The 47,898-nt window shown below is 35.8% G+C and carries 43 protein-coding genes and 3 pseudogenes; 41 read left to right on the forward strand and 5 right to left on the reverse strand.

From position 1 onward, the window contains the following. Positions 1-311: 311 nt before the first annotated feature. The 22 genes from ACQKMR_RS06490 (at position 312) to ACQKMR_RS06595 (ending at position 23,239) form a co-directional block, all read left to right on the forward strand. Positions 312-1,145: a diaminopimelate epimerase gene (locus ACQKMR_RS06490; RefSeq protein WP_427696548.1), complete on the forward strand. Its 834-nt coding sequence runs from the start codon at positions 312-314 to the stop codon at positions 1,143-1,145. A gap of 27 nt (positions 1,146-1,172) precedes the next feature. Continuing rightward, entirely contained in the window at positions 1,173-1,967 is a 795-nt protein-coding gene (locus tag ACQKMR_RS06495; RefSeq protein ID WP_427696549.1) for a class I SAM-dependent methyltransferase, read from the forward strand. A 30-nt stretch (positions 1,968-1,997) separates the two neighbouring features. After that, positions 1,998-3,308, forward strand: a complete 1,311-nt coding sequence (locus ACQKMR_RS06500) for an opine metallophore biosynthesis dehydrogenase (RefSeq protein WP_427696550.1) — start codon at positions 1,998-2,000, stop codon at positions 3,306-3,308. 151 nt (positions 3,309-3,459) lie between these two features. Next, the gene (gene cntA, locus ACQKMR_RS06505) at positions 3,460-5,082 is read left to right on the forward strand and encodes a staphylopine-dependent metal ABC transporter substrate-binding lipoprotein (RefSeq protein ID WP_427696551.1); all 1,623 of its coding nucleotides are present in this window, start codon (positions 3,460-3,462) and stop codon (positions 5,080-5,082) included. A 117-nt stretch (positions 5,083-5,199) separates the two neighbouring features. Continuing rightward, complete coding sequence (opp1B, locus tag ACQKMR_RS06510; protein ID WP_427696552.1) at positions 5,200-6,132, forward strand: nickel/cobalt ABC transporter permease; 933 nt, start codon at positions 5,200-5,202, stop codon at positions 6,130-6,132. Then, the gene (cntC, locus tag ACQKMR_RS06515; protein ID WP_427696553.1) at positions 6,133-7,032 is read left to right on the forward strand and encodes a staphylopine uptake ABC transporter permease subunit CntC; all 900 of its coding nucleotides are present in this window, start codon (positions 6,133-6,135) and stop codon (positions 7,030-7,032) included. Beyond that, on the forward strand, positions 7,029-7,835 hold the full coding sequence (gene cntD / locus ACQKMR_RS06520; RefSeq protein WP_427696554.1) for a staphylopine uptake ABC transporter ATP-binding protein CntD: 807 nt from the start codon (positions 7,029-7,031) through the stop codon (positions 7,833-7,835). Before cntC ends, cntD begins: the two co-directional genes overlap by 4 nt. 2 nt (positions 7,836-7,837) lie before the next feature. Beyond that, positions 7,838-8,584 (forward strand): ABC transporter ATP-binding protein, encoded by a 747-nt coding sequence (locus ACQKMR_RS06525; protein ID WP_427696555.1) that lies wholly within the window; start codon positions 7,838-7,840, stop codon positions 8,582-8,584. A gap of 30 nt (positions 8,585-8,614) precedes the next feature. Further along, on the forward strand, positions 8,615-9,793 hold the full coding sequence (gene cntE, locus ACQKMR_RS06530) for a staphylopine family metallophore export MFS transporter CntE (RefSeq protein ID WP_427696556.1): 1,179 nt from the start codon (positions 8,615-8,617) through the stop codon (positions 9,791-9,793). Positions 9,794-10,595: 802 nt separating this feature from the next. Further along, positions 10,596-11,555: a metal ABC transporter substrate-binding protein gene (locus tag ACQKMR_RS06535; RefSeq protein ID WP_427696557.1), complete on the forward strand. Its 960-nt coding sequence runs from the start codon at positions 10,596-10,598 to the stop codon at positions 11,553-11,555. Positions 11,556-11,631: 76 nt separating this feature from the next. Then, entirely contained in the window at positions 11,632-12,339 is a 708-nt protein-coding gene (locus ACQKMR_RS06540; RefSeq protein WP_427696558.1) for a metal ABC transporter ATP-binding protein, read from the forward strand. After that, the gene (locus ACQKMR_RS06545) at positions 12,285-13,106 is read left to right on the forward strand and encodes a metal ABC transporter permease (RefSeq protein ID WP_427696559.1); all 822 of its coding nucleotides are present in this window, start codon (positions 12,285-12,287) and stop codon (positions 13,104-13,106) included. The genes ACQKMR_RS06540 and ACQKMR_RS06545 overlap by 55 nt, the downstream gene beginning before the upstream one ends. Positions 13,107-13,520: 414 nt before the next feature. Further along, positions 13,521-13,946 (forward strand): Fur family transcriptional regulator, encoded by a 426-nt coding sequence (locus ACQKMR_RS06550; protein ID WP_427696560.1) that lies wholly within the window; start codon positions 13,521-13,523, stop codon positions 13,944-13,946. Between the two features lie 274 nt (positions 13,947-14,220). Then, positions 14,221-15,321 (forward strand): NAD(P)/FAD-dependent oxidoreductase, encoded by a 1,101-nt coding sequence (locus ACQKMR_RS06555; RefSeq protein ID WP_427696561.1) that lies wholly within the window; start codon positions 14,221-14,223, stop codon positions 15,319-15,321. Positions 15,322-15,330: 9 nt separating this feature from the next. Beyond that, positions 15,331-16,950, forward strand: a complete 1,620-nt coding sequence (locus tag ACQKMR_RS06560; protein WP_427696562.1) for a nucleoside recognition domain-containing protein — start codon at positions 15,331-15,333, stop codon at positions 16,948-16,950. A 299-nt stretch (positions 16,951-17,249) separates the two neighbouring features. Beyond that, positions 17,250-18,461 (forward strand): GTP-binding protein, encoded by a 1,212-nt coding sequence (locus tag ACQKMR_RS06565; RefSeq protein ID WP_427696593.1) that lies wholly within the window; start codon positions 17,250-17,252, stop codon positions 18,459-18,461. 40 nt (positions 18,462-18,501) lie between these two features. Continuing rightward, positions 18,502-18,651 carry a 50S ribosomal protein L33 gene (gene rpmG, locus ACQKMR_RS06570; RefSeq protein WP_251428333.1) on the forward strand — a complete coding sequence of 50 codons (150 nt, stop codon included), beginning with the start codon at positions 18,502-18,504 and terminating at the stop codon, positions 18,649-18,651. An 80-nt stretch (positions 18,652-18,731) separates the two neighbouring features. Then, positions 18,732-19,001: a 30S ribosomal protein S14 gene (gene rpsN / locus ACQKMR_RS06575; RefSeq protein WP_283914847.1), complete on the forward strand. Its 270-nt coding sequence runs from the start codon at positions 18,732-18,734 to the stop codon at positions 18,999-19,001. 76 nt (positions 19,002-19,077) lie between these two features. Continuing rightward, positions 19,078-19,434 (forward strand): hypothetical protein, encoded by a 357-nt coding sequence (locus ACQKMR_RS06580; protein WP_367234935.1) that lies wholly within the window; start codon positions 19,078-19,080, stop codon positions 19,432-19,434. Positions 19,435-19,723: 289 nt separating this feature from the next. Continuing rightward, entirely contained in the window at positions 19,724-20,899 is a 1,176-nt protein-coding gene (locus ACQKMR_RS06585; RefSeq protein ID WP_427696563.1) for an FAD/NAD(P)-binding protein, read from the forward strand. 46 nt (positions 20,900-20,945) lie between these two features. Next, on the forward strand, positions 20,946-22,133 hold the full coding sequence (locus ACQKMR_RS06590) for a GTP-binding protein (RefSeq protein WP_427696564.1): 1,188 nt from the start codon (positions 20,946-20,948) through the stop codon (positions 22,131-22,133). Between the two features lie 182 nt (positions 22,134-22,315). After that, on the forward strand, positions 22,316-23,239 hold the full coding sequence (locus ACQKMR_RS06595) for a GTP-binding protein (RefSeq protein ID WP_328178458.1): 924 nt from the start codon (positions 22,316-22,318) through the stop codon (positions 23,237-23,239). A gap of 80 nt (positions 23,240-23,319) precedes the next feature. Here ACQKMR_RS06595 and rpmG (ACQKMR_RS06600) read toward each other — a convergent pair. Beyond that, positions 23,320-23,466 (reverse strand): annotated as a pseudogene (gene rpmG / locus ACQKMR_RS06600) (50S ribosomal protein L33); the annotation flags it as partial. A gap of 311 nt (positions 23,467-23,777) precedes the next feature. On the opposite strand from rpmG (ACQKMR_RS06600), the pseudogene ACQKMR_RS06605 reads away from it, so the two are divergent. The 4 genes and pseudogenes from ACQKMR_RS06605 to ACQKMR_RS06620 form a co-directional block, all read left to right on the forward strand. Next, a pseudogene (locus ACQKMR_RS06605) lies at positions 23,778-23,948 on the forward strand (metal ABC transporter solute-binding protein, Zn/Mn family); the annotation flags it as partial. 34 nt (positions 23,949-23,982) lie between these two features. After that, complete coding sequence (locus ACQKMR_RS06610; protein ID WP_427696594.1) at positions 23,983-24,213, forward strand: metal ABC transporter solute-binding protein, Zn/Mn family; 231 nt, start codon at positions 23,983-23,985, stop codon at positions 24,211-24,213. 316 nt (positions 24,214-24,529) lie between these two features. Next, positions 24,530-25,522, forward strand: a complete 993-nt coding sequence (locus ACQKMR_RS06615; protein ID WP_427696565.1) for a permease — start codon at positions 24,530-24,532, stop codon at positions 25,520-25,522. Positions 25,523-25,535: 13 nt separating this feature from the next. Beyond that, positions 25,536-26,498 carry a TIGR03943 family putative permease subunit gene (locus tag ACQKMR_RS06620; RefSeq protein WP_427696566.1) on the forward strand — a complete coding sequence of 321 codons (963 nt, stop codon included), beginning with the start codon at positions 25,536-25,538 and terminating at the stop codon, positions 26,496-26,498. Positions 26,499-27,140: 642 nt separating this feature from the next. On the opposite strand, the gene ACQKMR_RS06625 is transcribed toward ACQKMR_RS06620, so the two are convergent. Next, the gene (locus tag ACQKMR_RS06625) at positions 27,141-27,746 is read right to left on the reverse strand and encodes a hypothetical protein (protein WP_427696567.1); all 606 of its coding nucleotides are present in this window, start codon (positions 27,744-27,746) and stop codon (positions 27,141-27,143) included. Between the two features lie 259 nt (positions 27,747-28,005). Between ACQKMR_RS06625 and ACQKMR_RS06630 the strand changes: the two genes are divergently transcribed. From ACQKMR_RS06630 to ACQKMR_RS06645, 4 genes are all read left to right on the forward strand, one after another. Then, positions 28,006-30,180, forward strand: coding sequence for a DNA topoisomerase III (locus tag ACQKMR_RS06630; protein ID WP_427696568.1), 2,175 nt, complete (start codon positions 28,006-28,008; stop codon positions 30,178-30,180). Positions 30,181-30,282: 102 nt separating this feature from the next. Beyond that, positions 30,283-30,711, forward strand: coding sequence for a transcriptional regulator MntR (gene mntR / locus ACQKMR_RS06635; RefSeq protein WP_427696569.1), 429 nt, complete (start codon positions 30,283-30,285; stop codon positions 30,709-30,711). A gap of 513 nt (positions 30,712-31,224) precedes the next feature. Continuing rightward, positions 31,225-31,920 carry a class I SAM-dependent methyltransferase gene (locus ACQKMR_RS06640; protein WP_427696570.1) on the forward strand — a complete coding sequence of 232 codons (696 nt, stop codon included), beginning with the start codon at positions 31,225-31,227 and terminating at the stop codon, positions 31,918-31,920. After that, positions 31,920-32,615, forward strand: coding sequence for an AIM24 family protein (locus tag ACQKMR_RS06645; protein WP_427696571.1), 696 nt, complete (start codon positions 31,920-31,922; stop codon positions 32,613-32,615). The genes ACQKMR_RS06640 and ACQKMR_RS06645 overlap by 1 nt, the downstream gene beginning before the upstream one ends. Before the next feature lie 181 nt (positions 32,616-32,796). On the opposite strand, the gene metA is transcribed toward ACQKMR_RS06645, so the two are convergent. After that, entirely contained in the window at positions 32,797-33,705 is a 909-nt protein-coding gene (gene metA, locus ACQKMR_RS06650; RefSeq protein WP_427696572.1) for a homoserine O-acetyltransferase MetA, read from the reverse strand. Positions 33,706-33,886: 181 nt separating this feature from the next. Here metA and ACQKMR_RS06655 point away from each other — a divergent pair, with 181 nt between their 5' ends. The 9 genes from ACQKMR_RS06655 (at position 33,887) to ACQKMR_RS06695 (ending at position 43,564) form a co-directional block, all read left to right on the forward strand. Further along, the gene (locus ACQKMR_RS06655) at positions 33,887-34,426 is read left to right on the forward strand and encodes a hypothetical protein (RefSeq protein ID WP_427696573.1); all 540 of its coding nucleotides are present in this window, start codon (positions 33,887-33,889) and stop codon (positions 34,424-34,426) included. Between the two features lie 80 nt (positions 34,427-34,506). Further along, positions 34,507-34,983 (forward strand): glutathione peroxidase, encoded by a 477-nt coding sequence (locus ACQKMR_RS06660; protein ID WP_427696574.1) that lies wholly within the window; start codon positions 34,507-34,509, stop codon positions 34,981-34,983. A gap of 165 nt (positions 34,984-35,148) precedes the next feature. Next, positions 35,149-35,994 carry a DegV family protein gene (locus ACQKMR_RS06665; RefSeq protein WP_427696575.1) on the forward strand — a complete coding sequence of 282 codons (846 nt, stop codon included), beginning with the start codon at positions 35,149-35,151 and terminating at the stop codon, positions 35,992-35,994. A 50-nt stretch (positions 35,995-36,044) separates the two neighbouring features. After that, on the forward strand, positions 36,045-36,689 hold the full coding sequence (locus tag ACQKMR_RS06670; RefSeq protein WP_427696576.1) for an HD domain-containing protein: 645 nt from the start codon (positions 36,045-36,047) through the stop codon (positions 36,687-36,689). Further along, complete coding sequence (locus tag ACQKMR_RS06675) at positions 36,686-38,563, forward strand: ABC-F family ATP-binding cassette domain-containing protein (RefSeq protein ID WP_427696577.1); 1,878 nt, start codon at positions 36,686-36,688, stop codon at positions 38,561-38,563. The genes ACQKMR_RS06670 and ACQKMR_RS06675 overlap by 4 nt, the downstream gene beginning before the upstream one ends. A gap of 129 nt (positions 38,564-38,692) precedes the next feature. After that, complete coding sequence (locus tag ACQKMR_RS06680; RefSeq protein WP_427696578.1) at positions 38,693-39,829, forward strand: conserved virulence factor C family protein; 1,137 nt, start codon at positions 38,693-38,695, stop codon at positions 39,827-39,829. A gap of 546 nt (positions 39,830-40,375) precedes the next feature. Beyond that, positions 40,376-42,046, forward strand: a complete 1,671-nt coding sequence (gene ilvD, locus ACQKMR_RS06685) for a dihydroxy-acid dehydratase (protein ID WP_427696595.1) — start codon at positions 40,376-40,378, stop codon at positions 42,044-42,046. 228 nt (positions 42,047-42,274) lie between these two features. Beyond that, positions 42,275-42,709, forward strand: coding sequence for a BrxA/BrxB family bacilliredoxin (locus ACQKMR_RS06690; RefSeq protein WP_427696579.1), 435 nt, complete (start codon positions 42,275-42,277; stop codon positions 42,707-42,709). A gap of 72 nt (positions 42,710-42,781) precedes the next feature. Then, positions 42,782-43,564, forward strand: a complete 783-nt coding sequence (locus ACQKMR_RS06695) for a class I SAM-dependent methyltransferase (protein WP_427696580.1) — start codon at positions 42,782-42,784, stop codon at positions 43,562-43,564. Here the strand turns inward: ACQKMR_RS06695 and ggt are convergent. Continuing rightward, positions 43,561-45,252 carry a gamma-glutamyltransferase gene (gene ggt, locus ACQKMR_RS06700; RefSeq protein WP_427696581.1) on the reverse strand — a complete coding sequence of 564 codons (1,692 nt, stop codon included), beginning with the start codon at positions 45,250-45,252 and terminating at the stop codon, positions 43,561-43,563. The genes ACQKMR_RS06695 and ggt overlap by 4 nt on opposite strands. Before the next feature lie 436 nt (positions 45,253-45,688). Between ggt and ACQKMR_RS06705 the strand changes: the two genes are divergently transcribed. Continuing rightward, complete coding sequence (locus tag ACQKMR_RS06705; protein ID WP_427696582.1) at positions 45,689-46,306, forward strand: YpjP family protein; 618 nt, start codon at positions 45,689-45,691, stop codon at positions 46,304-46,306. Between the two features lie 202 nt (positions 46,307-46,508). Beyond that, positions 46,509-47,279, forward strand: a complete 771-nt coding sequence (locus tag ACQKMR_RS06710; RefSeq protein WP_427696583.1) for a TerC family protein — start codon at positions 46,509-46,511, stop codon at positions 47,277-47,279. Between the two features lie 100 nt (positions 47,280-47,379). Here the strand turns inward: ACQKMR_RS06710 and ACQKMR_RS06715 are convergent. Continuing rightward, positions 47,380-47,583, reverse strand: a pseudogene (locus ACQKMR_RS06715) (IS5/IS1182 family transposase); the annotation flags it as partial. Positions 47,584-47,898 lie beyond the last annotated feature (315 nt).

Below are 47,898 nucleotides of genomic sequence, written 5' to 3' on the forward strand. Positions count from 1 at the left end.
TATCTAAGAATACCCCGACTAACTCCTTATCTGCCACCTGGTTTCCCATTTCTTTTAAATCATCGTGCTGCACCGATATGTAATGGTGAATATAATCCTAAGGGATAAACATGGAAAGAGAAAAAAATGAAAATTATGACATTGTTCAAGCGGCAACAGTGTAAAAAAACAGACCCAATATTTGTTGACACTTTCCAACATTATGCTATAATTCATTTTGTAATTGATAATCGTAATCATTACTATTTGTGGTGATTAATACTTTATGAAGAAAGGAAAACCAAAAAATATAAGTGTAGAGGGTAGTTGAGATGATCCAGGAAATAGATTTTATAAAATTTAATCCAACACAAAATATGACAATTCTTGTTAAAACTAATTATCTAGTTGAACAGTATAAGTACATTGCTTCGAAAATCATGTCATACGACAGCGTGCATGCAGAACAAGTTGGATTCATAGAAAAGCCGATAAATAATAAAGCTGCCGCAAAGTTACAAATGGCTGGAGGTGAGTTTTGTGGTAATGCTTGTATGGCACTGGCAGCTTTTATAGCATCTGAAAAAGGTCTAAAGCATAATGATTTGGCGGAGATAATATTAGAAGCTTCAGGCACAGATAAATTAATAACATGTCAAATGAAAAGAAATTTAGAAGAATATCACTGTCTGGTTACTATGCCTATTCCTAAAAAGATAGAACAGAGAACAATAAAGTATGATGGCAACGATTTGAATATGATTATAGTGAGATACCATGAATTTATACACATTGTGATAGAAGTGGAGGAATTTAGTAAAACAGTAAGGGAAAAAGCGCAATCTTTAGCAAAGTTGCTTGGCGTAACTTTAGGTGCTAACTTGATCGGCGTTTTATTGTATAAATCGAAATCTGAGGAAATGGCTCCACTCATTTATGTCCCACATTTAGATAGTTTGATTTGGGAAAGGGGGTGTGGTTCTGGTACAGCCTCCTTAGGAGCCTATTTAGCTTGGAAGAATAAAGGGGAGATTGTTACAAATATAAGGCAACCCGGTGGCGATATTAAAGTATTTGCTACTTGTCATGGAGAAGAATTAACAAGCCTTTTGATTGAAGGGTCGGTCCAAATAGTAGCACAAGGCAAAGCTTTTATAGATGGTTAGTAATAACATTGTACTGGGGGAAAATTAATGAATGCATTAATAACTTTTCAAGAATATTTAAGTGAGTTTTCACAAAAATTTGATGGTTTAACAGGAAGTTATGATCATACAATCAATAATTGTTCAGAGTTAGAGAGTTTAATAGATGACTATTCAAAATTCATAACAAACGAGAGGAATAAAGAAGCTTGGAAACAACTAGAACTACAAGAATCTAGTGATTTGAATCAACTTGTGATGAACCTAAGAAGAAAATCGGCACTTTGTGTAGCTATTATGGAGAAATTTCGTGCAATCAAGCTACTGGATGGAAATAGTGAAAAGGCAGACTATTTTAAAAATATAGAATCATGTATTGAAAAAGAATTTGGCAGTTTTCAAATTACTTCGGAGTCAAAAGTATTGTTAGTAGGATCAGGTTCATTTCCAATGACGCCATTATTAATCGCTAAGCGAACAGGAGCAGAGGTTGTTGGCATAGATATTGATGATGAAGCTATTCAACTTGGACGAAACGTAGTAGAGAAATTAGGAAATGGATTAAATATTAGACTAGAAAAAATATTAGTGGAAAATCTTGATTTTACGAAAAACGTGACTCATATCATTTTTAGTTCAACTGTTGAAAATAAATATTACATATTGGATCAATTACATACATTAACGAATGAAAATGTAGTTGTTGCTATGAGATATGGTAATCAATTGAAGTCCTTATTTAATTTTCCATCAAGAGAGGTTGATAGGCAAAAGTGGAATATGGTTGAAGAAATATTGCGTCCAGATCATGTGTTTGATATCGCATTGTATAAAAAAGCATAGCTTACTAATTTGTAAGAAAAGGAGGCCTTTATGAATGATTTTAAGCGAGTCCTACTATTAGGCACTGGCCCTACATCTATCCAACTGGCTATGAATCTAAAAAACCAGATGAATTGCTACGTAGGAATTGTTGGGAGGGAATCTGTTCGTTCAGAAAATTTTTTTGAGGCACTTAAGGAAAGTAATCATTTAGTTCGTGTAAGCGTTCAAAATGAAAAGCATCGAACTATGCAAGGTGAATGCTTCATTGATCAAGTTTTTAGGGATTATAGAAGAATTAAGGGTGAATGGGATACTATTATTCTTGCTGTAACAACGGATGCTTATATAGAAGTACTAAAACAAATTAATAATGAGATCTTAAAACCAGTAAGGTGTATTGTTTTAATTTCTCCGACTTTCGGTTCCAATAGCTTAATAAATAATTATATGAACCAGCTTAATTCAGATGCGGAAATTATCAGTTTTTCTACATATTATGGTGATACACGATGGATGCACGATAAACCTTCTAATAATGTATTAACAACGGCAGTCAAGAAAAAAATTCATATAGGCTCTACACATTATCCATCTAAAAATGTCGAGGGACTATGTAAGTTATATGAACAATTAGGGATTACTCTTGAAACTATGGAATCTCCAATAGAAGCAGAAACGAGAAATATTTCTTTATATGTTCACCCACCGTTGTTTATGAATGATTTCACACTATGTGCCATATTTGGAGACTTAGAAAGCAAGAAATATGTTTATAAACTTTATCCTGAGGGGCCCATTACACAATATTTAATTAGGGATATGCTGGCTCAATGGAAAGAAATCATGAATATCTTAGGGAAATTAAATATAAAAAATTTAAATCTACTTAAATTTATGACAGATGATAATTATCCCGTGAGATTGGAAAGTTTATCACGTCATGATATAGAGAATTTTAATCATTTAGGAGCTATCCATCAAGAATATTTATTATATATACGCTATACCGCACTGTTGATCGATCCTTTTTCAGAACCAGATGAGGATGGGAAATATTTTGATTTTTCTGCTGTTCCAATTAGAAAAATGTTCGTCAATAGGGAAGGATATTTGGATATCCCTAGGATGCCTAAAGAAGACTATTATCGTATAAAAATAATACAAGGAATTGCAAAATATTTAAGTTTAAATTGCCCAACAATAGATAAATTCATTAAAACATATGAGAATAAAATTGAAAAAGTGGCTCAATCCCATGAAGGTGAATTGCTATCTAATGCATTTGTTGTTCAAAGCTTTGATGAAGATTTGAATATGATATGCAGTGAAATAGGAAAAAGTATAAGCGCAAAGAAGTAGGAATAGTACTTGTCTTAAGTTAATAGAGTAATATACTGTACAAATAGTAATCATTTCGATTTATAAAAGGGGATTTTTTCAATTTAGATCATATTTGACCAGTAAAAGGTGAATTAATTCAAATTAGTAAGGCTAAAGGGAGAGAAATATATTGTTAGTTAAAAAATTTAAGTTAGCATCTCTAATATTTTTGGTTTTATCTATTCTAGTTGCCTGCTCTGCAGAAAAATCTAATAGTAAGAAAAAGGAAGGTGCTGATTCAACGAATAGCTCAAAAGAGTTAGTTTATGCATCCTCCAAAGATATTAATGATATAAACCCGCATCTGTATACAGGTTCAATGCCAGCTCAAGGGATGGTCTATGAATCATTGGTTGAAAATACAGAAGATGGGATTAAACCTTTGCTTGCTGAATCCTGGAAAATTTCAGAAGATGGAAAAGTATACACTTTTCATTTAAGAAAAGATGTGAAATTCCATGATGGAGAACCATTTAACGCAGAGGCAGTAAAGAAAAATATTGAGGCTGTGCAAAACAACGCAGAAAAGCATGCTTGGATTAAATTATCTACAAAAATAGAAAGTGTAAATATAGTAGATGCTTATACAGTTGAACTTGTGCTATCAGAAGCATACTACCCAACTTTGGTTGAATTGTCTATGACCAGACCTTACGTATTTTTATCACCCAGAGATTTTAAAAACGGGGGGACTAAAGATGGCGTAAATGGATTTAATGGTACAGGACCATATATTCTCACTAAACATAAAACTGATGAGTACGCCACTTTTAAAGCGAATGAAAACTACTGGGGTGGCTCACCTGAAATTAAGAAGATTACTTCTAAAGTTCTTCCAGCAGGGGAAACGACATTTTTAGCTTTACAAAAAGGAGAAGTAAACTTTGTTTTTACTGATGACCGCGGTGCAGACAGTCTTGATGTAGAAGCAATGAATCAATTAGTTGATTCAGGTGATTATCAGTTGGTTAGAAGTGAACCAATGAATACGAAAATGATTGTAGCAAATAGCAGTAAATCTGATAATCCAGTAAGTGAAACAGCTGTTCGTGAAGCCATTTGGCACTCGATTGATAGAGAAACCATTAGTAAGGATATTTTAAATGGTACGGAAACAGTAGCCAATACATTATTCTCACCTAACGTCAATTATGCAGATGTTGATTTGAAGAAAAGAGGCTATGATTTAGAAGAAGCGAAAGAGATTTTAGAAGAATCAGGATGGGCAGCAAAAGATGGTTCTGATGTTAGAACAAAAGACAGCAAAAAATTAGCAATGAAACTTTATTATGATAGCAATTCTTCCTCCCAAAAAACCCAGGCTGAGTTTATCCAAGCTTCAGTAAAAGAGATCGGTATTCAGCTAGAAATTATCGGTGAAGAGTCAACTTCAATTGCTAATAGAAGATCGACGGGTGACTATGATCTATTATTCAATCAAACATGGGGACTTGCGTATGATCCACAAAGTACAATCTCTGCTTTTACTTCTGAGGCATCTTATTTACATACTACAAGCGGTATTGCAAACTCAGATGAACTCTACAAGAAGATTGATGAAGTAATGGTGTCACCTGATGAGAAAACACGAAAATCGTTATATGCGGATATTTTGACGATTGTACATGATGAAGCAGTCTTTATTCCCATTTCAAATGGCAGTGTCACTGTAGTTGCCCCAAAAAATTTAAAAGGCATATCATTTAAGCAAACGCAATTTGAGTTACCATTTGAACTGATGAACTTTGAATAGAAATATAAATAAAAAGGGGAAGATTCCCCTTTTTATTTATGTGAAGAGTAACCTTTTAAGTATTATATTGCAGAAGTAAGTGTGGTTTTTAAAATTTCTATTAAAAGGAGATTTTCTATGGGAAGTTACATCATTAAGAGACTATTCATATCAATCCCTTTACTTTTGGTCATTTCATTTTTAACGTTTATTTTAATTAATCTTTCTCCCTTAGATCCAGTTGAAGTGGTATTGCAAGCGCAAGGTGTTCCAACAATAACAGATGAATTAATTGCTCAAACGAAAGTTGAGTTGGGGATGGATAAACCATTTATTATACGATACTTCGATTGGGTTATTGCTTGCTTACAGTTGGACTTTGGGATTTCCTACGTGACAGGAAAACCGGTTTGGTCGTTAATTGGTCCAGCTTTTCTAAATACGTTCAAGCTAACGTTGGTTTCATCTGTTGTCATTATTGTTCTATCGATACTTTTAGGTGTGATCTGTGCAATGAAAGAAGGAAAAATAATGGATAAGTCAGTAAGAGGATTTTCATTTTTCCTAACGGCAATGCCGTCATACTGGTTGGCGGCTCTTATGATTTGGTGTTTTTCCGTTAAAATGGATTTATTACCAACAAGCGGAATGGAGTCGTATAAAAGTTATATTCTGCCGGTTATTGTCATTGCGATAAGCTATGCAGGCATTTATTTTAGGGTCGTTAGAAGTTCGATGTTGAGTAATTTAAATGAAGACTATGTACTGTATGGAAGGGCTTGTGGCTTAACAGAGAGGAAAGTCACCATGCACATCTTAAGAAATTCATTGCAAGTGGCCATTTCGATATTTTGCATGGCTATACCTATTATATTGGGAAGTACAGTAGTTATAGAAAATGTATTTGCTTGGCCAGGATTAGGAAGTTTAAGTGTTCGAGCTATTCTAGGCAGGGATTTCCCGATTATCCAAGCGTATGTTCTTATATTAGCAGTGGCCTTTGTATTATTTAATACCATTTCCGACATTATAAACGCTGCGATGAATCCTAAATTAAGGAATGATATCTAAATGAGAATATTTAAAAATTTAATAAAAGATAAGTTAGGTACAATTTCTCTCATAGTTATCGTTGTAACAATCGTTGTTGGTGTATTCGCCCCTATATTTGCTCCACATGACCCTGAAGAAGTAAATATGAGCCTTCGATATGCCTCTTCATCGTGGGAATACCTATTAGGTAATGATCACCTAGGAAGATGTATATTATCCAGAATCATTTATGGCATTCGTCCTAGTGTTTTATGGGTGTTAGTTGCATTATTCATATCTGTTTTGATTGGGTCTGTTTTAGGATTTCTAGCGGGCTACTTTAGAGGAAAAGTAGATGCCTCTATTATGAGAATTTGTGACACGATGCTATCTTTTCCAGGATATGTTATGGCATTAGCTGTTGTTGGAATTTTAGGTGTGGGTCTTGAAAATATATTGATTGCGTTTATCTTAATTAAATGGGCATGGTTTGCTCGAATAATCAGAACGTCTGCTATGCAGTATGCTGAACTAGAATATGTGAAATTTGCCAAAGCATCTGGTATAAGTGACATAAAAATTATTTATAAGCACATTGTTCCTGTTACATTTTCTGATATCGCAGTTATTTCGAGCAGCTCACTTGGTTCGATGATTTTGCAAATATCAGGGTTTTCATTCCTAGGGTTAGGAATTCAAGCCCCAAATGCTGAATGGGGAATGATGTTAAGTGAGGCAAGGGAAGTAATGTTTACAAGACCAGAATTAATGTTAGCTCCTGGTCTAGCCATTATTATGGTAGTATCGGCATTTAATTTTTTCTCTGATGCACTTCAAGTTTCCTTAGACCCTAAATTAATTACCTCTAAAAATAAGCTTCAAGAAGATTTAACAATCTCTAAAATTAAGCTTCAAAAGAGGTGGCAAAATAATCTATGAATATATTAGAAGTTAAAAATCTGAGAATATGGGATAGTAACACCGGTAAAGTGATTATCTATAATAGTTCATTCCATTTAAAGCAAGGAAGCTGTCTGGCAATTGTAGGAGAAAGCGGAAGCGGTAAGTCTATGACTTGTAGGTCAATAATGCGATTAAATAAATCCTGGCTTCACCAATCAGGAGACATTTTATTTAAAGGCGAAAACTTAAACGATCTTTCCGAAAAAGAGATGAGAAAGAAAAGGGGAAGAAACCTTTGCATGATTCTACAAAATGGGATGAGTGCATTTGACCCTTCCTGTGTAATTGGTGTTCATTTAAAGGAAACGCTTGTTGAACATTTCGGTTGGAGTAATAAAGAAATGGAAGAAAAAATGAAAAATGCTATGGAAAGTGTCATGCTGAAAAATCCGATAGAGATTATGAATAAGTATCCACACCAGCTATCGGGTGGAATGTTGCAGCGAATAATGATTGCGTTAGCATTAGTATTAGAACCTGACATTATTATTGCTGATGAACCAACAACAGCTTTAGATACTATTTCACAATTTGAAGTCGTTGAACAATTTATAAAACTACGGGAAAGAATGGGCTGCTCGATGATCTTTGTTTCTCATGACTTGGGAGTTGTAAGGGCAATTGCTGATGAAGTTCTGGTCATGAAGGATGGAGATATTATTGAAAGAGAAAAATCAAAAACTATATTTTCAGAACCGGAACATGAATATACCAAATATTTAGTATCTACTAGACTAGCATTGAGTAATCATTTTAAGAAAATAATGGGGAGAGCTTAAAATTGCTGAAAGTTGATAGTGTGGAGAAGTCTTATAAAAGTGGTGGACTCTTTTCAAATAAAAGACAAAAGATTTTGAACAATATTAGTTTTGAATGTGGGAGTGGCGAATGTCTCGGTATTATCGGAGAAAGTGGAAGCGGAAAATCCACATTAGGTCGTTTACTAATAGGAATTGAAAAGCCTGATCGTGGAACAGTTTTATTTCAGGGTGAAAATGTAGGGGATAGAAAAGTGAGATCGGGTAACATTAGCGCTGTTTTTCAAGACTATAAATCTTCCATTAACCCATTTTTTACAGTTGAGGAAGCCATTATGGAGCCATTAAAAAATAAGAGCAAGGTCAAAAAAGAAATTCAAAACAGGATTGATAATCTATTAAATCAAGTTGGGTTAAATCCGTCCTATAGAAAAAGATATCCTCATGAATTATCAGGGGGAGAGGTACAAAGGGTATGTATTGCAAGGGCCATTTCCACAGAACCAAAATGTATTTTATTAGATGAAGCAATCAGTTCTTTAGATGTATCTGTTCAAATACAAGTGCTTGAATTACTTAAGGAATTAAAAAACCTCTATAATATGAGCTATGTATTTATTACTCATGATATTCAGGCCGCCGCCTATATTTGCGACAGGGTCATTATTTTTAGAAATGGTCAAATTGAAGAAGTAATTAAAATCGAACATTTAAAAAACGTTCAGTCAGATTATGCTAGAAAATTATTGGACAAATTAATAACTTTTTAGATTATTTTCGAACTAGGAGGAGAAAAAATTGTGAGTGGAGCTATGTCTTGGCCGTTTCTGCGTTTATATCTGTTGGTTCTTCTTTATTTTAGTGCCAATGCCATTCTAAATGTTATTATCCCCTTACAAGGGGAATCATTAGGAGCCAGCAATACAACTATCGGCTTGATTATAGGGGCGTATTTGTTTACAACCATGTTCTTTCGTCCGTGGGCAGGTCAAATCATTCAAAAGCATGGACCGATAAAAGTGTTGCGCATTATTCTTATAGTCAATGGTTTTGCTTTAATATTATATACGATTACTGGGTTAGGCGGCTATCTAGTTGCCCGTATGTTACAAGGGGTGTCGACAGCTTTTTTTTCCATGGCATTGCAGATAGGCATTATTGATGCACTACCAGAGAAGGATCGCTCTCAGGGCATCTCACTTTATTCTTTATTCTCTTATATACCAGGTATTATTGGACCCATACTGGCATTAGGAATTTGGCAAGGAGGTATGGATTATTTTACAGTAGTGATGATAGCAATTGCCATCACTACAGGGGTGTTTGGCTATAGTGCCAAAATGGAAAAAGGAAAGGATCAACCTGTTTCAGTTAATAATGAGCAGGGAGTAAGTATGTTTAAGGCATTTAGTCAGTTGGTACAAAATCCGTTTTTGTTTAAATGCAGCGTATTGATGCTAGTTACCTCCATTGTATTTGGAGCGATTACAACCTTTATACCACTGTACGCTATGCAATTAAAAAACGGCAATGCTGGAATTTATCTCATGCTTCAGGCTGGTACCGTTGTCTTTGCTCGTTTTGCTTTAAGGAAAAGGATTCCTTCTGACGGTAAGTGGCATTCATCTTTTATCATGGGGGCTATGCTTCTTTTAGCAATAGCGGCGCAATGTGTAAGCGTTTCTATAACGGGTGGGGCGTTCTTTTTATATGCAGGTGCGATTTTAATGGGGATAGCTCAGGCAATTATCTATCCAACGTTAACAACGTATTTAACCTTTGTATTGCCTAAGGTAAATCGAAATGTGTTACTTGGTTTATTTATTGCTATGGCTGATTTAGGTGTTTCGCTAGGTGGTGTCATTATGGGTCCGATAGCTGATTTTTCCTCATACTCATTTATGTATATGATTTGTGCTATCCTAGGTGTGACGATGATCATTTTTGCATATGATCGACGAAAAATATTTGTTGGGTAAATATAAAGGAGTCTTTCAAAAGTTTCATATATGACTATTGGAAGGGTTTGTTGAATTTAATATTTTACTCTTATAGAGGATAATCTTTTTATAGGATTCTTTTTCTTTTTAATGGCTAATTAATTATGTATGAGATACGCTTAAATTAAGAAAGAATGTAAGTTGGCATATTGTGAATTAAAATCAAAATGATCAATCTTTTTTATAAAAAATAACTCATCTATAGAAAAAGCTCGTTTTGATCAAACTCTAATCAAAACGAGTATTTTTGTTTGCAGCTAAATCAGCGTTTACGGAAATTTTTAAAACAAACTTTATTCCAAACCAACACCCATACTATAACCAATCAATTGCCTGATAAGCTTCGTGAGAAGTTTTCTAAAGGAATGCTTTTGAATCTCTTATACTTCAATAGGAATGAACTTATCTGTAAAAGGCATGAAAGGATTCCTTAGACAGCCAGTCATTATTAAACCTTGAAACCTGGGCATTGGTTATCCTTTTGCGATTATGATTGTTGAATACACTTTTTTTAAAAAATTCACAACTTAATCATAAGAAAAGAATCCGTTTTGATTATTTTTTTTCAAAATGGATTCTTAGTATTGGCTATCAAGGGATGTATTTGTTTTTTGTTAAGGTTAGTAGCATGTATCTGAATTAAAAAGATAGAAAAAGAATTCAATTACCAGTACTGGCGGAATGTGTGTTCAAATCGTAATTATTCCAATTTACAAATCGTAATAATTACGATATACTACAAATGCTAAAAAAGAGTGAATATATATCGGAGGGTAATTTCATGAAAAAGTTTAACAGAATGGTAGCTCCTGTATTTGCAATCCCACTTATGCTTGTCGGATGTCAACAAGGGGATGGTAATGAGAGGACGGAAAATCAAATAAAGAAGGATACTGATAAGATTCAAATAGTCACTACTTTTTATCCAATGTATGAGTTTACAAAAAATATTGTTGGCGATCTTGCTGAGGTAGAATTATTAATTCCTTCTTCCATAGAGCCTCATGATTGGGAACCTTCACCAAAGGATGTAGGTAATGTACAAAATGCAGACTTATTCGTCTATGACAGTGAGTATATGGAGACATGGGTACCAGATATCGAAGAGAGTTTAGGTTCTAAAAAGTCTACTTTTGTTAAAGCGAGCGAAGGAATCACTTTAATGGAAGGTGAAGAGCATGAACATGCAGAGGAAGAAGAGCAAGCACATAGTCATGAAAAGGATCCACACGTTTGGTTAAGCCCTGCACTTGCACAAAAAGAAGTTGAGAATATTAAGGATGCATTAATAAAGGTTGATCCAAATCATAAGGAAGAGTTTGAAAAAAATAGTGTGGCTTATATAGAAGAACTAAAGGATCTAGATAAAGAATTTAGATCTACACTTGCAGATGTTCCAAGTAAAGAAATTATTACTCAACATGCAGCTTTTGGATACTTAGCGAATGAATATGGTCTTAAACAAGTAGCAATTGCCGGCTTGTCTACTGAAAACGAACCAAGTCCTGCTAAGCTTGCAGAATTGAAGAAATTTGCATTAGCCCATAATATAAAAACTATTTTCTTTGAAGAAGTAGCATCCCCAAAAGTAGCAAAAACTCTAGCAGATGAAATAGGGGCTGAAACTCAAGTACTTAATACCTTGGAAGGATTAAGTGAAGAAAATCAGAAAAAAGGCGCTGATTATATCCAAGTAATGCAAGATAATTTAGATAAACTAAAGGGTGCATTAAGTAAATAGTTTATGAAATAAAAGCGTGATAAATGACATAGTTACGCTTTTTATTTTTTTGTAAAACTGGAAAGGAGTGACATGATTGAATCTTGTAGAAGTAAAAGCAATTAAATTTGGGTATGGCCATACTCCAGCACTAGACGATATTTCCTTTCAAATAAATAGTAGTGAATTCATTGGGGTTACAGGACCTAACGGTGCCTCTAAGTCGACTCTGCTGCGATTGTTGCTAGGCTTATTAAAGCCTTGGAGCGGAGAGATAAAAATAAGTAAAATTAATGAAAAAGGACTACCGTTAAAAATTGGATATGTACCTCAACAAATAGCTTCATTTAATGTTGGTTTTCCAAGTACTGTTATAGAGTTGGTCCGTTCCGGGAGATTTCATAAAGGAAAATGGTTTGCTAGATTGACTGCTCTTGACGAGAAGGTTGTTCAAAATGCTTTGGAAATGGTTGGGATGTGGGAATTTAGGAACCATAAAATCGGAGCATTATCTGGTGGTCAAAAACAAAAAATCTGTATAGCACGTGCTTTAGCAGCTGAACCAGACTTTCTTGTACTTGATGAACCAACAACCGGGATGGATTTTGAAAGTAGAAAAAATTTTTATGAATTTATGAGCCATCGAGTTAAGGAGCACAACTGTACGGTCTTGATGGTAACCCATGATCAAGAAGATGTAAAACCTTTTCTTGATAAAATCATTCATCTTGAGAAGGGAGAACGAGATACATGGAAATGTTTGACCTTGAATTCATGCGAAGGGCATTTTGGGCAGGAGGATTAATTGCCATCATTGCCCCAATATTGGGAGTCTTTCTCGTATTAAGGAGACAAGCGTTAATGGCTGATACCCTCTCACACATTTCCCTAGCTGGAGTAGCTGTCGGTTATTTCATTCATACTGATTTAACGCTTTCAAGCTTTCTTGTTGTTATTATTGGTGCCGTCGCAGTAGAGTATATGCGCAGAGCTTACCATTCTTATTCTGAGGTTTCCATTGCCATATTAATGGCTGCTGGTTTATCTCTTGCCCTCTTTTTAATGAGTATTAGTGCTGGTGGCATGACAACTAATGTGGAGCAATATTTATTTGGTTCCATTGTAACTATCAGTGATCGGCAAGTATATACCATGCTGATTATAACCCTAATAGTTCTCCTGTATTTTTGGATATTAAAAAGGCCGCTATTTTTGTTAACATTTGATGAAGATACTGCATTTGCTAGTGGGATTAATACACATATTCTGTCACTCTCATTCAGTATTTTAACTGGACTAGTAATAGCGGTCATTATCCCTACAATTGGTGTACTGTTAGTATCAGCCCTGCTGGTCTTACCCGCTGCCTTTTCAATAAGGATAGCAAAAGGTTTCAAATGGGTAATTATAACCGCGATAATTACTGCTTTTTTCGGCATCATCACCGGTTTAAGTACATCTTATTATTTGGGAACTCCTCCAGGAGCAACTATTACGTTGCTTCTTGTGGTCATCTTATTACTGGGATTTGTTTTTCAAAAGATTTACTTTTTAAAAAGAAAAGGTCATTGATATGTACTAAAATGTTTTTTTGTTAACTTAGGGAAACCGTAAATCTTTCTGAGAGAAGAAGTGCCAATAATCATCTTACAGTGATAAAATGCGCTCCTTCTCTATAGAAAAATAAATAATTTTATTTATTCACATTCCAATATTTTAAATCATTTCAATATCTATTGTATTTGTCAGCAGTATCGTGTACATCGAAATTAACTATTTTTTACGTACTAATTAAAGAGTTTATGAAAAAAATAAAGAAATATACTTCTTTGATTTTCTAATGAAAATATGATTTAATTTAAATCGAAATGATTACGATTTTAAGCGAATATAAAAATTAAAGATTATTTAAGACATATGTTTGGGGAGGATTATTTAACTTTAATTTCTTAAAAAGAGATTATTCAATAAGGAAAGGAGTTTATAATGATGAACTTACAATATGAAATAAATTCTGTTTTAACTAGAACGGGTTATAAGATGACGAATAAAAGAAAACTATTAATTAAATTGATAAGTAACAGAAACAGTGAATTTATTTCTGCCAGAATTCTTCATAAAGAGGCTAAATTAAAAATCCCTGGTATCAGTTTAGATACGGTTTACAGAACATTGTTTTTGTTGGAAAAAAAAGGATTTATAGAGAAGAAAGGTATGTGGGAAAGAGAATGTAAATATCAATTAGTGTCTGAAAATACGAGGAGTATGATAAAATGCTTGAATTGTGGGAAAAGTGAATCTCTGGATAAAGATTACTGTCCTATAGATTTCTCAAAGGTTTCCTTTAATAATCGATTTAAATTACAAAGGTTTGAGTTTTATGGGTACTGTTACGATTGTTTAGAGAAATAGGTAGTAAATCACGTTACATCAAGGGTATTGAATTATAGATATACAATAGTTAATTAAAAATAGTGTCCTAATCACTCACATAACATAAACAAGTTCAACTTCGAACTGTAATAGTAGGTTATGTCTAGAGATTGTCTCTAAACTTTATATTATAAATCGTAATTGTTTCGATTTATGTTGTGAAAAAGAACAAGGAAAAATGGAAAATAGGATTCATAATAAACGAGATTCATTTAGCAGTAGTAATAAGCTTTTTATAAAAGGAGGAATATACATGATTACGATTATAGGAGGAGGCCCAGCAGGGATTGGTATGGGTGTTCTATTAAAGCAGAATGGAATAGATGATTTTATTATTTTAGAGAGGGATCAAGTTGGTTCAACATTCTTTCAATGGCCTGAAGAAACAAGGTTTATCACACCATCTTTTACTGCTCATGGTTTTAGTTATTTAGATTTAAACGCGATTTTACCTGATACGTCACCTGCATATACTTTTGGAAAAGAACACTTATCAGGGGAGGAATATGGCGAATATTTATGTATGATTGCTGAACACTACAAGTTGCCAGTTAGTGAAAATACACAAGTACATAAAGTAGAAAAAAGGGAAGAAAAGTATTGGGTACAAATAAGCGAGAAGGGTGATGGTTTTTTCTCAGATTCAGTTATTATTGCTTGTGGCGAATTCCAATTTCCAAAACGTCCTTTTAAATATGGTATACATTACGGCGATGTTACCTCATGGAAAGAAATTGAAGGGGATAGAATCATTATTGGTGGTGGTGAGAGCGCAGCGGATGCGGCCTATCACTTAAATAAAGAAGGGAGAAAAGTGGATGTATATTACTCTGCGAAACAGTGGTTTGATATTGAGGTAGATCCTAGTAGGACCTTATCACCATTTACAAGAGAAAGGCTTGAATCAACAAATGCGCTTAATGGAATCTTTGAACATCCAATGAGTAGAGCAATCTCCGTCGAAAAGGACGATGAAAAAGACATGTTTCTCATTCAATTCGAGAATGGAGATGTTGTAGAAACTAAATGGGAACCAATTATCTGTACTGGTTTTGGGAGCGGTGCGAAGCAATTCAAGGAGTTATTTGAATGGAACGAAGAAGGACTACCAATCTTAACTGAAAAGGATGAGTCCACGCAAGCCCCTTCAGTATATTTGATTGGACCGAATGTAAGACAAAGTAATACAATTTTTTGTTTTATTTATAAATTCCGCCAAAGGTTTGCCATTATTGCTGAGGATATCTTTTTCCATCATAATCTTCCTCGCAATCAAGAGGTTTTTGAAATGTATAAGAAGTCTGCCATGTACCTTGATGACTTATCTTGTTGTGAGAAAGGGTGCGCCTGTTAGGAGATTAATATGAAAATTGTATTATTGGGTTTAGAATCATCAGGAAAAACTACGCTACTCAAAGGATTATTACCAAAAAAATTCCCTACTCAGGGATCTAATGTTAAAGGATCTACCTCTACAATACTAGAAGTGAATGAAAATCAGACCCGGTATATGGATACACCTGGAATCCGTATAGGAAGTGAATTAGTCTCAAGTCAATATACAAGAAAAATGATAAAATCTGCAGATCAATATTGGTTTATAGTTAGAGGCACCCACTTTAAAGAGGAGATTGAAGTCTTAACAGAAGTTTTCCCTTTTGAAGATAAGCCGATTGCTGTCATAGTTAGCTTTGAAGATAAAATGGATCAAGAATCACTAAATGAATTAAATGATTTTAAAGAAAAAAACAAATTCCCTTTATTTATAATGGACACACGAAGAGTTGATTCAAGAGTTGGGGATAAAATACGTGAGTTAGCAAGATCAGTTACTTTTGCAGAAAGTGTGGCAATTAATAATTTACGTATAAAAAAAATAAAGGACTTAAAATCACTGTTCCAAGTGCGAATCTTAGGGCCATATGTGGCTCTTATAACTTTACTAGTTATCTATTCACTCCCAATCTTTTTAGCCTACCAGTTTTCAAAAAGAGTAGAGGGCATTGTAGAATCAACTATTGTTAATTCTCTTATTAGATGGAGTGGAGGGGCTCCTGAAACCTTAAAAACTGTTCTCTTTGGAGATTTTGGACTACTATCATTGGGAATCTACTCCTTCATTTGGGCTTTTCCGGTAGTGATTTTATTCGGGTTAGCTATTGCGATTACAGAAGAAAGTGGATTAAAGGATCAAATTACAGATGCACTTGATCCACTTATGAGAAAAGTTGGTTTAACCGGACAAGATCTTGTTCCTATCATTAACGGTTTTGGATGCAATGTTGTTGCAATACAATCTAGTCGAAGTTGCAACATTTGTACTAGGAAGAACTGCATATCAGTTATTTCCTTTGGCTCTGCCTGTAGCTATCAGCTAGGAGCGTCTCTATCTGTCTTTGGTGCTTCAGGACATATCTTTCTTATTATCCCGTATATATTCATCTTGATATTAATATCACTTATTCACGGGAAAATTTGGAATAAAAAAACATTGGTTCCAATGTTTAAAAAAAGAGAGACTTTCTTGCAATGGCCTTCCGGACAAACTTTATCCTATAGACTAAAGCCTGTTTTAAGTCAATTTCTTGTCCAAGCTATGCCAATTTTTTTAATTATTTGCCTGGTTGCTTCATTATTTGATTTTCTGGGATGGATGGAAATTTTAAAGGAGTTTATCGCACCCTTATTGGTTGTTATTGGCTTATCTACTGATATAGCCCCTGCATTTGTTGCAAGTTTATTCCGTAAGGACGGAATATTATTATTGAATGAAGGTTCCGGAATTATGGCAGAACAAATAGCAGTAGGAGAACTATTTATTGCGGTTTTCCTCTGTAGTACATTTACTGCCTGTTTAGTAACCTTAGTAAAAATAATGAAAGAACTTTCTTTTAAAGAGGCATTCTTATTAGCTGGAAAACAGATGATAACAAGTATTTTAAGCGTTATTTTGTTTTCCATTCTTTTATCGTTGTATAATTAAGTTTCTCACTTACTATCATAAATAGGGAACCAATGATGTAGTTAGTACAATGGCAAAAACTTTGGTCAGAAAAATGCGAAATTAAGTAGAATTAATAAGGATTTAGAACACTAAAGAAAGAGATGCAAAAATTTATTTATAAAAAAAACTTGTAAATAGTAATCGTTCCGATTTATAATAGTGTAGCTATTAACCATAGCGGGAGAGAAAAAGCAAACCTTAATAATAAAGTATAGCTGTGTATTATTACATATTAAATCGTAATAGTTTCGATTTGTATGCGTGATTATATTCAATTAATGATTAGGGTGCTTTTTGAAAGGAGTGAAAATGTGGGTTCGAAAAGAATTCCAGTTACAGTACTAAGTGGTTATCTTGGTTCAGGAAAGACCACACTGCTAAATCACATTTTAACTAATCGGGATAATCTTAAAGTAGCTGTTATTGTCAATGATATGAGTGAAGTAAATATTGATGCTACCTTGGTGAAAAAAGGGGGATTTTCTAAAACTAACGAGAAACTGGTAGAAATGCAAAATGGCTGTATATGCTGTACGCTTAGAGAAGATTTACTGATTGAAGTGGAAAAGCTTGCACAGCTAGGAGATATTGATTATATCGTTATAGAATCAAGTGGAATAAGTGAACCAATACCAGTAGCTCAGACCTTCACCTATGTTGATGAAAATTTGGGAATAGATTTGTCTAGATTATGTAAGCTGGATACTATGGTCACAGTTTTAGATGCTAATCGTTTTTGGCATGATTACGCATCCGGAGAAACTCTATTGGATCGTAAGCAGGCAGTTGATGAAAATGATGAGAGGGAAATAGCCGATTTATTAATTGATCAAATTGAATTTGCTAATGTGATTGTACTGAACAAAGTCGATTTAGTATCGTCAACAAATGTTCAAGAACTAAAATCAGTTTTACAAAAATTCAATCCAGAGGCCCGTATTATTGAGAGTGAATATTCACGTGTACCACTTACTCAAGTTCTAAACACAGGACTTTTTGATTTTGAGACTTCCAGTCAGGGGGCAGGGTGGCTTAAAGAATTAAATGAAGAGCATGTTCCAGAAACAGAAGAGTATGGTATAGCATCATTTGTATATCGCCGCAATAAGCCATTCCACCCAGAAAGGCTAATGAATTGGATACATAATTGGCCAGTAGAGGTGGTACGCTCTAAAGGATTTCTTTGGTTAGCTACACGAAACGACATTTCCGGACTTCTCTCGCAAGCTGGACCTTCTCTAACTATTCAGGCAGCAGGAAATTGGATAGTGAGTTATCCCGAAGAAGAGCGAATGCAAATTTTAAAAGATGAACCAGAACTCTTGGATAATTGGGACGAAACATTTGGTGACCGAATAATCGAATTGGTTATGATTGGAATTAATATGAATCAAAAAGAAATTGAAGAAACTTTGGACGAATGCTTACTTACGGAAGCAGAAATGAATCAAGATTGGTCGGAATTTAAAGACCCACTACCTTCTTTTTAACAAATATGAGTAAATTTAAAACAATGTAGGAGGAAAAAAGATGAGAATTAATATTACGTTAGCATGTACGGAAACTGGAGATCGCAATTATATTACTACAAAGAATAAACGAAATAACCCGGATAGAATTGAACTAATGAAATATTGTCCACGATTAAAAAAACGTACGTTACACAGAGAAACCAAATAAAGCATTAAGAGAATAAATTAAATAAACAAAAGCATTTATAATAAAACGTAATCATTTCGATTTGAAAAAGGAGAATTATTATGGCGAAAAAATCAAAAGTTGTTAAAGAACAAAAAAGGCAGGAGATGGTGATGAAATATGCAGCCATTCGTGCAGAGTTAAAAGAAAAAGGTGATTTTGAAGCACTAGGAAAACTTCCTAGAGATTCTTCACCTACACGGCTTAAGAACAGATGTGAAGTAACTGGAAGGCCAAGGGGATATCTAAGAAAGTTCAAAATGTCTAGGATTGCTTTTAGAGAGTATGCTCACAAAGGTCAAATACCGGGTGTGAAAAAAGCTAGTTGGTAAAATATTCAATCCACCAACTACCAGATGTTAAAATCTGGTAGTTGGTGTTTTTATGGAAATATTAAGGGGTGAATATATGGAGCGGATTAATCCTATCTTAATGGAATTTTTACTTCGAAGTGTTATCAAGAAATTACCTGATATACACAGAGAAGTTTACCAGTATATTGAGAGTATGGAATATCAATTAGAGGAAGTTTCTGTGGATGAAAAACAATTTCTTCAGTTAATGATTGAGAAATCTCCATTTAAAGCTGCAGCAGACCACTTCTCTCTCCATATCTCTACAATAAAGGAAATAATGGATGAGGCACAAATGGAAATAGATAAATCTATAGATGAACGGTGTAATCGAATTAAATGGATTGATTATACCGATAAATTTAAGCAATCCGATAAAACTACCCAGCGAGCATTTATCTTCTTATCTTAACCTTAAAGCCATCTGTGCAAAAGATAACTGAACCATTCTAATTTAAGTATTGAGTTATTTTCCAATGATACTTCATTAATTTCCTTTTGAGATAAGGGAAAAAGACTAATCTGGTGACTAGTTCAATAGCATTATGTATGGCCCCATTTACCCTCACAATTAAGATTCGATGCATGCTATAAACTAGGTATATTGATGAGAAATAACAAATGGAGAGAATTTTCATACAAGGATTGCGTCTTTCTTACAGTAAGTAATTATGATATTGATTATACATAAGGAGGTAGTTATGTTTAAGTGGATTATTATTGGAGGCGGCATACAGGGAACCACATTAGCCACATTTTTATTAAAGACTGGCAAGGTAACCATTAATGAGTTAGCTATTATTGATAAAAATGCTAGGCCTTTGGAAAAGTGGAAAAAACGAGCTGATATCATATCTATGCCGTACCTACGGTCACCGGTTGTACACCACATCGATGTTAAACCAGATAGTTTAAAAAGCTACGTGAAAAGAAACAAAAATGATTGGCCTACAGCTCTGTACGGATATTATAAACGTCCTTCACTTGATGCTTTCAATGAACACTGTAATCTGCTTATGGAAGAAGTAGCAATAAAAAAAGCCTGGATACAAGGAGAAGCATTAACCCTTGAAAAGACAGATGATCGTTGGTCTGTTTCCTTAACTAATGGGCAGAAGGTATATGGAAAAAATCTTGTCTTAGCTTTGGGGATAGGTGATCAACTTATGTGGCCTGAATGGGCAAGAGATTTGAAGAAAAGAAACCCAGATAAGGTATTACATATTTTCGATGATAAAGCATTGGATTTCACCTCAATTATTGTACCTATTGCTATCATAGGTGGTGGTATTACAGCAGCACATCTAGCTGTAAAAATGTCAAACCATTTTCCTGCTGAAGTTACAATAATAAAAAGGCACCCCTTTCGAATCCATACCTTTGATAGTGACCCAGCGTGGCTTGGACCAAAGAATCAGATGGGTTATCGAAAAATAACGGACTACCGAATGCGAAGAGAACAAATCAAAAACGCCAGACATAGAGGGTCACTTCCGCAAGATTTATATGCAACCTTAAAAAATAGAATAAGAAAAGGAACAATCCATGTATCCGATCATGAAGTGATGGCGATAAAAGCAGAAGATAAATGGGTGCACTTATCCGACGATAAAAATAATAAAATCGGAACCTTTGGAATGGTAATATTAGCTACTGGTTTTGAATCTTCTTTACCTGGTAAATCTCTAATACAACCTATTATAGAAAAATATCATTTAAGGTGTGCAGAATGCGGTTATCCTATTGTTTCAAAAAATTTACAATGGGGAGAAAACTTATATGTGACAGGTGCATTAGCAGAACTTGAAATGGGTCCTATAGCACGTAATATTTCTGGTGCACGTCAAGCTGCAAGTTTAATCGTAAATTCTTTATAATATAAATGGTAATGATTACTATTTATTAGATGGTGAGGGAAATAAAATGAAAAAAATTCCGGTGACCGTATTAAGTGGTTATCTAGGGGCTGGAAAGACAACTTTACTGAATCATATTTTAAAAAATAGCCTAGGATTAAAAGTAGCAGTGATAGTAAATGACATGAGTGAAATAAATATTGATAGCGAACTGGTCAAACAAGGTGGCCATGTTTCACGGGTAGAAGAGAGGCTTGTTGAATTGTCCAACGGCTGCATTTGCTGTACATTACGTGAAGACTTGCTTCAAGAGGTAGAAAAGTTGGCTAGAGCAGGAGATATTGACTATATTCTCATAGAATCAACGGGGATTAGCGAGCCTATTCCCGTGGCACAAACATTTTCATATATAGATGAGAATATGGGTATCGATTTAACTGAATATTGCCGATTGGATACTATGGTTACGGTTGTAGATGCGAATCGATTCTGGCATGATTTTCATTCAGGGGATTCCTTACTGGATAGAAAGGAAGCAGTAGGTGAGAGTGATGATAGAAATATTGCTGATTTATTGATAGATCAAATTGAATTTTGCGATGTACTCATTCTTAATAAATGTGATTTGATAGAGGATGAAAACTTAAATCAATTAGAGAATGTATTACGTAAATTACAACCTGATGCTAAGCTGATCCGTACAGAAAATAGCCAGGTAGATACAAAACACATTTTGGATACAAGACTGTTTGATTTTGATAAAGCAAGCGCCTCAGCAGGTTGGCTTCAAGAATTAAATGAAGGGCATGCTGCACATACACCCGAGACCGAAGAATATGGAATATCATCGTTTGTTTATGCAAGAAGATTGCCTTTTAATTCAGAGAAATTTTCAAATTGGATACATTCAATGCCTAAAGAAATCGTACGAGCTAAAGGGATTGCATGGTGTGCGACCAGAAATAATGTAGCTTTGCTATTTTCACAAGCAGGGCCATCAGTGACACTTGAGCCATTGTCTTATTGGGTTGCATCTCTATCGGAACTACAACAAGAGGAGATATTTAAAAATGAACCACAAATCCTTAAGGAATGGGATATTGAGTATGGAGATCGTCATACTAAGCTAGTCTTCATTGGGATGGATATCAACACAAGTAAACTCACAAAAGAATTGGATGCGTGCTTGTTAACGGTAAGTGAGTTAGAAAGCAACTGGGCAGGGCTTCCAGACCCATTTACTTGGAATGTATAAGATAAATCTTTTTATGAATAGGTAAGATTATATGATAAGTATTCAATTTTGCGGAAATAAGTTTATTTAAAATGAGCAAACATGAAAACCTGGTAAAAAGGAAAACAAAAGATTGCATCAAATAAAGACATATTATTACTAACATAATTTTAAAGTAACATGTTTATTAAGGAGTAGTTAAAATGGCACAAGTAGAGGTAGTTATCATAAGTGGATTTCTCGGAAGTGGAAAAACTACTTTGTTGCAGAATCTATTAATGGATGAAAAAGGTAGCGGAAGAAAAGTGGCAGTTTTAATGAATGAATTGGGCGAGAAATCCGTTGATTCAGACATAATTGGTGACAAGGTTCCTCTACAGGAATTGTTGAATGGATGCATCTGTTGCACGGCTAAAGATGAATTGGAAATCTCTTTATTAACATTATTCCATATGCATCAACCTGATGTAATATACATAGAGGCATCTGGTGTGGCCCATCCTATTGAAATCCTGGATGCTTGTCTGTCTCCTGTCATTGCTGACCGTATATCCATACGCTCAATCATAACAACGGTTGATGCAGACAGATGGTTACAAAGGAGCAGAAATAGTCCTCAACTGAATCGCTTATATGAAGAACAAGTAAAACATGGAGATACCTTGATCATCAATAAAACCATTCGGTTAAGTAAAAAAGAATTACAGCAAATTAAAGCTGATTTAAAATCAATAAATCCAGGTGCAACTCTTCATATAACTAATTTTTCGAACATATCATTATCAGGTATTCCTTATTCCAATCGTAATTCCATTTGTGAATTTGAGAAGTTGAATGTTCATCAACGTTTGCATATCCAATCATTAACATATACCTTTACGAATGAAATTAAAAAAACAGATTTTGAAAATTGGTTAATGAAACTTCCTGATACAATTCACCGAATAAAAGGCTTTGTTCGATTCGAGGAAGAAAAAGGGAAAGTTAATCTATTCCAATATACATACGGGGTACCTTCTTATTATCCACAAGATATTGCTTTTAAAAATCATTTCGTTGTTATTGGAGAAAATTTAGACAGTAGGGAAGTTTACTCTCAATTAAAAGATCTCGAAAATAAATATTAATAAGACGTGAACTTAAAAAACTTCTATATTAAGATATGAGCTGCCATAAAGTAGAATCACCAACTATGTGAAAAATCTGCTCATTTACAATATTGGAAGCCTGTTTTACGTTTTAATGTGGATCTTTTTAGGCGTGGACTATATTTCATCAGTACTAATCCGTCCGGGTTGTTTCTCTTGTTTTTTGACGTAATGAAATTACGGTCTCCTGTTTTAGTACATGTTAATTTTTACTATCCTCCTAATAATCCTTTACATTACTCTAAAATTGTTTTAAGATTTAAAACGTAATAATTCCGATTTAAAAATAGAAACCTTCTATGCTGGAGTGGGGATTGAAGGTTTTGCAGAAAAAGCAGCTGAAAACTTGAAAAAGGAAAACGTAAGTATTTTAAAAGCAGCAGAAGGAATTGAGCTCATAGACTCAACTCATTCTGACGAACATGAACATGAACATGAGGGCGAATAAACATACTCTGACGAACTTGAACACGAAAGCGAGGAAACACATTCTGATGATCACGAAGGCGGGGAAGGGGCAACTGAAGATCATGTGCATGAAGACGATGGCCATGACCACGGAGATTTGGATCCCCATGTATGGTTAGATCCTGTTTTTGCCATTGACCTTGCTAACAATATTAAAAATTCGTTAAGTGATATAATGCCAGAACATGCTTCGAGTTTGAATCTAATTTTCTTCAATTAAAAAGCCATTTAGAAAAACTAAATCAAGATTTTAAATCAACCGTCGACAACTCCAAAACGAATTAGTATCTCATGCAGCATATGGATATTGGGAAAGAGGTTTATCTCCTTCACAGGAGCCTTCTCAGAAAGAATTACAAGAAATCGTTCAGGAATCAACAGAACATGGCGTCCATTATGTGATTTTCGAGCAGAATCTAACTCCAAAAGTTGCAGAGATGATTCAAAATGAAATCGAACGAAGTCTCTTACTCTTCATAATCTAGAAGCGATAACAGAGGAGAATAGAAAACAAGATGATGATTATTTTAGCATCATGAGAAAAAATCTAGAAACCATTCAGATAGCATTAAATGAATAAAATCAAACATAGTATAGAGAAAAAATATTAAACATAGCTAGAATCTAAAACTTTCATAACCCTTCCATCTTTTTGTGGCGGGGCTTTCTTTACTATTAGTCATGTGAATTTAATTGTTAAAGTTTGCTATATATTATTAAGTAAATCTTTCATTCATACTCTACAACTTTCTAATATATTTTATGGAAGAAGCACTACATTATATTTTAAGGGAGGTACCTATGATTCGGATTATTCGGAGTTATATGATAGATATAACCGGTATTATCATAATAGCGCTAGCTCTTTTCCTGTTTTCTTTCAGTTCTAGTATAAAAGATACCTTTGTTATTCCACCGTCATTGTTAAATTTAAATACTATTTTTCTAAGTATTTTAATAGAAGCCCTGCCCTTTGTTTTAATTGGGGTCCTCATCGCTGGAGTGATCCAAATCTTTGTTACTGAGGAACATATTCAAAGGTGGATACCAAAGAATACGGTTATGGCTGTAATCATGAGCTGTATTGTAGGAGCGCTGTTTCCTGCCTGTGAATGTGGAATCGTCCCCATTGTTCGACGTTTAGTTGTAAAAGGAGTACCTATTCATGCTGCGATGGGTTTTATGTTAACAGGCCCTCTTATCAACCCGATTGTTATTGCTTCTACATATATGGCATTTGGAAACGATTTTAAAATTGCTGGATTGCGTATGGGGTTAGGTTTTCTGGTGGCTATAATGGTTGCCTTTGCTGTCAGTTGGATTTTTAAAGGCAATCAATTTAAGCCTTCCATCATTTCAACCCATAATCACAGTAAAAATCAATCACTTTCCAAGCGTTTTTGGTCGATGCTCACACATTCAATTGATGAGTTTTTTGATATGGGGAAATACCTGGTTATGGGAGCTTTTTTAGCTGCTTTTGTACAAACCTATATGCCAGCAAAATCCTTGTTGGAGGCTGGAAACGGTCCGGCTTCTTCTTTATTTGTAATGATGGGATTGGCTTACGTTTTATCTCTATGTTCTGAAGCAGACGCGTTTATAGGAGCTTCCTTTAGCAGCATTTTTCCAGTTTCATCAATCCTTGGCTTCTTAATTTTCGGACCCATGATGGATTTCAAGAACACACTTATGATGCTGAGCGTTTTTCGATTTAAATTTGTTATGGTTTTGCTAGCATTGGTTGTTTCTATGGTGTTTATCACTTTAATGCTGATGCAGAGCTTTTTATAAGGAGGGGAAAATCATGCAAATCCAATTTCAGCAAGCTACTAGAGGTTTAATTTTACTAGCTTTTTCGGCCCTCATATTTAAGCTTCATTTCACCGGTGAAATTACAAAGTTCATTAACCCAAAATATGAAAGTTTAAGCCAAGTAGCTTCTGTAATATTTTTGATTTTGTTTTTTATTCAAATTACAAGGACATGGAAAGTAAAGAAAAGCAGCTATCATCATTGTGATCAGCACGACCATGACTGCGACCATAACCATGATCATGGAGATTCTTCTTTTAACACAAAAAAACTAATTTCGTATTTTATTATTGTGTTTCCATTACTAACTGGGTTTCTGCTTCCAGCCAAAGTACTCGATGCTTCTATTGCCAATAAGAAAGGGGCAATGCTGGCACTGTCAAACCAAAAACAAGCACCTAAAGAAGACAAAAATAAAGAAAACAGTAACCCTCCAGAAGAAATGGAAGAGAGTAACATAAATGGTCAGGCTAATCCCTCTATAGATGACAACCCTGTAGACCCAGCTCTTCTAGAAAACCAGCAGGAAGAAATCTCAGAGGAAGAATATAATCAACTGATACAACAGTTAGAACAAAACCAAAATATTGAGATGAATGACTATGTTTATGCAGCCTATTATGAAGAAATGAGTAAAGATATTAATAAGTTTAAAGGAAGAAAAATCGAATTAAAGGGCTTTGTTTATAAAGAAGATGGATTTGCTCAAAATCAGCTGGTGATTTCAAGATTTTTAATTACTCACTGTGTCGCAGATGCAAGTATTATTGGATTTCTTTCAGAGTTCCCAGAGGCTTCTTCCCTAGACAAGGATACATGGATCAAAGCAAATGGTGTAATAGAAATTACGACGTATAACGGGAAGAAGCTTCCTGTAATCAAAATTACTGATTGGGAAAAAATCAGTGAACCTAATGAGCCTTATCTCTATCCGATTAGTGTAAAAATATTATAAAACATTTGCAAAAAGAAGCTGATTTCATCAGCTTCTTTTAATTTTAATTAACTTTTATAGTTTATGCAACTTGTTCGTCAAATTGAAAGAAAACGACAATGTTCATTTAGGCTCTTAACTATACTACCATGATGGGAAAACATTTAAGAATCATGAAGGGGAACTTTAACATCTTATCTTTATCGAAAAGTGACATATAGGATATGGTAAATTTGAAGAATTTTCACAATAATTCATAAGTAGTAACCGAATAATTTTTTTAGTTAATTTACAATGTATTGTGGTTAAATAACCACTTTTCTTTTCTTTTTGTCTTTATATTCATTTTTGGTATACCCTTATAAAACAGTTTAGAGATCAAGGCTAATGGTTTATTTGCTGTTGCTCACTCTATGGAATTGATTATCGAAATAAAAAAGTTAAGTTACGTGAGTTAACAATTAAAAACGTAGTTTCAATGTTAGAGTCTAATAAATTTAATTTCAAATAAAAACTGGGGGTAAACCTTTTATAGGGTTTGCTCTCCTTTTTGTGAGCTGATTAACCTTACGGGTAACCCCATAACGGGCATTTGTTTGGACTGACTTCAGGCTGGCATATCGTTCATTCATGGTAATTCCATATAAACCAACCTTTTATCAGTTAATTTTTAAATGAGGTAATTAAATCTGCTGCCAAAAGATTAGAGCCACTTACTCCTTTCAAATATTTTAAACTTCCTTCACTTGACCAATCAATGTTTTGAATATTGGTTAAACTCTTAGAAATTTCAGTATTGTTCAATTGATTAGATGAAAAATTATAGTTCTCTGAAATAATTTGATTTCCAGCGATGGATAGAGCATTTAAACAAACTATATGAGTTAGTCTATATTTTTTATAGTCGCTCCATTGGTTAGGCAATATATTTTTTATTTCATTAAAGTAATAGAGTGAAATATATAAAATTTTTTCTTTGGGTAATTCAGCTAAATCTGACTTTCTCGTCAATAATTTTAAAAAATTATGGATGTTTTGTAGTGTGATATGCTTTTCTTTATTTCTCTTACCAATAAGAGTCCCGATGCTGTAAAAAGGGCTATCAGGATTAATAATAAGTTGGGTCGCAATCCAACTAAGATTATCGTTGTTTCTCTTCAAATATCTGCTTAATGAAGATCCAATTCCTTTAGCTTTTGTATTAATAATATCAAAAAATTTAATTTCTTCATCTAAACAGTGTAAAGCTAGGAAGGGCATATTTAACATCGCACTTGTTCTTTTGTATATACTCCGATTCCCCCTAATCTATGCTAACCATCCATTAGCGAAGCTTTTTTTTTGCATATTAATCTGCCTATATTTGGCCGAGACTTATGAAAATCCCATTCTCCACTGGCGTTAAGTAATTATTCTATCCCGTTATAGGAGCAGTTCTGTAAAAACTAACTCAAATCTAGCCGATATATATATTTAAGGTATAATAATAAAGAAAGTTATTTTTTAAAACGGATTAGGTGACGAAAATATGAAGCTAATCATTGCGGAGAAACCAGATCAGGGTTCAACGTTAGCAGCTCAATTTAAAACGAAGAAACAGCAAGGCTATATAGAAATTTTGCCGAATGAACTATTTCCGAATGGTGCTTATGTAACATGGGCAGTTGGGCATTTATGTCAACTAGTTTCACCGGAAACGTATCATTCAAAATGGAAAAAATGGTCGATTGATACATTGCCGATGATTCCTGAGAAATTCCAATATGAAGTGACTCGACAAAAGGCAAAGCAATTCAATGTTGTGAAAACTTTGCTTAGGAAGTCGGATGTTGATGAAATCATTCATGCTGGCGATGCCGGTCGTGAAGGAGAATTGATTGTACGCAATATCGTCAATCTATGCAGCGTCAAAAAACCGATGAAACGTTTATGGATTTCCTCTTTGACTCCCAAAGCCATTTATGAAGGATTCCAAAATCTGATTAGCGAAGAAAAAACAAGGCCACTTTATTATGAAGCATATACGAGAGCTTGTGCAGACTGGGTTGTTGGTATGAATGCTTCTAGAGCTTATAGCATTTTATTGAAACAAAGAGGGGTGTCGGATGTATTTTCAGCCGGCAGGGTTCAGACGCCTACCCTCGCTTTGATAGTAAAAAGGGAAATGGAAATTGAACAGTTCAAATCTGAACCGTTTTGGGAAGTATTTGCTGACTTCAAGATGGATGGAAATAAATATCAAGGAAAGTGGCAGCAGAACAACGATCCGAGGATTAAAACAAAAGAACTGGCTGAAAAAATAGCCGCCTTTTGTAAAGGTAAAGAAGCTGAAATTGCAGAAATGGATACAGAAAGAAAAGAATTTCAGCCACCTTTATTATTTAATCTATCTTCATTACAGGCGACCGTGAATAAGATTTATAAATATTCACCGAAAAAGACGCTGGATATTGTTCAAAGTTTATATCAAAAAGGGATTGTTTCTTACCCGCGTTCTGACTCCAATTATGTTACCGAGGGGGAAGCTGAGACATTTCCCGATATTTTGCAAAAATTAAGCAGGTTTTCAGAGTATGAATCCCTGTTTCCGTTGCCTCAATCAAGCATCATAAATAATAAACGGTTTGTAAATGAAAAAAAAGTAACTGATCACTATGCAATTATCCCAACTGAGCAGGTCACAGACCCAAAGCGCCTTTCCGCTGAAGAACGCAATATCTATGACTTGGTGGTACGCCGCCTGATTGCGGCTCATTATGAGAAGGCAATTTTCGATTATACAACAATTAAAACGCTTGTAGATAAGCGGGCTGAGTTCATTTCTAAGGGCAAGCAGCAAATCCAAGAGGGATGGCGCAAGGTAATTTTCCAAAATGATAAGGATGATGACGATATCATTTTGCCGCCCGTCAAAAAAGGGGATTCTGGACAGGTAGCTAGTGTAAAAGTGAAAGAGGGAAAAACCCAGCCTCCTAAGCGCTATACAGAAGGTCAGTTGATTACATTGATGAAAACTGCCGGAAAACATCTGGATAATGAAGAGTTAGAAAAGGTTTTGATGAAAACAGAAGGACTTGGCACTGAAGCTACTCGTGCTGGCATTATAACTATGCTGAAAGACCGTAAATATATTGATGTTAAAAAAAATCAGGTGTATGCGACAGATAAAGGGAAAGTACTGATTACTGCCATCGGAGAAAAAATCCTGGCTTCACCTGAAATGACGGCTAAATGGGAACAGCGCTTAAGGGAAATCGGGGAAGGAAAGGCTTCCGCTGGTGAATTTATGGAAGCTGTTAAAAAGATGTCGGCTAAAATTATCAGTGATGCCGTGGAATCATCGGAAAACTGGGATTTTCAAGGGCTGGATACTGAATCAATTCAACGGAGCGGTTCTAAAAAAAGAAATACTGCATCTGTAGGCAGTTGCAAGTTATGCGGTTCTAAGATTGTCGATAAAGGTGATTTTTATGGATGTGTGAGTTATCAGAAAACCAAGTGTAACTTCACTATCTCCAAAAAAATCCTGAATAAAAAGATTAGTCAAGCAAATATAAAAAAGCTGTTGGCAAGCGGCGAAACGGATTTAATAAGTGGCTTTAAAAAAGGAGAAAAGACCTTTGACGCAATTTTATCTTGGTCCGATTCTGACAAGAAGATTAGTTTTACATTTCCAACAGAACAAGCCGTCAAGCAAACTTAATAATAAACTTCTTTAAAAGACGTCCTGAGACGATAACTTCTTGTTTCGGGGTCGTTTATATAGTAAAATTTTTAGATATGCGTTTGAATGGGAGGATTCCGAATGCCTACACCGAGCATGGAGGATTACATAGAACAAATTTATTTACTTATTGAAGAAAAAGGATATGCTAGGGTTTCCGATATTGCAGAAAATCTTTCAGTACATCCCTCTTCAGTTACAAAAATGGTTCAAAAACTAGATCATGAAAAATATTTAATATATGAAAAGTACCGTGGTCTCGTTTTGACTGCAAATGGGAAAAAAGTGGGTAAAAGGCTTGTATACCGACATGAACTATTAGAACAGATGCTAAGATTGATTGGTGTCAAGGAAGAAAATATCTATCATGATGTTGAGGGTATCGAACATCACCTTAGTTGGAATGCTATCGATCGGATTGGAGATCTTGTTGAATTCTTTGAGGAATCTCCTAGCCGTGTCGAGGATTTAAGAAATATACAAAAAAGAAACGAAGAAAACTCAAAATAAGCTGCCATTGGCAGTTTTCAGACTGTAGACAAACTCGATGAAAATCGAGTTTGCCTACAGTTTTTTTATGGCTTGTACAATTTGAACGTTGATTGGAACGTAGGGCACTCGCTTTCCGCGGGCGGTCCGGGAGCCTCCTCGGCTTGCGCCTGCGGGGTCTCCCCTAGACGCGCTTTTCCCGCAGGAGTCTCGCACCTTCCGCTCCAATCAACTTTGTTATAAAATTTAGATAGAACCTCTTTTACATACAGTCTTTTTTGTTTTAAAAGGGAATAGACAATCTAATAAGTTATAAAACAAATGGCGTTCAAGAAGTGGATAATAGGAGAGGTTAAAAAAGGGATTTTTAGAGTAAGAACAGAATAGCTATAAATAAGCCTCAGAAGTCATAGTTAGAGACGGGCTTGATGTAAACAAAAAGTTAACAGAAACGAGGTTAGTATATCCTTGTTAGTTCTTTAACAATTCTATGTGCTCATGTGAAACAAAGATTTAGAATGGGGGGAATGCCGGATGGATTTACATACTTGGCATAAAGAATCGGAAAAGAAATGGGATGACTTTGCTTCTAAGTGGGTAGAGAATTCGCAAGAAATGTGGGAAACGGGAAGTCGAAAAAATATAATCCCGTTTTTTTCTCAATATGTGCCTAGGGGAAGTAAGGTAGCTGATATAGGCTGTGGAGATGGAGTTGGATCTCTTAAACTTGCTGAAGCGGGTTATGAAGTAATTGGAATTGATCTTTCTAACGTCATGATTGAATTTGCAATGGAAAAGACCGTACATCAGCCTGAACTTTCATTTATTCAAGGTGATTTTTATAGTCTCCCATTTAAGGACGAAGAAATGGATGCGGCATTGGTAATTAATTCTCTTGAATACACAGGTGAACCATTAACGGTTGTGAAGGAAATTCACCGTATAATAAAGCCTGGCGGCTATGCCTGTTTTGGAATACTTGGTCCGACTGCGGAACCACGTAAAAAGTTTAGTTTCCAACGTTTATTAGGCGACAAAGTGATCATGAACACAATGCAGCCATGGGAGTTTGAGAAAATAGCAGTGGAAAGCGGATGGAATGCAGTCGCTGATACCGGCGTCGCCAAGAGAGGGGTAGACTTTACAAAACTAGGTCACTTTTCAAAGGATTTAAAGCAAGCCGTATCTTTTATGTGGTTGTTTCTCCTTCAAAAAGAGGGTAATCAGTGATGGAAAAGTATCAAATCAATCAATTCGTCGAAAAAACGAAACAGCAGGATAAGGGGCAAGGTTTGTTTGAACTTGAAACGGAAAGAATTTTGGAAATAAATCTTGAACAACAAATCTGGGCGAAAATGGGGACAATGATTTCTTATCGGGGCAATATTAAATTCGAAAGAGAAGGAATATTAGAACACGGATTTGGCAAACTCTTTAAAAAGGCCTTTACAGGTGAGGGTGCATCTTTGATGAAAGCGACCGGAAGTGGAAAGTTGTATGTGGCAGATCAAGGGAAGAAGATTTCCATCTTACATTTGAATGGGGAATCAATTAGTGTAAACGGTAACGATTTACTCGCCTTTGAGCCGAGCATAAAATGGGATATTAAAATGATGCGGCGTATTGCCGGCTTGCTTGCGGGTGGATTGTTCAATGTCAGACTTGAAGGGAAAGGGATGGTCGCATTCACCTCACATTATGAGCCTCTCACATTAATGGTAGATAGGGAGAACCCAGTCTATACGGATCCAAATGCAACTGTCGCTTGGTCTGGAGACCTACAACCTGAGTTTGTAACCGATGTGTCATTAAAGTCGTTTTTTGGAAGAGGAAGTGGGGAATCGGTTCAGATGAAATTTGAAGGACAGGGATTTGTCGTAGTCCAACCTTTTGAAGAGGTGTATTTTGGTAATAAAGAGTCTTGATAAAAAAACACCATAAAGCAAATACAAAAATTTTTAAAGCTAGAATTCCAGAAAAACTTAAACATGAAAAAACCTGAGTCAAGAACTCAGGTTTTTTCATCCATACTAGATTCAGCAGGTTTCCCCGAAAAAAAGTACTTCAATTAATGAGAGAGTTTCTTTTTTTCTTTCCCTTTCCCTTTCAATCCCACTCATAAGGGGTCAATTGGTAGACATAATAATTCAGCCAGTTGGAGAACATGAGGCTACAGTGACTTTTCCAGCGGTGAAGCGGTACCTTAGTTGGATCGTTGTCAGGATAGTAGTTTTCAGGAAGCTGCGTATCAATTCCGCGTTCCCTATCACGTTTATACTCTTCACCGAGTGTTTCGGCATCATACTCGAAATGACCTGTAACCATTATTCTTTTTCCATCAACAGAGGCGGCCATTAATACTCCGGCTTGATCGGACTGAGCTAAAATCTTCAATTCTGGATGATTAACTAATTTTTGATAATCAATGTCAGTATGGCGCGAATGAGGCGCCATAAAATTATCATCGAAACCACGGACTAGATTTTCATTTGGTTCGAGTACTTCATGCATATAAATGCCAAAGCATTTCTCAGGTAGTTCGTATTTGCCTATTCCATAATGATGGTAAAACGCTGCTTGTGCTCCCCAACAGATATGTAGTGTAGATGTGACGTTTTCGGCTGACCAGTTCATAATATCTTGTAATTCTTCCCAATAATTAACATCTTTGAATTCCAATCTTTCAACTGGAGCTCCTGTGATAATCAAGCCATCATATTTTTTAGAACGGACTTCATCAAATGATTTATAAAATTGATCTAAATGAAATTTACTTGTGTTTTTCGATTCATGTGTGCTTAAGCGTAGAAATGATATGTTTACCTGAATAGGAGTATTGCCAAGAAAGCGTAGCAGCTGAGCCTCTGTTTTTACTTTCTCAGGCATAAGGTTTAAAATCAATATATTTAATGGGCGAATTTCCTGCCTAGTTGCCCTTTCCTCATCCATTACAAAGATATTTTCCTGTTCTAAAATTTCCTTAGCTGGCAGTTTTCCAGGTATTCTGATTGGCATAATTAGCCTCCTTCTTCAAAAATCATAATATTTTAATTATATAGAAAATTTCCGAATAGAAAAGCTATTTTAATAATTTCTTGTAAATCCTCTAACGAATTCTCGAGAATGGTAAAATGGGGAGGAGACATATACATAGTTCTTTTTGAAAAACTTAAGAGGTTGGAGAGGTGTATGGAGATTGTTTGATCCCACAGCATTTGAGAATATGAAGGTAGTTTTAGAAGGGGCAGTTTATGATCGTGACTTTGTTGGAGATATATTGGTCATTAGCCGTGATGATATTGTTAATCTCTCAACAATGTCAAGAACATATAAGATTGAAATGGAATTGAAGGAACCTATCGCACCTATTTCTGTTGTTGGTGGCATTGAGTTACATGCTTCACTCGAGAATTTAAGTTCGGAGTTACTCGAATTCAATAGTAATGATACATATGCTGGATGTACGGTTGATATATTCATTTCATTTCAAGAAAAACTTGGGGCAGGAGAAGTAGAAGATATCTTTATCGAGCTGGAGAAAATTTGGGGGAAGCAAAGAATCATTACTGTGACGACGACCGAAACGATCAGTAAAAAAGAGCAGCCAGTAAATTTTTCTACGTTTAAAGTTTCATTTGGAAGGCTTGTAAAAGAAGAGCAAATGGAAGATTTAGAAGATATGGTAGAGTATTTGATCCAATCTCTAAAAGTAGCCAAGGGGACAGAGGGAAATTAAAAATAAAGTATATTAAAGTTGGAAAAGTGATCTTTAAATACGGTAAAATGACAGCATCATACTTTAGGGAGAGATCATACATGTCCATTTATGAATTTGAAGTGAAAAAAATCAATGGCGAGTCCATTTCGCTTGAGGAATACAAAGGGAAAGTAATGATTATTGTAAATACCGCAAGCAAATGCGGTTTTTCGCCACAGTATGATGATTTGCAAAGCTTATATGTACAATATAAAGAAGATGGTTTAGTCATCCTTGGTTTTCCATGTAATCAGTTTCTGAATCAGGAGCCAGGCGATGAACTGGAAATCGATTCTTACTGTAAACTGAATCATGGCGTAACATTCCCGATGTTTGCAAAAGTGAATGTTAATGGGAAGGATGCACATCCATTATTCAGGTATATTTCTGAAAATGCGCCTGGAGTGATGGGTTCAAAATCGATAAAATGGAATTTTACCAAATTCCTGATAGACCGCGAAGGAAATATTGTCAGTCGATATGCTCCTCGTATAAAACCGTTGGAAATAGAAGATGATTTAAAAAAATTATTATAAAGAATGAAAATGAGTTCATCGGATGAAGTTTTTCCGGTGAGCTCTTTTTATGTAATGTTACATGGAGTTTGAAAAATACCACAAATACATTCGTTTTCTAAAGGGGAAAGATGAGGAGAAAGTTGAATATAATAAAGAACAACTATTTTACTCAGGAGGTAAACTATGGAACGAATTGCATGGGTAACGGACAGTACAGGATTATTAGACGAAGAATTATCACTAAATGAACATGTATATGTAGTTCCGATGATTGTCATCATTGATGGCAAGGAATATGAAGATGGTGTCGACCTTTTATCTGAGGAATTATATCGCAGGATGAATGAAGAAAAGTTAAACCCGACTACTTCACAGCCGTCTGTGGGTAGATTTTATGAGTTATATAAGATGCTTGAAATACGCTATGATAGAATCATATCAGTTCATCTTTCCAGTAAATTGAGCGGTACTGTTTCCGCTAGTCAGCAGGCCGCACAGATGGTTATGATACCTGTAGATGTTTTTGATTCTTTACTTATTTCTTTTCCGATGCTCTTGGTACTGAAACGGCTCATGCATTATATTGAAAATGGTTACTCAATTGATGAGGCCTTCGTTAAAACAAGAAAATATGCAGATAGCCATGAAACCTATGTGTTAATAGGTTCTTTGGATCAGCTGCACCGCAGTGGCAGGTTAACAAATGCCCAATATTTTCTCGGAAGTCTATTAAGTTTTAAACCCATCATTTCAATTGAAGATGGGTTGCTTCATACTAAATCGAAACCTCGAAACATAAAAAAAGCGGAAAAACAAATTTTCAGCGATTTTCGAAATTCAGTTGAAACAGGAAAAGTGAAAGAATGCACTATATTATACGGGGCGATGTCGGAGCAGACCGAGAAGTGGAAAGCAATGATTTCTGAAGAATTTCCTAATGTAAAGACGCATGTATCTCCACTCGGCAGTGCGATAGGGGTGCATACCGGTGAACAAACGATTGGAATCAGTTGGTTCAATGAAGATTAAGGCACATTAACAAGAACCATGGTAAAATAGAATGGACTTGGAGTGGTGAGATGAAACAAACTATGATTGAGCTTACGGAAAAGTATGTATATAACCAATTGAACTCTGATGCCAGTGGTCATGATTGGTTCCATATCGATCGTGTTCGAAAACTGGCTTTACATATTGCAAGAGAAGAAAAAAAGGGAAATGAATTTATCATTGAATTGGCGGCTCTCCTTCATGATATTCCAGATGATAAATTAAATCAGAATGCCGATGCAGGTTGGAGAAAGCTGGATGACTGGTTTAGGGAAATTAACTTAGATGTAGATACTGTTAAGGATATTAAACAGATTATCGACACAATTTCTTATAGTTCTGGACACGAACAACTTCCTTCTATTGAGGCTGAAATTGTTCAGGATGCGGACCGCTTGGATGCGATTGGTGCCATTGGGATTGCCAGGACATTTGCATTTGGTGGAAAAAAGGGTCAACCAATGTATGACCCGTCACTTATTGTACGTGAAAAGATGACAAAACAGGAATATCGGACGGGTAAAAGCTCTTCCGTTCATCACTTCTATGAAAAATTATTACGGTTACAAGATATGCTTAACACCAGTACAGCTAAGAAGATTGCAAGTGATAGGCATGAATATATGGTTAGCTTTTTAGAGGAATTTTATAAGGAATGGGATGTACGATTATGAAAGTTTTTAGCATGGAACATGTAATGAAAACCCAAGGGGAAAAGCTATTATTTAAAGATGTTTCTTTTTCCATTACCGAAGGCGAAAAGATTGGGATCGTTGGTATAAACGGAACTGGAAAATCCACACTTTTGAATATTATTTCAGGCTTAGAAGATAGTGATTTGGGAACGAAGGATCATCCGAATGATTACACGATTTCTTATTTATCTCAAGATCCTTATTTTGATGAAAAATTAACGATTATGGAGTATATGTATGAAAGTTCAACTCCAGTATTTTCGTTAATTAAGGAATATGAAAAAACACTCATTCAGCTTCAATTAGATCCACAGAATAGTACAATTCAAGACCGTTTGTTAAAGCAACAGCAGGAAATGGATGCCCTTAGTGCTTGGGATACAAGTGCGAACGCACGAACGATATTGACAAAGCTCGGTCTTCCAGATCATTCAAGGAAATTGGGTGAACTGTCAGGTGGCCAAAAAAAACGTGCCTCACTGGCAAAGACTTTGATTGAAACTCCTGATTTGCTCATTTTGGATGAACCTACGAATCATCTTGATTTTGAAAGCATTACCTGGCTCGAAGAATATTTAGCTAAATATCAGAAGTCCGTTTTATTTGTAACCCATGATCGTTATTTTCTTGATCGCGTTTCCAATAAAATTTGGGAAATCGCACAGTCAAAGCTTTTCGAATATAAAGGAAACTATGCTGACTATTTAGAATCAAGAGCTATTCGGGAAGAAAACGAATCAACGGAACGAACGAAAAAGGAAAGTCTATTTAAAAAAGAATTGGCCTGGATTCGTAAAGGTGCAAAGGCACGAACCACTAAACAAAAGGCTCGGATTCAACGTTTTGAAACATTGGAAACGGGTGTGAAAGATAAGCAAAAAACTGAAAGCCTTGAAATGGAATTAAGTGGTGCCCGCCTTGGAAAAAAAGTCCTGGAGATGCAAGATATCTCTAAATCTTTTGGTGAACAGTCTATCTTCAAACATTTTTCCTTCCTATTCAAGCCAGGTGACCGCATTGGAATCGTAGGTAATAATGGGAGCGGAAAATCTACATTATTGAACATTTTGGCTGGGCGAGAACCGATAGATGAAGGAAATCTTGAAATAGGACAAACGGTGAAAATTGGTTATTATACGCAAGAAAGCGTTGATATGGATGAGAATCTTCGCATGATAGAATATATCCGGGAAACAGCTGATTCAATCGCTCTTAAAGATGGCAGTGTTATTTCTGCTGCACAGATGCTTGAGAGATTTTTATTCCCAATGGGTTCTCATGGGACCCCAATACGCAAGCTGTCCGGAGGAGAAAAAAGACGTTTGTATTTGCTTAACATCTTAATGGGAGCACCTAATGTCCTGCTATTGGATGAACCGACGAATGACTTGGACACGCAAACTTTGACAGTTCTCGAGGACTATTTAGAAACGTTTTCAGGTGTAGTTATTACCGTATCACATGATCGTTATTTTCTTGATAAAACCTGTCATCAGCTCCTAGTCTTCAAAAATAAAGGTGAAATTGATTTTTATTATGGCAGCTATTCAGAGTTCTTAGAGGAAAAAACAGAAGAGACCGTTCTTGAAAAAAAGCCTGAGCCTCAGCTAAACCGCACAGAAAAGAAAAAGAAAAAACTAACCTATGCGGAAAGTAAGGAATGGGAAGAAATCGAAGGTAATATGGAACAGGTCGAGCAGCGTCTGAAAGAGATCACGACAGAAATGTCAGCAGCGGGGAGCGATTTTGAAAAAGTTCGTCTGCTTCTTGAAGAAGAAAAAGAACTAACCGATAAATTAGAATATATGATGGAAAGATGGACATATTTAGCGGAAAAATTAGAAGAGGAATAAGTGTGAGACTGGTCCAGGGGAATTGTGCTTGGTCCAGTCTTTTTTTGTCTATCTCAATTGCATGAGAATCTGTGGTCGTTGTGATAAAATCTAGTACATGGGTACGTCTTGTAAAAGGAGAGAAAAGTATTGAAAATAAAATCAATAGAACCTACACCAAGTCCAAATACAATGAAAATTAATCTAACAGAAGAGCTCTTAGCGGGTAAAAGTAATAATTATAAAAAAAATCAAGCCGATCAAGCACCTCAGCTTATTAAAGATTTATTTACGATTGAAGGTGTAAAAGGCGTATATCATGTTGCCGACTTTTTAGCCGTCGAGCGTAACGCGAAATATGATTGGAAAGATATCTTGGTCCAAATTCGTCAAGTATTTGGTGAGAAAACTGAAGAACAAGATCAACAAACGGTAATAAATGAACATTATGGTGAAGTATCAGTTGCTATTCAACAATTCAAAGGAATTCCGATGCAAATAAAGGCAAGTGATAGCCATCATGAAAAACGCTTTGCTTTACCAGAATATTTTATTAAAGGTATTGCTGCTGCTCAAAAAGAAGATGATAATGTAGTCTTGCTCCGAAAATGGAAGGATTATGGTATCCGTTATGGGGATATGGATGATATCGTGAAAGAAGTAGCGGATGAGCTGGTTGCCGCTTATCCGGAAGAACGAATTAACCAGCTAGTAGCTGCTACTCAAAAAAACGTTGATAAAAAAGAAGCATTCGTGAAACGTCCCAAAATAAAACTAACCGCAGATATGTTGAATGATGAAAATTGGGAAAAGCGTTATCAAGCGTTAGAACAAATGGAAGATCCAACGGTTGAAGAGATTCCAGTATTGGATATAGCCTTGTCTGATAGTAAAGTCTCTATACGTCGACTTGCTGTTGTTTACTTAGGTATGATCGAAGATACAAAAGTACTTCCGAGCTTGTACAAAGCATTGAAAGATTCAAGTGTGGCAGTAAGACGAACAGCGGGTGACTGTTTATCAGATCTAGGTTTTGAAGAAGCAATGGGAGAAATGTCGCAATCCTTATCAGATAAAAATAAACTAGTAAGGTGGAGGGCTGCGATGTTCTTATATGAAGTGGGAAATGAAACAGTCCTACCCTATTTAAAACAAGCTGAACAGGACCCAGAGTTCGAAGTGGCTCTACAGGTTAAAATGGCTATTGACCGAATAGAAAACGGAGAAGAAGCAAAGGGCTCAGTTTGGAAGCAAATGACAGAATCAAGGCAAACAAATGACAAGTGACTTTTGATTAAAAATCGTTTTATCAACAAATCATACAAATTGTATGTTTCTATTTTGTAGGCAAAAGGCATCCGGATGGACTTAATCCCGGATGCCTTTTGTTATTTTTATGCTCTAAAAATGTCGCCCTTTAGGGCAAATATTACTCCTCTAAAGGGTAACTGGATTCATAGCTTCTGCTGAAATGATTTTTAAATGCCTTAGGGACAGCCAGTGATACCATACTAACTTTGGACATGGATAATTTCAGTGAAAATTATGCTTGTCGATTGAGTGAGTACAATTTTACTGACCAATCAGGTGTCTAGGATTTGTGAACAGTCTAAACCATGTGAAATAGTATGTTTTCTGCATGAAACCATTGCTTATAAGAGAGAAATATCTTTTCTATTATTTTAGTAAAACTTTTTTATGGATATTTAAGAGTTGAATAGTTGCATTTGTATGTAAATATGTTAGAATTTTTAGAGTATACAAAAAAATTTAATTATATAAAATTATTAGATAAGTGAAAATTGGGGGTTACAACTAATGTCTACATCAAATATGAGAAGTGACATGATTACAAAAGGAGTCGACCGTGCTCCACACAGAAGTCTTTTGCGTGCAGCAGGTGTTAAAGAAGAAGATTTCGGAAAACCATTTATCGCGGTTTGTAATTCATACATTGATATTGTTCCTGGTCATGTTCACCTTCAGGAATTCGGTAAAATAGTGAAGGAAGCGATTCGTGAAGCGGGCGGTGTTCCTTTTGAATTTAATACAATTGGGGTAGACGATGGAATTGCCATGGGCCATATTGGTATGCGCTATTCTTTACCAAGCCGTGAGATTATTGCTGATTCTGTAGAAACGGTTGTATCTGCACATTGGTTCGACGGTATGGTTTGCATTCCAAACTGTGACAAGATTACCCCGGGGATGATGATGGCAGCTCTTCGTGTTAATATTCCTACAATATTTGTAAGTGGCGGGCCTATGAAGGCAGGTAAAGACAAAAACGGCAAATCTCTTTCTTTAACATCTGTTTTTGAAGGGGTAGGAGCATACCAAGCAGGTAATATAAATGAAGAAGATTTGCAAGAAATCGAGCAAGTTGCATGTCCGACATGCGGTTCTTGTTCAGGAATGTTTACAGCAAATTCCATGAACTGTTTGGCCGAAGGTTTAGGTCTTGCGCTTCCAGGTAATGGTACGATTTTGGCTGTAGCCGAAGAACGTAAGGATTTCGTTAAAAAATCTGCCAAACAATTGATGGAAATTATCAAACAAGATATTAAACCTCGTGATATCGTAACGATTGATGCAATTGATAACGCATTTGCTTTGGATATGGCGATGGGTGGTTCGACTAACACAGTACTTCATACACTTGCATTGGCACATGAAGCAGGTTTTGAATATCCTATGGAACGCATCAATGAAATAGCAAACCGCGTACCACATCTTGCGAAGATTGCCCCAGCATCTGATTATCATATTGAAGATGTACACAATGCTGGTGGTGTGAGCGCAATTATTCATGAGTTACTTAAAAAACCAGGTGCCTTTAACGGTGATTGTCTTTCTGTTTCAGGTAAAACGCTACGCGAAAATGTTGAGGGTTGTGAAATATTGGACAAGGATGTTATTCATCCGTTGGATAACCCGCATTCTGAACGTGGCGGCCTTGCTGTATTGTTTGGTAACCTTGCTCCTCAAGGTTCAATTATTAAAGTGGGTGCTGTTGATGAATCTGTTGGTGGCTACCACAGAGGGCCAGCGATCTGCTTCGATTCTCAAGAAGATGCACTTTCTGGAATTATTACCGGCAAAGTAAAAGAAGGTAATGTTGTTGTCATCCGCTACGAAGGTCCAAAAGGGGGTCCGGGCATGCCGGAAATGCTGGCTCCTACTTCCCAAATCGTTGGCCGAGGTCTTGGTGCTAAAGTGGGATTAATTACAGATGGACGTTTTTCAGGTGCATCTCGAGGCATCAGTATTGGTCATATCTCCCCAGAAGCAGCTGAAGGTGGTCCAATCGCATTTGTAGAAGATGGTGATATCATCGAGTTAGATTTGAATAATCGCAAAATCGAATTAGAAATTTCCGATGAAGAATTTGAAAAACGCAAAGCCAACTGGAAAGGTTTCGAGTCAAAAGTTAAAACAGGCTATTTAGCCCGTTACTCTAAACTTGTAACGAATGCTAGTTCAGGCGGCGTAATGAAAGTTTAATTTAGATTTTATGAAATAAAAACACGGTAGAAGAATGAATCAATTCTTTTACCGTGTTTCTTTGTGAAGACTATTTTTATATTGTTTAATATAAGTTAGTTGACCATTATGTGTGCAAACACGGTTATAAAAACTTTAACAAAAGTTGTAAGCGTCATTTTTGCATATGGACTTAAGATTATAGTATGATTATACTAATTGTAGAATTGTAACCAAGGGGGTTTTTTTATGTCTATGGCATATGATGAATATATGAAACAAATGGTGAAGCCAATGCGTGCTGAATTAGTTCAAGCAGGTTTTGATGAGTTGGAAACCGCTGAAGCTGTTGAAAACTTTATGGAATCAGTAGAGGGTACGACATTGGTTGTAGTGAATTCAGTCTGTGGCTGTGCTGCCGGGTTAGCTCGTCCAGCTGCTACTCAAGCTGTTCTTCAAGCGGAGGATAAACCAAAGCATCTTGTAACCGTATTTGCTGGTCAAGATAAAGAAGCAACAGCCAAAATGCGTGAGTATTTTGATGGAATTGAACCTTCTTCGCCATCCATGGCTCTTTTAAAAGGAAAAGAAGTCATACATTTCATTCCACGTCATGAAATTGAAGGCCAGCCGATGGAAGCTATTATGGATAACTTGCTAGCAGCATTTAGTCAAGTAAAATAAGTGATAAAGTAGAATGTCCTGGAAACAGGGCATTCTTTTTCAAATTTTTTAAAGTTTAAAGGGGTAGGACGGATGTTTATTACAACAGCAGGAAGAGCCGATAATGAGTCAATAATGATGGCCAAAAAGTTAGCAGGAAAATTACATATTCCTTTTATTGCCCGAAGAAAACGCTCGGTTAGGGCCATTCAATCAGAAAATGGTGAAGAAGATTGCCTTGTTTTTGGAAAAAAGAGAATGGAGCTATATCGGTTTGAAGAAAAAGAGCCATTCTTTTTTCATCCGAACCTTGCCATGATCAGAATAAAAAGAATATTACAAGGAGAAAGTGATCCTTTTCTTGTTGCTGGAGATATAAAGGAAGGAAGTACTGTACTTGATTGTACAATGGGCTTGGGCTCAGATGCGATTGTCTCAAGTTTTGCTACTGGAGAAAATGGACAGGTTAGTGCGTTGGAAGAAAATCAATATCTAGCCTTACTCGTAGACCATGGTTTGAAAACATGGGAGAATGCAGATGAAAAGATGATTCAAGCGATGAGAAGAATTAATGTCATTCATACTGATCATTATGAGTTATTGAAAACATTACCGGATAATCATTTCGATGTCGTATATTTCGATCCAATGTTTGAGGAAACGATACAAGAATCAAATGGGATTAGGGGATTGGCTCATTTTGCGGAAGGTCACAACTTAACAATGGAAATAATGAAAGAAGCCAAGCGGGTTGCGCGAAAGAGAGTCGTGTTGAAAGACCATTTTCGCAGCTCCCGCTTTGAGGAATTTGGATTTGAAGTATTAAAGAGAAAAACATCCAAATTTCATTTTGGCTACATTTCTGTATGTGATTAAGATTTGTAATCTGACTCATTTAGGCCTATCGCACAGCCCTCACGGCTTGAATCTGCAGCACCATAGCTTGAGCCGTCAGTAGGGTTGATTTGAATTGCCTGGACATTCCCTATAGATTGGGGGACTTCATTAAAGACAAAGCCCATTCCTTCTAAATGACCTTTGCTATTCATATCAATACCTGGTTCCCATTCAATATGAGGGCCCATAGGAGTGAAAATTCTAGGCTCTTCAATGGCCGATTTTAAGTCCATTTTTAAATCAAGCACATTGATAATCGTTTGAACGACTGAACTGATGATGGTAGGTCCTCCTGGAGAACCCAGCGTCAAAATAGGCTCACCGTCTTTAAAGATGATGGTTGGGCTTTTACAGCTGACAGGACGTTTATTTGGTTGTACTTCATTCATACCGCCGGGAATGGAATCAAAATCCGTCAGTTCGTTATTCAGCATGAAGCCATAGTCGGAAACCATGATACCAGAACCAAATGGATGTTCGACAGTAGATGTACATGCTGTGATGTTTCCCCATCTGTCACGGACTGTAAAGTGTGTCGTTTCACTGCGTTCTTCGTCATTTGGTTGTGGGATGACATCTCGTTGTTTCACAGAATCATATATCCAAGGGTTTCCGAAGTCATTTGCATTATTTCTTGCTTTAAAATTAATGAATGAGCGTCGTTTAGCTATATATTCATCATGCAATAGACCATTTAATGGTAATGCGGCATATTCGGGATCAGCAAGAAAAGCCTTTTTGTCGGTAAATGCTAGACGCATTGCTTCGGCAATTAAGTAATATTTTTCCCATGAATGGACGTTATATTGTTCTAAGTGGAAGCTCTCCAATATTTTTAGAATTTGAATGACCGTGAATCCTCCAGCACTTGGGGCCATCGATGAAGCAATTTGGTAATCCTTATAAGTACCGAGCATTGGTTCATCAATGGTTGCTTTATAGTCCTGTAAATCAGAAAGTTCCATAAAACCTCCAAGTTCCTGAATACAGGAAATGATTCCTTCACCAATTTCACCTTCATAAAAAGCGGATATTCCTTCACGCTGTAATATTCGATAGGTATTAGCCAATTTTTCTTTTATTAGGAGGTCACCAGTTTGGTATGGTTTACCGTTTGGAATGAAGAATTTACGGGCTTCCTCACCTAACCGATACTCGAAATTTTCAAGGGCATCACAAAATACCCAATTTACAGGAACTCCTTTTTCAGCGAATTCAATAGAGGGCTCAATAAGGTCTGCCAATGTCATACTTCCGTATTCGGCGAGAGCTTCGTCCATAGCCTTAAGTATCCCTGGAATACCAACTGCTGTAGCTTTAATCGAACGTTCTTTAAATGGGATGACTTCCCCTTTTTCATCAAGAAACATGTTGGGATGCGCGGCTTTAGGTGCTCTTACATGCCCGTCGAATATTTTAGTTTCCTTATTCTTTTCGTTATATACCATAAGAAAACCACTGCCGCCGATACCAGTCATCATAGGTTCTACAATATTCAGGGCAAATTGGATGGCTACCGCCGCATCGACTGCATTTCCTCCTTCACGTAATATTTTTTCTCCAATTGAAGTCGCTACTGGGTGAGCGGTTACGACCATTCCGGCCTTCCCTGTGGATGTTTCCCTTTTGTAATTATTATCTCTAGTGTTTCCATTGTTGTTATCCAAAGTAATTCCTCCAGTATTCAGTCCTTTTATCTGCCAAGTCGTACGCCTTTTTTAAAAGAAAACCTTGTCATTACTGATGAATGACAAGGAGATTTTTCGTAGGTATTTATTTATTCTTAATCAGCAAATGATAAATATACGAAAAATGCTAATATTGCAAGGCATAAAGCCACCATGGCAGTTGTAGTCAAAGCCATATAAGACCCCTCCTTAAAAAGACTTGAATCTAATTAAGTTCTCCAAATATCGTAAAAATCTTTCATTTACAAATAGAATAGTGGATATTTGGTAAAAAAAGTTTGGGTTCATGAAGATTATATAGGTATTTATCCTTTTTAAAGATTTTTGAAACCTGGGTAACTATATATTCGTAATTACTAAAAAATAAAAGTATACTAAATATAAAGATAATTATAAGAAGAAGGGGGTGTGTGATTTGAAAGCGACGGTTTGGTTCAGGAAAAGTCTGGTCATTTTAGTATCCGTTTTGACGTTTGGGCTTGTCACCCCTACAGATCTAGCGTGGCTGGCTGAAGCCGATTCGTTAAAGGATACTAAAAAAGGGTTAGTAGAAGAAGAACATTTAGCCTATCTTTCTTCTCAAAAACCTACTGAAATAGAAGAGGCATTTAATCGGGAAGAGTTCTTATCAGGCATTTTGGATAAAGCTGAGGAAAACGCATTTATGAAATTTGGTGAGAAAATCAATCCTAAAATTGGTGATGAATTCAAAATGGCAATATTACCAAAAATGGAAGACGCTATTACAGAAATAACTGCACAATTTCCTGATGAAAAATTACAGCAATTAACGATTACTGAGCAGCCAAGTGCGGGTAGAGCGGAGAAAATTTTTCATATATATGATTCAATCAGCGGTAAGGATATCATACGGTTCCATGTCAGGCAGGAGAATCCTCCATTAGAAGGATATTGGTTTGATTTTCATTATCATACCTATCATGATTCATATGCAACCCATTATGATATAGGAAAAATATATTGGGATAAAAATACACCCCCAGAGTGGACAAGTAAACAAAGACTCTCTTAGTAGCTTGGTTCCATTGATTTTAAACACATGTGAGAGTATGATAATTTTTATATAAGGATTAAATGATACGTTGTTATGCAACGTATTTATTTTGTGTTAAACAAAGTACAAGATTAGATTTATTAAAGCTATTTAAGTAAGATGATCTTTTTCAATTTTGGTTCTCTACTTTTATAGTTAAAGTAGCAGAGGAGTCTTTATCATGTCAGAGTTGTTAAATAACGTCATTGATACATATGCTCAATTTTTTGACTGGAATATGTGGGGTGAGGTTTTAACCGACCCGGTTAGCTGGGGATTGATTGGAACGCTCGTATTAATGGAAGGATTACTGTCAGCGGATAACGCTTTGGTTTTGGCGGTAATGGTCAGGCACCTGCCGGAAAGACAACGGAGAAAAGCTCTTTTTTATGGTTTGTTAGGCGCTTACGCTTTCAGGTTTATAGCAATTGGAATAGGTGTTTTCCTCATTAAACTTTGGTGGGTGAAGGTCATTGGAGCAGCCTACCTTGGTTGGCTCTCGTTCAAATACTTTAGAGATAAAAGAAAAAAACAAGCTGGAAACGATGAAGATATTCAGGGAATGAGTAAAAACAGCTTGCTGATCCGTATGTTTGGAACCTTATGGGGAACGGTTGCTGCTGTAGAATTGATGGATATTGCATTTTCCGTCGATAGCGTATTGGCCGCCTTTGGGGTAAGTGAAAAAGTCTGGGTCCTTTTAACCGGTGGGATGATTGGTGTCTTGATGATGCGAGGCGTGGCTGGGTTATTTTTAAAGCTGATTGACAAGATTCCAGAATTAGAAACTGCCGCATATGTTTTAATAGGGTTCATTGCTATAAAAATGCTTATTGCTGTTGTAGGGATCGAAATTCCGCCTACTATCTTTTTTGCCTTTATTTTGATGATTTTCGGCACTACGATTATATTGCATTTTAAGAAAGAAAAAAGGGTTAAAGAACACGTTTAATCACTCAATATTAAAAGCTGACATCAAAAATGATGTCAGCTCAGTTTGTAGGCAAAAAGGTTTCGGAATGGTCTCATTCCGAAACCTTTTTGATTTTTTATTGAATGAATGTCAGTTTAACTAAAATAACTGGATCAATACTTGGGCGTCCTACCTCTGAATACATATCTTTCACCAAGTCATAAATGAAAGAGAAATCAATGGCTGCCTCCATTTTACGAACCAAATGGTTCGATGGCACCAATTGATCTAAAGTAATTATTTCAAGTTGATCTTGCTGAATAGAATCATGTTTAGCAAGCATCCTTATCACCTAAAGTTTTACTACTTCTATTATTAAAACAAAAAGGACTGTAGGCAAAAGGAGTTCTATCTAATGTTAAAACAAAGTTGATTGGAACGGAAGGTACGAGACTCCTGCGGGAAAAGCGCGTCCAAGGGAGACCCCGTAGGCGCAATGGCGCCGATGAGGCTCCCGGAACGCCCGCGGAAAGCGAGTGCCCTACGTTCCAATCAACGTTCATATTGTACAAGCCATAAAAAAACTGTAGGCAAACTTGAACTGCCCCGTAAATGTTAGACACCAAACTAACATTTACGGGGTGTTTTTTTATGGCTA

It is taken from the genome of Peribacillus sp. NPDC096540 (genome assembly GCF_050278525.1).
In the GTDB taxonomy this organism is placed as follows: domain Bacteria; phylum Bacillota; class Bacilli; order Bacillales; family DSM-1321; genus Peribacillus.

What these genes read in the sequence shown, in the direction of transcription:
- ACQKMR_RS06490 (WP_427696548.1), top strand. Translation starts at nt 312, where the DNA reads ATGATCCAGGAAATAGATTTTATAAAATTTAATCCAACACAAAATATG.
- ACQKMR_RS06495 (WP_427696549.1), top strand. Translation starts at nt 1,173, where the DNA reads ATGAATGCATTAATAACTTTTCAAGAATATTTAAGTGAGTTTTCACAA.
- ACQKMR_RS06500 (WP_427696550.1), top strand. Translation starts at nt 1,998, where the DNA reads ATGAATGATTTTAAGCGAGTCCTACTATTAGGCACTGGCCCTACATCT.
- opp1B (WP_427696552.1), top strand. Translation starts at nt 5,200, where the DNA reads ATGGGAAGTTACATCATTAAGAGACTATTCATATCAATCCCTTTACTT.
- cntC (WP_427696553.1), top strand. Translation starts at nt 6,133, where the DNA reads ATGAGAATATTTAAAAATTTAATAAAAGATAAGTTAGGTACAATTTCT.
- cntD (WP_427696554.1), top strand. Translation starts at nt 7,029, where the DNA reads ATGAATATATTAGAAGTTAAAAATCTGAGAATATGGGATAGTAACACC.
- ACQKMR_RS06535 (WP_427696557.1), top strand. Translation starts at nt 10,596, where the DNA reads ATGAAAAAGTTTAACAGAATGGTAGCTCCTGTATTTGCAATCCCACTT.
- ACQKMR_RS06545 (WP_427696559.1), top strand. Translation starts at nt 12,285, where the DNA reads ATGGAAATGTTTGACCTTGAATTCATGCGAAGGGCATTTTGGGCAGGA.
- ACQKMR_RS06550 (WP_427696560.1), top strand. Translation starts at nt 13,521, where the DNA reads ATGATGAACTTACAATATGAAATAAATTCTGTTTTAACTAGAACGGGT.
- ACQKMR_RS06555 (WP_427696561.1), top strand. Translation starts at nt 14,221, where the DNA reads ATGATTACGATTATAGGAGGAGGCCCAGCAGGGATTGGTATGGGTGTT.
- ACQKMR_RS06560 (WP_427696562.1), top strand. Translation starts at nt 15,331, where the DNA reads ATGAAAATTGTATTATTGGGTTTAGAATCATCAGGAAAAACTACGCTA.
- ACQKMR_RS06565 (WP_427696593.1), top strand. Translation starts at nt 17,250, where the DNA reads ATGATTAGGGTGCTTTTTGAAAGGAGTGAAAATGTGGGTTCGAAAAGA.
- rpmG (WP_251428333.1), top strand. Translation starts at nt 18,502, where the DNA reads ATGAGAATTAATATTACGTTAGCATGTACGGAAACTGGAGATCGCAAT.
- rpsN (WP_283914847.1), top strand. Translation starts at nt 18,732, where the DNA reads ATGGCGAAAAAATCAAAAGTTGTTAAAGAACAAAAAAGGCAGGAGATG.
- ACQKMR_RS06580 (WP_367234935.1), top strand. Translation starts at nt 19,078, where the DNA reads ATGGAGCGGATTAATCCTATCTTAATGGAATTTTTACTTCGAAGTGTT.
- ACQKMR_RS06585 (WP_427696563.1), top strand. Translation starts at nt 19,724, where the DNA reads ATGTTTAAGTGGATTATTATTGGAGGCGGCATACAGGGAACCACATTA.
- ACQKMR_RS06590 (WP_427696564.1), top strand. Translation starts at nt 20,946, where the DNA reads ATGAAAAAAATTCCGGTGACCGTATTAAGTGGTTATCTAGGGGCTGGA.
- ACQKMR_RS06595 (WP_328178458.1), top strand. Translation starts at nt 22,316, where the DNA reads ATGGCACAAGTAGAGGTAGTTATCATAAGTGGATTTCTCGGAAGTGGA.
- ACQKMR_RS06615 (WP_427696565.1), top strand. Translation starts at nt 24,530, where the DNA reads ATGATTCGGATTATTCGGAGTTATATGATAGATATAACCGGTATTATC.
- ACQKMR_RS06620 (WP_427696566.1), top strand. Translation starts at nt 25,536, where the DNA reads ATGCAAATCCAATTTCAGCAAGCTACTAGAGGTTTAATTTTACTAGCT.
- ACQKMR_RS06625 (WP_427696567.1), bottom strand. Translation starts at nt 27,746, where the DNA reads ATGTTAAATATGCCCTTCCTAGCTTTACACTGTTTAGATGAAGAAATT.
- ACQKMR_RS06630 (WP_427696568.1), top strand. Translation starts at nt 28,006, where the DNA reads ATGAAGCTAATCATTGCGGAGAAACCAGATCAGGGTTCAACGTTAGCA.
- mntR (WP_427696569.1), top strand. Translation starts at nt 30,283, where the DNA reads ATGCCTACACCGAGCATGGAGGATTACATAGAACAAATTTATTTACTT.
- ACQKMR_RS06640 (WP_427696570.1), top strand. Translation starts at nt 31,225, where the DNA reads ATGGATTTACATACTTGGCATAAAGAATCGGAAAAGAAATGGGATGAC.
- ACQKMR_RS06645 (WP_427696571.1), top strand. Translation starts at nt 31,920, where the DNA reads ATGGAAAAGTATCAAATCAATCAATTCGTCGAAAAAACGAAACAGCAG.
- metA (WP_427696572.1), bottom strand. Translation starts at nt 33,705, where the DNA reads ATGCCAATCAGAATACCTGGAAAACTGCCAGCTAAGGAAATTTTAGAA.
- ACQKMR_RS06660 (WP_427696574.1), top strand. Translation starts at nt 34,507, where the DNA reads ATGTCCATTTATGAATTTGAAGTGAAAAAAATCAATGGCGAGTCCATT.
- ACQKMR_RS06665 (WP_427696575.1), top strand. Translation starts at nt 35,149, where the DNA reads ATGGAACGAATTGCATGGGTAACGGACAGTACAGGATTATTAGACGAA.
- ACQKMR_RS06670 (WP_427696576.1), top strand. Translation starts at nt 36,045, where the DNA reads ATGAAACAAACTATGATTGAGCTTACGGAAAAGTATGTATATAACCAA.
- ACQKMR_RS06675 (WP_427696577.1), top strand. Translation starts at nt 36,686, where the DNA reads ATGAAAGTTTTTAGCATGGAACATGTAATGAAAACCCAAGGGGAAAAG.
- ilvD (WP_427696595.1), top strand. Translation starts at nt 40,376, where the DNA reads ATGAGAAGTGACATGATTACAAAAGGAGTCGACCGTGCTCCACACAGA.
- ACQKMR_RS06690 (WP_427696579.1), top strand. Translation starts at nt 42,275, where the DNA reads ATGTCTATGGCATATGATGAATATATGAAACAAATGGTGAAGCCAATG.
- ACQKMR_RS06695 (WP_427696580.1), top strand. Translation starts at nt 42,782, where the DNA reads ATGTTTATTACAACAGCAGGAAGAGCCGATAATGAGTCAATAATGATG.
- ACQKMR_RS06710 (WP_427696583.1), top strand. Translation starts at nt 46,509, where the DNA reads ATGTCAGAGTTGTTAAATAACGTCATTGATACATATGCTCAATTTTTT.